Source organism: Enterobacter cloacae complex sp. ECC445 (genome assembly GCF_021892025.1).
In the GTDB taxonomy this organism is placed as follows: domain Bacteria; phylum Pseudomonadota; class Gammaproteobacteria; order Enterobacterales; family Enterobacteriaceae; genus Enterobacter; species Enterobacter chengduensis.
This window is the reverse complement of record NZ_JAKLRZ010000037.1, coordinates 1-48,922: the sequence shown is the minus strand read 5'-3', so window position 1 is coordinate 48,922 and position 48,922 is coordinate 1. Positions and strand designations below refer to the sequence as shown.

At 54.9% G+C, this 48,922-nt stretch carries 50 protein-coding genes and 1 pseudogene; 37 read left to right on the top strand and 14 right to left on the bottom strand.

The genetic code is table 11. The annotated features are described in order from the left end of the window. Positions 1-325, top strand: a pseudogene (locus L6R44_RS22305) (IS481 family transposase); the annotation flags it as partial. 87 nt (positions 326-412) lie between these two features. On the opposite strand, the gene ubiF reads toward L6R44_RS22305, so the two are convergent. Continuing rightward, positions 413-1,588, bottom strand: a complete 1,176-nt coding sequence (gene ubiF / locus L6R44_RS22300) for a 3-demethoxyubiquinol 3-hydroxylase (protein WP_237425445.1) — start codon at positions 1,586-1,588, stop codon at positions 413-415. A gap of 135 nt (positions 1,589-1,723) precedes the next feature. Between ubiF and miaB the strand changes: the two genes are divergently transcribed. The 10 genes from miaB (at position 1,724) to rihA (ending at position 11,997) form a co-directional block, all read left to right on the top strand. Next, complete coding sequence (gene miaB, locus L6R44_RS22295) at positions 1,724-3,148, top strand: tRNA (N6-isopentenyl adenosine(37)-C2)-methylthiotransferase MiaB (RefSeq protein ID WP_028012350.1); 1,425 nt, start codon at positions 1,724-1,726, stop codon at positions 3,146-3,148. Positions 3,149-3,311: 163 nt separating this feature from the next. Continuing rightward, a complete protein-coding gene (locus L6R44_RS22290; RefSeq protein ID WP_014883007.1) occupies positions 3,312-4,358 on the top strand; it encodes a PhoH family protein in 1,047 nt (348 codons plus the stop codon). Beyond that, positions 4,355-4,822, top strand: coding sequence for an rRNA maturation RNase YbeY (ybeY, locus tag L6R44_RS22285; RefSeq protein WP_008501052.1), 468 nt, complete (start codon positions 4,355-4,357; stop codon positions 4,820-4,822). The genes L6R44_RS22290 and ybeY overlap by 4 nt, the downstream gene beginning before the upstream one ends. A gap of 89 nt (positions 4,823-4,911) precedes the next feature. After that, complete coding sequence (gene corC / locus L6R44_RS22280) at positions 4,912-5,790, top strand: CNNM family magnesium/cobalt transport protein CorC (RefSeq protein WP_237425448.1); 879 nt, start codon at positions 4,912-4,914, stop codon at positions 5,788-5,790. Between the two features lie 5 nt (positions 5,791-5,795). Next, complete coding sequence (lnt, locus tag L6R44_RS22275) at positions 5,796-7,334, top strand: apolipoprotein N-acyltransferase (protein WP_237425444.1); 1,539 nt, start codon at positions 5,796-5,798, stop codon at positions 7,332-7,334. 402 nt (positions 7,335-7,736) lie between these two features. After that, positions 7,737-8,642 carry an amino acid ABC transporter substrate-binding protein gene (locus L6R44_RS22270; protein ID WP_008501049.1) on the top strand — a complete coding sequence of 302 codons (906 nt, stop codon included), beginning with the start codon at positions 7,737-7,739 and terminating at the stop codon, positions 8,640-8,642. 154 nt (positions 8,643-8,796) lie between these two features. Beyond that, positions 8,797-9,537, top strand: coding sequence for a glutamate/aspartate ABC transporter permease GltJ (gene gltJ / locus L6R44_RS22265; RefSeq protein WP_032638861.1), 741 nt, complete (start codon positions 8,797-8,799; stop codon positions 9,535-9,537). Then, on the top strand, positions 9,537-10,211 hold the full coding sequence (gene gltK / locus L6R44_RS22260) for a glutamate/aspartate ABC transporter permease GltK (protein WP_032649550.1): 675 nt from the start codon (positions 9,537-9,539) through the stop codon (positions 10,209-10,211). The genes gltJ and gltK overlap by 1 nt, the downstream gene beginning before the upstream one ends. Further along, entirely contained in the window at positions 10,211-10,936 is a 726-nt protein-coding gene (locus tag L6R44_RS22255) for an amino acid ABC transporter ATP-binding protein (protein WP_010428605.1), read from the top strand. The genes gltK and L6R44_RS22255 overlap by 1 nt, the downstream gene beginning before the upstream one ends. Before the next feature lie 119 nt (positions 10,937-11,055). Further along, on the top strand, positions 11,056-11,997 hold the full coding sequence (gene rihA, locus L6R44_RS22250) for a pyrimidine-specific ribonucleoside hydrolase RihA (RefSeq protein ID WP_237425443.1): 942 nt from the start codon (positions 11,056-11,058) through the stop codon (positions 11,995-11,997). A gap of 77 nt (positions 11,998-12,074) precedes the next feature. Here the strand turns inward: rihA and L6R44_RS22245 are convergent, their stop codons facing one another. Beyond that, positions 12,075-12,557, bottom strand: a complete 483-nt coding sequence (locus tag L6R44_RS22245; RefSeq protein WP_237425447.1) for a zinc ribbon-containing protein — start codon at positions 12,555-12,557, stop codon at positions 12,075-12,077. A gap of 214 nt (positions 12,558-12,771) precedes the next feature. Between L6R44_RS22245 and leuS the strand changes: the two genes are divergently transcribed. The 14 genes from leuS (at position 12,772) to lipA (ending at position 27,737) form a co-directional block, all read left to right on the top strand. Next, a complete protein-coding gene (gene leuS / locus L6R44_RS22240; protein WP_237425442.1) occupies positions 12,772-15,354 on the top strand; it encodes a leucine--tRNA ligase in 2,583 nt (860 codons plus the stop codon). A 14-nt stretch (positions 15,355-15,368) separates the two neighbouring features. Further along, a complete protein-coding gene (lptE, locus tag L6R44_RS22235) occupies positions 15,369-15,938 on the top strand; it encodes an LPS assembly lipoprotein LptE (RefSeq protein ID WP_237425441.1) in 570 nt (189 codons plus the stop codon). Continuing rightward, positions 15,938-16,969, top strand: coding sequence for a DNA polymerase III subunit delta (gene holA, locus L6R44_RS22230; RefSeq protein ID WP_237425446.1), 1,032 nt, complete (start codon positions 15,938-15,940; stop codon positions 16,967-16,969). The genes lptE and holA overlap by 1 nt, the downstream gene beginning before the upstream one ends. Next, complete coding sequence (nadD, locus tag L6R44_RS22225; protein ID WP_237425440.1) at positions 16,962-17,627, top strand: nicotinate-nucleotide adenylyltransferase; 666 nt, start codon at positions 16,962-16,964, stop codon at positions 17,625-17,627. The genes holA and nadD overlap by 8 nt, the downstream gene beginning before the upstream one ends. Positions 17,628-17,896: 269 nt before the next feature. Then, positions 17,897-18,214 (top strand): ribosome silencing factor, encoded by a 318-nt coding sequence (rsfS, locus tag L6R44_RS22220; RefSeq protein WP_023334893.1) that lies wholly within the window; start codon positions 17,897-17,899, stop codon positions 18,212-18,214. A 3-nt stretch (positions 18,215-18,217) separates the two neighbouring features. Then, the gene (gene rlmH, locus L6R44_RS22215) at positions 18,218-18,685 is read left to right on the top strand and encodes a 23S rRNA (pseudouridine(1915)-N(3))-methyltransferase RlmH (protein ID WP_003858701.1); all 468 of its coding nucleotides are present in this window, start codon (positions 18,218-18,220) and stop codon (positions 18,683-18,685) included. 28 nt (positions 18,686-18,713) lie between these two features. Next, on the top strand, positions 18,714-20,615 hold the full coding sequence (gene mrdA, locus L6R44_RS22210) for a peptidoglycan DD-transpeptidase MrdA (protein WP_032638848.1): 1,902 nt from the start codon (positions 18,714-18,716) through the stop codon (positions 20,613-20,615). Between the two features lie 2 nt (positions 20,616-20,617). Beyond that, the gene (gene mrdB, locus L6R44_RS22205; RefSeq protein WP_008501037.1) at positions 20,618-21,730 is read left to right on the top strand and encodes a peptidoglycan glycosyltransferase MrdB; all 1,113 of its coding nucleotides are present in this window, start codon (positions 20,618-20,620) and stop codon (positions 21,728-21,730) included. Positions 21,731-21,746: 16 nt separating this feature from the next. After that, positions 21,747-22,859, top strand: a complete 1,113-nt coding sequence (gene rlpA / locus L6R44_RS22200) for an endolytic peptidoglycan transglycosylase RlpA (RefSeq protein WP_237425439.1) — start codon at positions 21,747-21,749, stop codon at positions 22,857-22,859. A 139-nt stretch (positions 22,860-22,998) separates the two neighbouring features. Continuing rightward, a complete protein-coding gene (dacA, locus tag L6R44_RS22195) occupies positions 22,999-24,210 on the top strand; it encodes a D-alanyl-D-alanine carboxypeptidase DacA (RefSeq protein ID WP_032638844.1) in 1,212 nt (403 codons plus the stop codon). A gap of 106 nt (positions 24,211-24,316) precedes the next feature. Continuing rightward, positions 24,317-24,580: a DUF493 family protein YbeD gene (gene ybeD, locus L6R44_RS22190; protein ID WP_003858718.1), complete on the top strand. Its 264-nt coding sequence runs from the start codon at positions 24,317-24,319 to the stop codon at positions 24,578-24,580. 97 nt (positions 24,581-24,677) lie between these two features. Further along, a complete protein-coding gene (gene lipB, locus L6R44_RS22185; protein WP_032638842.1) occupies positions 24,678-25,319 on the top strand; it encodes a lipoyl(octanoyl) transferase LipB in 642 nt (213 codons plus the stop codon). Positions 25,320-25,610: 291 nt separating this feature from the next. After that, the gene (locus tag L6R44_RS22180) at positions 25,611-26,564 is read left to right on the top strand and encodes a YbeF family transcriptional regulator (protein ID WP_032638841.1); all 954 of its coding nucleotides are present in this window, start codon (positions 25,611-25,613) and stop codon (positions 26,562-26,564) included. 207 nt (positions 26,565-26,771) lie between these two features. Beyond that, entirely contained in the window at positions 26,772-27,737 is a 966-nt protein-coding gene (lipA, locus tag L6R44_RS22175; RefSeq protein WP_237425438.1) for a lipoyl synthase, read from the top strand. A gap of 80 nt (positions 27,738-27,817) precedes the next feature. Here the strand turns inward: lipA and tatE are convergent, their stop codons facing one another. Continuing rightward, positions 27,818-28,021 carry a twin-arginine translocase subunit TatE gene (gene tatE, locus L6R44_RS22170; protein ID WP_023310742.1) on the bottom strand — a complete coding sequence of 68 codons (204 nt, stop codon included), beginning with the start codon at positions 28,019-28,021 and terminating at the stop codon, positions 27,818-27,820. A 125-nt stretch (positions 28,022-28,146) separates the two neighbouring features. After that, positions 28,147-28,935, bottom strand: coding sequence for a deaminated glutathione amidase (locus tag L6R44_RS22165; RefSeq protein ID WP_237425437.1), 789 nt, complete (start codon positions 28,933-28,935; stop codon positions 28,147-28,149). A gap of 67 nt (positions 28,936-29,002) precedes the next feature. Between L6R44_RS22165 and crcB the strand changes: the two genes are divergently transcribed. Beyond that, positions 29,003-29,386, top strand: coding sequence for a fluoride efflux transporter CrcB (gene crcB / locus L6R44_RS22160; RefSeq protein WP_237425436.1), 384 nt, complete (start codon positions 29,003-29,005; stop codon positions 29,384-29,386). Between the two features lie 219 nt (positions 29,387-29,605). Here the strand turns inward: crcB and cspE are convergent, their stop codons facing one another. After that, a complete protein-coding gene (cspE, locus tag L6R44_RS22155; RefSeq protein ID WP_002439184.1) occupies positions 29,606-29,815 on the bottom strand; it encodes a transcription antiterminator/RNA stability regulator CspE in 210 nt (69 codons plus the stop codon). Positions 29,816-30,005: 190 nt separating this feature from the next. Beyond that, positions 30,006-30,623 carry a lipid IV(A) palmitoyltransferase PagP gene (gene pagP / locus L6R44_RS22150; RefSeq protein WP_237425435.1) on the bottom strand — a complete coding sequence of 206 codons (618 nt, stop codon included), beginning with the start codon at positions 30,621-30,623 and terminating at the stop codon, positions 30,006-30,008. 392 nt (positions 30,624-31,015) lie between these two features. Between pagP and dcuC the strand changes: the two genes are divergently transcribed. Both dcuC and rna read left to right on the top strand, forming a co-directional pair. Further along, complete coding sequence (gene dcuC / locus L6R44_RS22145) at positions 31,016-32,383, top strand: anaerobic C4-dicarboxylate transporter DcuC (RefSeq protein WP_032638832.1); 1,368 nt, start codon at positions 31,016-31,018, stop codon at positions 32,381-32,383. Between the two features lie 130 nt (positions 32,384-32,513). Further along, a complete protein-coding gene (gene rna / locus L6R44_RS22140; RefSeq protein ID WP_442876517.1) occupies positions 32,514-33,287 on the top strand; it encodes a ribonuclease I in 774 nt (257 codons plus the stop codon). Here rna and L6R44_RS22135 read toward each other — a convergent pair. After that, positions 33,281-33,898 (bottom strand): flavin reductase family protein, encoded by a 618-nt coding sequence (locus L6R44_RS22135; protein WP_237425433.1) that lies wholly within the window; start codon positions 33,896-33,898, stop codon positions 33,281-33,283. The genes rna and L6R44_RS22135 overlap by 7 nt on opposite strands. 245 nt (positions 33,899-34,143) lie before the next feature. Between L6R44_RS22135 and rnk the strand changes: the two genes are divergently transcribed. The 3 genes from rnk (at position 34,144) to uspG (ending at position 35,301) form a co-directional block, all read left to right on the top strand. After that, positions 34,144-34,554, top strand: coding sequence for a nucleoside diphosphate kinase regulator (gene rnk / locus L6R44_RS22130; protein ID WP_237425432.1), 411 nt, complete (start codon positions 34,144-34,146; stop codon positions 34,552-34,554). A 137-nt stretch (positions 34,555-34,691) separates the two neighbouring features. Further along, on the top strand, positions 34,692-34,781 hold the full coding sequence (gene yldA, locus L6R44_RS24900) for a small membrane protein YldA (protein WP_272930168.1): 90 nt from the start codon (positions 34,692-34,694) through the stop codon (positions 34,779-34,781). 91 nt (positions 34,782-34,872) lie between these two features. Then, positions 34,873-35,301 (top strand): universal stress protein UspG, encoded by a 429-nt coding sequence (gene uspG / locus L6R44_RS22125; protein WP_032638826.1) that lies wholly within the window; start codon positions 34,873-34,875, stop codon positions 35,299-35,301. A 39-nt stretch (positions 35,302-35,340) separates the two neighbouring features. Here the strand turns inward: uspG and L6R44_RS22120 are convergent, their stop codons facing one another. The 6 genes from L6R44_RS22120 to ahpC form a co-directional block, all read right to left on the bottom strand. Continuing rightward, a complete protein-coding gene (locus L6R44_RS22120; RefSeq protein WP_237425431.1) occupies positions 35,341-36,108 on the bottom strand; it encodes a dimethyl sulfoxide reductase anchor subunit family protein in 768 nt (255 codons plus the stop codon). Further along, positions 36,108-36,665 carry a 4Fe-4S dicluster domain-containing protein gene (locus L6R44_RS22115; RefSeq protein WP_032638822.1) on the bottom strand — a complete coding sequence of 186 codons (558 nt, stop codon included), beginning with the start codon at positions 36,663-36,665 and terminating at the stop codon, positions 36,108-36,110. The genes L6R44_RS22120 and L6R44_RS22115 overlap by 1 nt, the downstream gene beginning before the upstream one ends. Further along, on the bottom strand, positions 36,662-38,938 hold the full coding sequence (locus L6R44_RS22110) for a molybdopterin-dependent oxidoreductase (RefSeq protein WP_032638820.1): 2,277 nt from the start codon (positions 38,936-38,938) through the stop codon (positions 36,662-36,664). Before L6R44_RS22110 ends, L6R44_RS22115 begins: the two co-directional genes overlap by 4 nt. Beyond that, complete coding sequence (locus tag L6R44_RS22105) at positions 38,935-39,510, bottom strand: TorD/DmsD family molecular chaperone (protein WP_237425430.1); 576 nt, start codon at positions 39,508-39,510, stop codon at positions 38,935-38,937. The genes L6R44_RS22110 and L6R44_RS22105 overlap by 4 nt, the downstream gene beginning before the upstream one ends. A 188-nt stretch (positions 39,511-39,698) precedes the next feature. After that, positions 39,699-41,264, bottom strand: a complete 1,566-nt coding sequence (gene ahpF, locus L6R44_RS22100) for an alkyl hydroperoxide reductase subunit F (protein WP_237425429.1) — start codon at positions 41,262-41,264, stop codon at positions 39,699-39,701. A gap of 189 nt (positions 41,265-41,453) precedes the next feature. Further along, positions 41,454-42,017, bottom strand: coding sequence for an alkyl hydroperoxide reductase subunit C (gene ahpC / locus L6R44_RS22095; protein WP_032638815.1), 564 nt, complete (start codon positions 42,015-42,017; stop codon positions 41,454-41,456). A gap of 640 nt (positions 42,018-42,657) precedes the next feature. Between ahpC and citR the strand changes: the two genes are divergently transcribed. The 3 genes from citR (at position 42,658) to L6R44_RS22080 (ending at position 45,566) form a co-directional block, all read left to right on the top strand. Further along, on the top strand, positions 42,658-43,557 hold the full coding sequence (gene citR / locus L6R44_RS22090; RefSeq protein WP_237425428.1) for a DNA-binding transcriptional repressor CitR: 900 nt from the start codon (positions 42,658-42,660) through the stop codon (positions 43,555-43,557). 174 nt (positions 43,558-43,731) lie between these two features. Beyond that, positions 43,732-44,955 carry a phosphoadenosine phosphosulfate reductase gene (locus L6R44_RS22085; protein ID WP_237425427.1) on the top strand — a complete coding sequence of 408 codons (1,224 nt, stop codon included), beginning with the start codon at positions 43,732-43,734 and terminating at the stop codon, positions 44,953-44,955. Beyond that, positions 44,940-45,566: an IbrB-like domain-containing protein gene (locus L6R44_RS22080; protein ID WP_237425426.1), complete on the top strand. Its 627-nt coding sequence runs from the start codon at positions 44,940-44,942 to the stop codon at positions 45,564-45,566. The genes L6R44_RS22085 and L6R44_RS22080 overlap by 16 nt, the downstream gene beginning before the upstream one ends. Here the strand turns inward: L6R44_RS22080 and L6R44_RS22075 are convergent, their stop codons facing one another. Continuing rightward, on the bottom strand, positions 45,567-46,727 hold the full coding sequence (locus L6R44_RS22075; RefSeq protein WP_237425425.1) for a pyridoxal phosphate-dependent aminotransferase: 1,161 nt from the start codon (positions 46,725-46,727) through the stop codon (positions 45,567-45,569). A 248-nt stretch (positions 46,728-46,975) separates the two neighbouring features. On the opposite strand from L6R44_RS22075, the gene L6R44_RS22070 reads away from it, so the two are divergent. From L6R44_RS22070 to L6R44_RS22060, 3 genes are read left to right on the top strand one after another with little or no spacing between them, the layout of a single operon-like run. Continuing rightward, on the top strand, positions 46,976-47,590 hold the full coding sequence (locus tag L6R44_RS22070) for a methylthioribulose 1-phosphate dehydratase (RefSeq protein ID WP_032638805.1): 615 nt from the start codon (positions 46,976-46,978) through the stop codon (positions 47,588-47,590). Further along, complete coding sequence (gene mtnC, locus L6R44_RS22065) at positions 47,587-48,276, top strand: acireductone synthase (protein ID WP_045325713.1); 690 nt, start codon at positions 47,587-47,589, stop codon at positions 48,274-48,276. The genes L6R44_RS22070 and mtnC overlap by 4 nt, the downstream gene beginning before the upstream one ends. Then, positions 48,273-48,815 carry a 1,2-dihydroxy-3-keto-5-methylthiopentene dioxygenase gene (locus tag L6R44_RS22060; protein ID WP_032638802.1) on the top strand — a complete coding sequence of 181 codons (543 nt, stop codon included), beginning with the start codon at positions 48,273-48,275 and terminating at the stop codon, positions 48,813-48,815. Before mtnC ends, L6R44_RS22060 begins: the two co-directional genes overlap by 4 nt. Positions 48,816-48,922 lie beyond the last annotated feature (107 nt).

Here is a 48,922-nt window from a genome sequence, read left to right as displayed (position 1 = left end):
GCGGACGGTCTATAACCTTGAACGCCCGCACGAGGCGCTGGATATGGCGGTCCCGGCCTCACGCTATCAGCCGTCTGCGCGGCAGTACGGCGGCAGCGTGACGCCGCCGGAATACGATGAAGGTGTGCTGGTCAGGAAAGTGGATATCAGCGGGAAGCTGAGCTTACAGGGAGCCAGTCTGAATGCAGGAAAGGCGTTCAGGGGAGAACGGGTGGGGCTGAAGGAGACGCAGGAGGATGGCTGCTATGAAGTGTGGTGGTACAGCACGAAAGTAGGGGTGATCGACCTGAAGAAAAAGTCGATCACCATGGGTAAAGGATGTTAAAAAGTGTTCACCATGTCCCCGAACACCTGTCTACCATGTCCCCGGACCGTACACCCCAAAGGGGCGAGGGAATGGTCGAAGCAGCGATTAAAGTCCGAGAGCGTATTTCAGGGCCTGGCGTTTCAACCCACCGGCACGCTCCGCTGCCAATAATCCAATATTACGCAGAATACGAACTGGCGCCAGGTCATTGCTGAACCCGGCATAGAACAGATCCATCCCCGACTGCATGATGAAATTATCCGCCATACGCCGCGTCTGGTAGCGCTTCAGGACCTGATGGCTGGCCCAGTTTTCCGCATGTCCGCGGGCGCTGCCCAGCACATCCAGTAACGCATCAACATCACGGTACCCCAGGTTCACGCCCTGCCCGGCCAGCGGATGAATGGTATGTGCAGCATCCCCCACCAGCGCCAGCCCTTCGCGGGCATACTGCAACGCATGACGGCGCGTAAGCGGGAACGCCCCGGCGGCGACCGGCGTAACATGGCCCAGACGGCTCGGGAAGTGCAGCAGAATTTCGCGCTGCAGTTGTTCCATGTTCATTCCCTGCAGCTGGCGAATGCGCGCCGGTTTGTCGTACCACACCAGCGACGCCCAGTTTTCAAACAGCGGTAAAAAGGCGTGCGGGCCATTCGGGGTAAAGTGCTGCCAGGTGCTCTCGCCCGGCGCATTCTCGCACTCGACGGTAATCAGCATGCAGGACTGTTCATACTGCCAGGCATGAACGCCAATGCCCGCCTTTTGTCTGACCTGTGAGTTAGCGCCGTCCGCACCGACGACCAGCTTCACGGCCAGCTCATCGCCGCTGTCGAGCGTCAGCAGATAGCCACGATCGTGAGGATGAAGTGACTTAAGCGACGCAGGCACGCGCAGCGTCACCTTCGGATGCGCCTCCAGCGCCTGCCAGAGCGCACGCTGGAGCACGTTGTTTTCCACCATATAACCGAGGCGCGGAAGCTTCAGCTCAGCGGCATCAAACGCGACGTGGGCATTTTCCCACTCCCAGGTTTCGAGACGGCTGTAGGGGTGGGCGCGCATCGCCAGCACCGTCTCCCAGACGCCCAGCCCGCGCAGCAGATCGACGGACGCCGCGCTGATAGCCGAAATGCGCACATCCGGCTTGCTGGCGGGATCGAAAGTCGGCGGTGCAGCCTGTTCAATTACCGTTACCTCAAATCCCTGCTGCGCCAGCCCCAGCGCCAGCGCGCCGCCGACCATACCGCCGCCGACAACGGCAACTTCGGTGTGTAGGAGTGTCATGGTCAATTTTCCTTATTGGAGAATCCCTTAAGTTTACCGGATTTTTGCGGTCCTGAGGCACACAACCTTCATACTGGTCACAACCCCACCAAAGCATTACAATACGCGGCTTGCAATCCTGAGCTGAGCAAGTCGATGACTAAAAAACTCCATATAAAAACCTGGGGCTGTCAGATGAACGAATACGATTCATCCAAGATGGCCGATCTGCTGGATACCACCCACGGATACCAGCTGACTGAAAATGCGAAAGAAGCGGACGTGCTGCTGCTGAACACCTGTTCGATTCGTGAAAAAGCACAGGAAAAAGTCTTCCACGTGTTAGGCCGCTGGAAGCTTCTCAAACGAAAAAACCCAGACCTGATCATCGGGGTGGGTGGCTGCGTGGCGTCGCAGGAAGGCAAGCTGATCCGCCAGCGAGCCCCGTATGTGGATATTGTCTTTGGCCCGCAGACCCTGCACCGCCTGCCGGAAATGATTAATCAGGTTCGCGGCAACCGTAGCCCGGTCGTTGACGTCAGCTTCCCGGAAATCGAAAAGTTTGACCGCCTGCCGGAGCCGCGCGCCGATGGCCCGACCGCCTTCGTCTCCATCATGGAAGGCTGCAACAAATACTGTACTTACTGCGTGGTGCCGTACACCCGCGGTGAAGAGGTCAGCCGCCCGGCAGACGATATCCTGTTTGAAATCGCGCAGCTTGCCGCGCAGGGCGTGCGCGAAGTGAACCTGCTGGGCCAAAACGTTAACGCCTGGCGCGGGGAAAACTACGACGGCACCACCGGCAGCTTTGCCGAACTGCTGCGTCTGGTGGCCGCGATTGACGGCATCGACCGCATTCGCTTTACCACCAGCCATCCGATGGAATTTACCGACGACATCATTGACGTGTATCGCGATACGCCAGAGCTGGTGAGCTTCCTGCATCTGCCAATTCAGTGCGGCTCTGACCGCGTGCTTAACCTGATGGGTCGTCCGCATACGGTGCTGGAGTATAAATCCACCATCCGCAAGCTGCGCGAAGCGCGTCCGGATATCCAGATCAGCTCCGACTTTATCGTCGGCTTCCCGGGTGAAACCGCTGATGACTTCGAGCGCACCATGAAGCTCATCGGCGAAGTGAATTTTGACGTCAGCTACAGCTTCATCTTCTCCGCGCGTCCTGGCACCCCTGCGGCCGATATGGTTGACGATGTGCCGGAAGAGGAGAAAAAGCAGCGTCTGTATATTCTGCAGGAGCGTATCAACCAGCAGGCCAACGCGTGGAGCCGCCGTATGCTCGGTACCGTCCAGCGCATTCTGGTGGAAGGCACGTCGCGCAAGAGCATTATGGAACTCTCCGGCCGTACCGAAAATAACCGCGTGGTCAACTTTGAAGGCACCCCGGACATGATCGGTAAGTTTGTGGACGTCGAAATTGTTGAAGTGCTGACCAACTCGCTGCGCGCGAAGGTGGTCCGCACCGAAGACGAAATGGGCCTGCGTATCGCAGAGTCACCGGAATCCGTGATTTCGCGTACCCGCAAAGAGAACGATTCTGGCGTGGGGATTTACCAGCCTTAATCCTGATGGCCTGCCCTTCCGGCAGGCCTTGTATTTCCTCTCATCATCCCCAATATCTTCCGCAACGCTTGCGCCTTTATTCTGTGGCGTGAATAATTTCGGTAATGACCGTTTTATTACGCCGTGTGGCAGCGGGTCAGTTAACCAATCAAAGAGGAACAGTTTGAACATAGATACGCGTGAAATCAGCCTAACGCCCGCAGACAACGCTCGCCTGCTGAGCCTGTGCGGACCGTTTGATGACAACATCAAACAACTGGAGCGACGTCTGGGTATCGAAATTAACCGTCGCGATAATCACTTCAAACTTACCGGACGCCCTATCTGCGTCAATGCGGCAGCAGATATCCTGCGCAGCCTGTATGTCGATACCGCCCCGATGCGCGGCGAAATTCAGGATATCGAGCCGGAACAAATTCACCTCGCCATTAAAGAGGCGCGCGTGCTTGAGCAGAGCGCGGAAAGCGTGCCGGACTACGGCAAGGCAATCAATATCAAGACCAAGCGTGGCGTCATCAAGCCGCGTACGCCAAACCAGGCGCAGTACATCGCCAATATCCTCGACCACGACATCACCTTCGGGGTGGGTCCAGCGGGGACGGGGAAAACCTATCTGGCGGTTGCCGCTGCGGTAGATGCGCTGGAGCGTCAGGAGATCCGTCGAATTCTGCTGACCCGTCCTGCCGTTGAAGCCGGTGAAAAGCTGGGCTTCCTGCCGGGCGATCTGAGCCAGAAGGTCGACCCGTATCTGCGCCCTTTATACGATGCGCTGTTCGAGATGCTCGGCTTTGAGAAGGTCGAGAAGCTCATTGAGCGTAACGTGATCGAGGTGGCTCCGCTCGCCTACATGCGCGGTCGCACGTTAAACGACGCGTTCATCATTCTCGATGAGAGCCAGAACACCACCATCGAACAGATGAAGATGTTCCTGACGCGTATCGGCTTTAACTCGAAAGCGGTCATCACCGGTGACGTAACCCAGATCGACCTGCCGCGCAGCACCAAATCCGGCCTGCGTCACGCCATCGAGGTGCTGGCCGAGGTCGACGAAATCAGCTTTAACTTCTTCCACAGTGAAGACGTGGTACGCCACCCGGTGGTCGCGCGTATCGTTAACGCCTATGAGGCCTGGGAAGAGGCGGATCAGAAGCGTAGGGCCGAACTGGCCGCAGAACGTAAGCGCGACGCGCAGGAGCAAGAACAGAAATGAGTCAGGTGATCCTCGATTTACAGCTGGCCTGTGAAGACAATTCCGGCATGCCGGATGAGGCACAGTTCCAGAAATGGCTGGATGCGGTTATCCCGCAGTTTCAGGAAGAATCAGAAGTGACGATTCGCCTGGTGGATGAAGCCGAAAGCCACGAGCTTAACCTGACCTATCGCGGGAAAGATAAGCCGACCAACGTGCTCTCTTTCCCGTTCGAAGCGCCGCCGGGCATTGAGATGCCGCTGCTGGGCGATCTGATCATCTGCCGTCAGGTGGTTGAACAGGAAGCCAAAGAGCAGCAAAAGCCGCTTGAGGCCCACTGGGCGCACATGGTGGTACACGGGAGCCTGCACCTGTTGGGCTACGATCACATCGAAGATGACGAAGCGGAAGAGATGGAGTCCCTCGAGACAGAGATAATGCTTGCTCTGGGCTATGAGGATCCGTACATTGCCGAGAAAGAATAGTCCGTCACCTGACTGACTCACCTGCCGCCACGAAAGGATAACGCGTGGCGGTAAACGTTGAACTAACAAGAGAACCCTTAACAAACGCCATGAGCGACGACAATTCACACAGTAGCGACACGACAACCAGTAAAAAGGGATTTTTCTCCCTCATTCTGAACCAGCTTTTTCACGGCGAACCCAAAAACCGTGATGAACTGCTGGAGCTGATTCGTGATTCCGGGCAGAACGACCTTATCGACGAAGATACGCGCGAAATGCTCGAAGGGGTGATGGACATCGCCGACCAGCGCGTTCGCGATATCATGATCCCCCGCTCGCAGATGATCACCCTGAAACGTAACCAGACGCTGGACGAGTGCCTCGATGTCATCATCGAATCCGCCCACTCGCGTTTCCCGGTCATTAGCGAAGATAAAGATCACATCGAAGGGATTTTGATGGCGAAAGATCTGCTGCCGTTTATGCGCAGCGATGCCGAAGCCTTCAGCATGGAAAAAGTGTTACGCCAGGCCGTGGTCGTGCCGGAGAGTAAACGTGTGGATCGGATGCTGAAAGAGTTCCGCTCCCAGCGTTACCACATGGCGATTGTTATTGATGAATTTGGCGGCGTTTCAGGACTGGTCACGATCGAGGATATTCTTGAGCTGATCGTGGGCGAAATCGAGGACGAGTACGACGAAGAAGAGGATATCGACTTCCGTCAGCTTAGCCGCCACACCTGGACCGTGCGTGCGCTGGCCTCCATCGAGGACTTCAACGACGCCTTCGGAACCCACTTCAGCGATGAAGAGGTCGATACCATCGGCGGGCTGGTGATGCAGGCCTTTGGCCACCTCCCGGCGCGCGGAGAGACCGTTGACATCGACGGTTACCAGTTCAAAGTAGCCATGGCCGACAGCCGACGTATTATACAGGTTCACGTCAGAGCGCCGGACGACTCACCGGTGCCAAAACTGGAAGATTAATGTAAATGGCATTTGCCCCATTGCTTGAACGCCAGCGCGTCCGTTTGCTGCTGGCGCTGTTACTCGGAGCCAGCGGTACGCTGGCTTTCTCACCTTACGATATCTGGCCTGCGGCCATTCTCTCCCTGATGGGGCTTCAGGGTCTGACCCTGAATCGTCGTCCGGTGCAGGCTGCCGCTATCGGCTACTTCTGGGGGCTGGGGCTGTTTGGCTCAGGCATCAACTGGGTCTACGTCAGCATCGCCCAGTTTGGCGGTATGCCTGGCCCGGTTAACGTCTTCCTGGTGGTACTGCTCGCCGCGTATCTCTCGCTCTATACCGGCCTGTTCGCAGGCATCCTTTCTCGCCTGTGGCCTAAAACCTCCTGGCTGCGCGTCGCCGTTGCCGCGCCGGTGGTCTGGCAGGTAACCGAGTTCCTGCGCGGCTGGGTGCTGACCGGCTTCCCGTGGCTGCAGTTCGGCTACAGCCAGATTGACGGCCCGCTGAAGGGCCTGGCGCCGGTCATGGGCGTTGAGGCCATCAACTTCCTGCTGTTGGCAGTGAGCGGCCTGCTGGTATTAGCGCTGGTCACGCGCGGCTGGAAACCGCTGGCCGTGGCGCTGGTGCTGTTTGCCCTGCCCTTCCCGCTGCGCTATATCCAGTGGTTCACCCTTGAGCCCGCGCGCGCCATGCAGGTTTCCATGGTGCAGGGGAATATCCCGCAGTCCATGAAGTGGGACGAAAAAGAGCTGCTGAATACGCTGAAGATCTACGCCAATGCCACCGAAGAGGTGATGGGGAAATCGCAGCTGATTATCTGGCCGGAATCCGCCATTCCCGATCTGGAAATTAACCAGCAGCCGTTCCTCAACATGATGAACGACCTGCTGGTGGCGCGCGGCAGCACGCTGATCACCGGGATTGTCGATGCACGTCTGAATCAGCAGAACCGCTACGACACCTACAACACCATCATTACGCTCGGCAAAGACAGCGAGTACAGCTACCGCTCCACTGACCGGTACAACAAGAACCACCTGGTGCCGTTTGGCGAGTTTGTCCCGCTGGAGTCGATTCTGCGCCCGCTGGCCCCGTTCTTTGACCTGCCGATGTCCTCCTTCAGCCGCGGGCCGTACGTTCAGCCCCAGCTGCACGCGCACGGCGCGGCCCTGACGGCGGCCATCTGCTACGAAATCATTCTCGGCGAGCAGGTACGCGATAACTTCCGCCCGGATACGGACTATCTGCTGACCATCTCTAACGACGCCTGGTTTGGTAAGTCAATCGGCCCGTGGCAGCACTTCCAGATGGCACGCATGCGCGCCCTGGAGCTGGCGCGTCCGCTGCTGCGCAGCACCAACAACGGCATCACCGCCGTGATTGGTCCTCAGGGTGAAATTCAGGCGATGATCCCGCAGTTTACCCGAGAGGTGCTGACCGCTAACGTCACACCAACCACCGGCCTGACGCCGTATGCCCGCACCGGCAACTGGCCGCTGTGGATCCTGACCGCGCTGTTCGGCTTTGGCGCGCTGCTGATGAGCCTGCGCCAGCGTCGTCGGTAACCCTTCCAGCCGGGTGGCGGCTACGCCTTACCCGGCCTACATTCAGCTTTTCCGTTCCCGTAGGTCGGGTAAGCGTCAGCGCCACCCGACAATCACTTCCCAATCTTAAATCTGGCACGCCTATTGCTTTGTTTATTCAGGTAAACGCAGTTTGGCTTAACGTGCAACCTTGTCGCACCAGCGTAGATCGTCGGTAGCACCGAAACGGTGCAACGGGAGATTATTGCCTCTGAATGGTGCGGCGCGCTTCGCAAAAATAAACAATAACGCAGCAAAATCTTTACATTAAGCCAGACTAAATGTTAACAAGCTTGCATAACACTGCACTCGCATTGCGCGAGATATAACAACATCACAATGGGTATCAATGCGTCGCTGGCGCTGATAAGAAAGGAGTTGGGTATGCAATTACGTAAACTGGCCACAGCAATGCTGGTTATGGGAATGTCTGCCGGCGTGGTTCACGCTGAAGATGCACCGGCAGCAGGAAGCACTCTCGACAAGATTGCCAAAAACGGCGTCATCGTGGTCGGCCACCGTGAATCCTCTGTTCCGTTCTCTTACTACGACAACACGCAAAAGGTCGTGGGCTATTCACAGGATTACTCCAACGCCATCGTTGAAGCCGTGAAGAAAAAGCTGAACAAACCTGACCTGCAGGTGAAGCTGATCCCAATCACTTCACAGAACCGTATTCCGCTGCTGCAAAACGGCACCTTTGACTTCGAGTGTGGCTCCACCACCAACAACCTCGAGCGTCAGAAACAGGCGGCCTTCTCTGACACCATCTTTGTCGTGGGCACCCGCCTGCTGACGAAGAAAGGTGGTGAGATCAAAGACTTCGCTGACCTGAAAGGCAAAGCGGTCGTGGTGACATCCGGTACCACTTCAGAAGTGCTGCTGCACAAGCTGAACGACGAGAAGAAAATGGATATGCGCATCATCAGCGCGAAAGACCATGGCGACTCCTTCCGTACCCTGGAAAGCGGTCGTGCCGTCGCGTTTATGATGGATGACGCCCTGCTGGCGGGCGAGCGTGCGAAAGCGAAGAAACCAGACAACTGGGATATCGTCGGCACCGCGCAGTCAAAAGAAGCTTACGGCTGCATGCTGCGCAAAGACGATCCGCAGTTCAAAAAGCTGATCGATGACACCATCGCCCAGGTGCAGACCTCCGGCGAAGCGGAAAAATGGTTCGACAAGTGGTTCAAGAACCCGATTCCACCAAAAAACCTGAACATGAACTTTGAACTGTCTGACGACATGAAGGCGCTGTTCAAATCTCCAAATGACAAAGCTCTTAACTAATTAGAACAACAGGGGCGGGATCTCCTGCCCTCTCGATTGTCGGGAAGCATGGACAGACTATACGCTGAGTGGTCGTTCCCCACTCAGCACGAAAATGAGCTTCTCACCAATCTTCGAGGGTAGCGCTGCTACCCTTTTTTTTCTGGAGTTTATTATGTCAATAGACTGGAACTGGGGCATATTCCTGCAACAAGCCCCGTTCGGCAACACCACCTATCTTGGCTGGCTGTGGAGCGGCTTTCAGGTCACCGTGGCATTATCGATAACGGCGTGGATTATCGCGTTTCTTGTCGGTTCTTTGTTCGGTATTCTGCGCACCGTCCCTAACCGTTTTCTTTCAACACTGGGCACCCTGTATGTGGAACTGTTCCGTAACGTTCCGCTGATCGTGCAATTCTTTACCTGGTATCTGGTTATCCCGGAACTGCTGCCGGAAAATATTGGCATGTGGTTCAAGTCGGAACTGGATCCGAACGTACAGTTCTTTGTCTCCTCCATGCTGTGTCTGGGGCTGTTTACCGCTGCGCGCGTTTGCGAGCAGGTGCGTGCCGCCATTCAGTCACTGCCGCGCGGACAAAAAAATGCGGGCCTGGCGATGGGCCTGACGCTGCCACAAACCTACCGCTACGTGCTGCTGCCTAACGCCTACCGCGTTATCGTTCCGCCGATGACCTCTGAGATGATGAACCTGGTAAAAAACTCGGCCATCGCCTCCACGATCGGCCTGGTCGACATGGCCGCGCAGGCGGGCAAGCTGCTAGACTATTCCGCTCACGCGTGGGAATCCTTCACCGCGATCACGCTCGCGTATGTTCTGATTAACGCTTTCATCATGCTGGTGATGAACCTGGTTGAACGCAAAATTCGCCTGCCGGGCAACATGGGGGGCAAATAATGTACGAATTTGACTGGAGTTCTATCGTTCCCTCCATGCCTTACCTGCTGGATGGACTGATGATTACCTTAAAGATCACCGTCATTGCCATCATCGTCGGTATCGTCTGGGGCACCCTGCTGGCCGTCATGCGCCTGTCGAGCTTTAAGCCGCTTGCCTGGTTTGCCACCGCCTACGTTAACGTGTTCCGTTCGATCCCACTGGTGATGGTGCTGCTGTGGTTTTACCTGATTGTGCCCGGCTTCCTGCAGAACGTGCTGGGGCTGTCGCCGAAAACCGATATCCGTCTGATCTCCGCCATGGTGGCGTTCTCAATGTTTGAGGCCGCTTATTACTCGGAGATTATCCGCGCGGGCATTCAGAGCATCTCCCGCGGGCAGTCCAGCGCCGCGCTGGCGCTGGGGATGACGCACTGGCAGTCCATGCAGCTCATTATTCTGCCGCAGGCATTTCGCGCCATGGTTCCGCTCCTGCTGACCCAGGGTATCGTACTGTTCCAGGATACCTCGCTGGTCTACGTGCTGAGCCTGGCAGACTTCTTCCGTACCGCGTCGACCATCGGCGAGCGTGACGGTACGCAGGTCGAGATGGTGCTCTTTGCGGGTGCGGTCTACTTTGTGATTAGTTTAAGCGCGTCGCTGTTGGTCAGCTGGCTGAAGAAAAGGACGGTATAATGATTTCCCTGAAAAATGTTTCTAAATGGTATGGGCACTTTCAGGTGCTGACCGACTGCTCTACCGAAGTGAAGAAAGGCGACGTGGTGGTGGTGTGCGGGCCGTCCGGCTCCGGTAAATCGACGCTGATCAAAACCGTTAACGGGCTGGAGCCAGTGCAGCAGGGTGAGATCGTCGTCAACGGCACCAAGGTTAACGACAAGAAAACTAACCTCGCCCAGCTTCGCTCTCACGTGGGGATGGTGTTCCAGCATTTTGAGCTGTTCCCTCACCTCTCCATTATTGAGAACCTCACGCTGGCGCAGGTAAAAGTGCTTAAGCGCGATAAAAAAGCGTCGCGCGAGAAAGGCCTGAAGCTCCTGGAACGCGTTGGGCTTTCGGCGCATGCCGATAAGTTCCCGGCACAGCTTTCCGGCGGCCAGCAGCAGCGCGTGGCGATCGCCCGCGCGCTGTGCATGGATCCGGTGGCAATGCTGTTCGATGAGCCCACGTCGGCGCTCGATCCGGAGATGATCAACGAAGTGCTGGACGTGATGGTCGAGCTGGCGCACGAAGGGATGACGATGATGGTAGTGACCCACGAAATGGGCTTTGCCCGTAAAGTGGCCAATCGCGTAATCTTTATGGACGAAGGGAAAATTGTTGAAGACTCACCGAAAGAAGAGTTCTTCGCTAACCCGAAATCCGATCGTGCGAAAGATTTCCTCGCCAAAATCCTGCATTAATCTTCCCGGTGCGCAATCTGCGGATTGCGCACTGCTTCACGCTTTTGTTCAGTTCCTCTCGTCGGCGTCACATTGCAGCGTTAACCTTGTCACAAATTACGCTATGAATGGAGAACGCTATGGCACAGCCTATTATTCTCGATTGCGATCCGGGTCATGATGACGCGATCGCGCTCGTTCTTGCACTTGCCTCCCCTGAACTCAACGTCAAAGCCGTCACCTCATCCGCCGGAAACCAGACGCCGGATAAAACCCTGCGCAACGTTTTGCGCATGCTGACGCTGCTCGGGCGCACCGATATTCCCGTCGCCGGCGGGGCCGTGAAGCCGCTGATGCGCGAGCTGATTATTGCCGACAACGTTCATGGTGAAAGCGGGCTGGACGGTCCGGCGCTGCCTGAGCCAGGATTTGCACCGCAAAACTGCACCGCCGTGGAGCTGATGGCGAAGGTGCTGCGCGAAAGCGCGGAGCCCGTGACGCTGGTGGCGACCGGGCCACAAACTAACGTTGCGCTCCTGCTGAACAGCCATCCTGAGCTGCACCGCAAAATTGCCCGCATCGTGATTATGGGTGGTGCAATGGGGCTGGGTAACTGGACGCCAGCGGCCGAGTTCAACATTTTTGTCGACCCGGAAGCCGCTGAGACTGTCTTCCAGTCCGGCTTACCGATTGTCATGGCGGGACTGGACGTGACCCACCGCGCGCAGATTATGGCGGGCGATATTGAGCGTTTCCGCGCCGTGGGCAATCCGGTGGCGACAACCGTGGCTGAACTGCTCGACTTTTTTATGGAGTACCATAAGGTTGAGAAATGGGGCTTCCACGGCGCGCCGCTGCACGATCCGTGCACCATCGCCTGGCTGTTAAAACCGGAGATGTTTACCACGGTAGACCGCTGGGTTGGGGTTGAGACGCAGGGGAAATACACCCAGGGCATGACGGTGGTGGACTACTATTCGCTGACGGGGAATAAGCCGAATACGACGGTGATGGTGGATATCGACCGGGAGGCGTTTGTGGATTTGCTGGCGGAGAGGCTTGGTTACTATAGTGCGGCCTGATGCCCACCCAAACCCTCTCCCACGGGGAGAGGGCGCAGACACTAAAAACGGCAACGTGGTTGCCGTTTTGCTTTTATTTAGGGCTCAAACGGCCGTCTCTGGAACTGATCGTGCCCGCATTTCGGACACAGCGGCAGGACATCCGGTGTGTACACCGCAATATGGTGGTGACATTTCTCACACACCAGATTTCCTAGCCCGACCACCTCGCCGCTGTGGTACACGCCGTGATGGTTCAAATCCTGAAAGACCTCGCGCCACTCCAGCTGCGTTTTATCCGTGATATCGGCGAGTTCCTGCCACAGGCTCTCTTTAATCACCCGCATGAAAACGCTGTCCGAAACCTCCTCCTGACTCTCCTGGTAACTGCGCGCGAACTCTTCCAGATCGCGACGCACGGCGCGCGTCACCTCTTCCACTTCGGTTCGCGTTAACTCACCCGTTTGCGTCACGCGGGCCCGCGCCTGCTCCACCAGCGCATCAATATCACGCTCGCCGTTACGCAGCCGCTCCGTCAGTGTCGCCACCAGTTCACGGTAAAATTGAGCAACCTTGTTCATCATTTTGCCTCCCGGGTCAGTAACTATTTCTAATAATAGACCTTATTTCATCGCCGCTTTGTCAGGTGAAGCACAGACCCGGTAAATTCCTGCAAAGCGCATTTGTGCGAAAGGCTGTTTTGACGCGGGCGTTTGGGCTATGCTATGCGGATCTGAATTACCACATCCATTGGCTACATTTGTAGCTGTATTGAAAACAGGACCACTGGCTGCCATGCAAGAGCAATACCGCCCGGAAGAGATAGAATCAAAAGTCCAGCAACACTGGGACGAGAAGCGCACCTTTGAAGTAACCGAAGACGAGAGCAAAGAGAAGTATTACTGCCTGTCGATGCTTCCCTATCCTTCTGGTCGACTACACATGGGCCACGTGCGCAACTACACCATCGGTGATGTGATTGCGCGCTACCAGCGCATGCTGGGCAAAAACGTGCTGCAGCCTATCGGCTGGGACGCGTTTGGTCTGCCCGCGGAAGGCGCGGCGGTCAAAAACAATACGGCTCCGGCGCCGTGGACGTACGACAACATTGCGTACATGAAAAACCAGCTCAAAATGCTGGGCTTTGGCTATGACTGGAGCCGCGAGCTGGCAACCTGTACCCCGGAATACTACCGCTGGGAACAGAAATTCTTCACCGAGCTGTACAAAAAAGGCCTGGTGTACAAGAAGACCTCTGCCGTGAACTGGTGTCCGAATGACCAGACCGTTCTCGCGAACGAACAGGTTATCGATGGCTGCTGCTGGCGCTGCGACACCAAAGTTGAGCGTAAAGAGATCCCACAGTGGTTTATCAAAATCACCGCTTACGCGGACGAGCTGCTGAACGATCTGGATAAGCTGGACCACTGGCCAGATACCGTTAAGACCATGCAGCGCAACTGGATCGGCCGTTCTGAAGGCGTGGAAATTACCTTCAACGTTGAGAACCACGACCAGACCCTGACCGTCTATACCACCCGTCCGGACACCTTCATGGGCGCGACCTACCTGGCGGTGGCCGCAGGTCACCCGCTGGCGCAGAAAGCGGCGGAGAACAATCCGGAACTGGCTTCCTTCATCGACGAGTGCCGCAACACCAAAGTGGCCGAAGCCGATATGGCGACGATGGAGAAAAAAGGGGTTGATACCGGCTTTAAAGCCATTCACCCGCTGACGGGCGAAGCAATCCCCGTCTGGGCCGCCAACTTCGTACTGATGGAGTACGGCACAGGCGCCGTGATGGCCGTTCCGGGTCACGACCAGCGCGACTACGAATTTGCCACCAAATATGGCCTGACCATTAAGCCGGTTATCCTGGCGGCTGACGGTTCTGAACCAGACCTGTCTGAGCAGGCGCTGACTGAAAAAGGCACCCTGTTCAACTCCGGTGAATTCAGCGGCCTGAGCTTCGAAGAGGGCTTCAACGCCATCGCCGATAAGCTGGCGTCTCTGGGCGTGGGCGAGCGTAAAGTTAACTTCCGTCTGCGCGACTGGGGCGTTTCCCGTCAGCGTTACTGGGGTGCGCCAATTCCAATGGTGACGCTGGAAGATGGCACCGTGATGCCAACGCCGGAAGATCAGCTGCCGGTGATCCTGCCGGAAGACGTGGTCATGGACGGTATCACCAGCCCGATCAAAGCCGATCCTGAGTGGGCAAAAACCACCGTTAACGGTCAGCCTGCGCTGCGTGAAACCGACACCTTTGACACCTTTATGGAATCATCCTGGTACTATGCGCGCTACACCTGCCCGCAGTATCAGGACGGTATGCTGGATTCTGATGCGGCAAACTACTGGCTGCCGGTAGACATCTACATCGGCGGCATCGAACACGCCATCATGCACCTGCTCTACTTCCGCTTCTTCCACAAGCTGATGCGCGATGCGGGCATGGTGAATTCTGACGAACCAGCCAGACAGCTGCTGTGTCAGGGCATGGTCCTGGCAGATGCCTTCTACTACGTTGGCGCGAACGGCGAACGTAACTGGGTTTCTCCGGTTGATGCGATCGTTGAGCGCGACGAGAAGGGCCGTATTGTTAAGGCGACAGACGCCGAAGGTCATGAACTGGTCTACACCGGCATGAGCAAGATGTCCAAGTCGAAAAACAACGGTATCGACCCGCAGGTGATGGTTGAGCGCTACGGTGCTGATACCGTGCGTCTGTTCATGATGTTTGCCTCTCCGGCGGATATGACCCTTGAGTGGCAGGAATCCGGTGTTGAAGGCGCGAACCGCTTCCTGAAACGCGTCTGGAAACTGGTTTACGAACATACCGCCCAGGGCGATGCTCCGGCGCTGAACGCCGCTGCGCTGACGGAAGATCAGCAGGCGCTGCGTCGCGATGTTCATAAAACGATCGCGAAAGTGACCGATGATATTGGTCGTCGTCAGACCTTCAATACCGCAATTGCGGCTATTATGGAACTGATGAACAAGCTGGCGAAAGCCCCGCAGGACGGCGAGCAGGATCGTGCCTTAATGCGTGAAGCTCTGCTGGCCGTTGTTCGCATGCTGAACCCGTTCACGCCGCACGTGAGCTTTACCCTGTGGCAGGAGCTGAAAGGCGAAGGCGATATTGACAACGCGCCGTGGCCGCAGGCTGACGAAGCCGCGATGGTGGAAAACACCACGCTGGTTGTGGTGCAGGTAAACGGCAAAGTTCGCGGTAAAATTACCGTGGCGGTCGATGCAACCGAAGAACAGGTTCGCGAGCGCGCAGGCCAGGAGCCTCTGGTCGCAAAATATCTTGAGGGCGTTACCGTACGTAAAGCAATCTACGTACCGGGCAAACTGCTCAATCTGGTCGTTGGCTAAGCGCGGGAGGAAACGTGCGACAACTGGCAACAATACTCTTATCTCTGGCGGTGCTTGTCACCGCTGGCTGTGGCTGGCACCTGCGCAATACCACGGCGGTACCTGCTGAGATGAAAACGATGATTTTCGACTCATCCGATCCGAATGGTCCACTCAGCCGTGCAGTTCGCAATCAGCTGCGTCTTAACGGCGTTGAGTTGATTGAAAAAGATACGCTGCGCCAGGATGTACCGTCTCTGCGTCTCCTGGGGATGTCTCTCGGCAAAGATACAGCATCTATCTTCCAGGACGGTCGTACCGCAGAATACCAGATGGTAATGACGGTCAACGCAGCCGTTCTGATCCCGGGTAAAGACATCTATCCGATCAGCACGAAAGTGTACCGTTCGTTCTTCGATAACCCGCAGACGGCGCTGGCGAAAGATGCCGAACAGCAGATTATCATCAACGAAATGTACGACAAGGCAGCGGAACAGCTGATCCGCAAGCTACCAAGTATTGCAGCATCAACCAAACAAGGATCTGACATTGTTGAAAAACCGGCTGCTGGCACGCTTCCTGCAGCTACCTCTTTGGGTAAATGATGATCAGGCTGTATCCTGAACAACTCCGCGCGCAGCTCAATGAAGGGCTGCGCGCGGCGTATCTGCTTCTTGGAAACGATCCGCTATTGCTTCAGGAAAGCCTTGATGCCGTGCGGCACGCCGCCGCCGCGCAGGGCTTCGATGAACACCACACCGTCCAGCTGGACAACAACACCGACTGGAACGCCCTCTTCTCGCTTTGTCAGGCGATGAGCCTGTTCGCATCGCGCCAGACGATTCAGATCCTGCTGCCGGACAACGGTCCTAACGCGGCGATGAATGAGCAGCTCGCCACGCTGGTCAGCCTGCTGCACAGCGATCTGCTGTTAATCGTGCGTGGCAACAAGCTCACCAAAGCACAGGAAAACGCGGCGTGGTTTACCCAGCTCGCGACGCACGCGGTGCTGGTCACCTGTCAGACGCCCGAGCAGGCGCATCTGCCTAAATGGGTAGCCGCGAGAGCGAAGCAGCACAACCTTCAGCTGGATGACGCGGCGAATCAGCTGCTCTGCTACTGCTATGAAGGTAACCTGTTGGCCCTGGCGCAGGCGCTGGACAGACTCTCACTGCTCTGGCCGGACGGCAAGCTGACCTTGCCGCGCGTCGAGCAGGCCGTTTACGACGCGGCGCACTTCACGCCGTTCCACTGGGTGGACGCGCTGCTGTCGGCAAAAAGCAAACGCGCCCTGCATATTCTGCAGCAGCTGCGTCTTGAAGGCAGCGAACCCGTTATTCTGCTGCGCACGCTGCAGCGCGAATTACTGCTGCTGATTACGCTCAAGCGTCAGTCTGCCCATACGCCGCTGCGTTCGCTGTTTGATAAATACCGCGTGTGGCAAAACCGCCGCGCAATGACCACCGAGGCCGTCAACCGCCTGAGTCATGAACAGCTTCGTCAGGCGGTACAGCTTCTGATGCGCGCTGAGCTCACGCTAAAGCAAGATTACGGCCAGTCGGTCTGGGCGGAACTGGAAAGCCTTTCACTGCTGCTCTGCCACAAGGCGCTGGCAGACGTTTTTATTGATGGATAGTATGCACTCTTTACAGGCCCTGTATGGCGGCACCTTCGACCCGGTACACTACGGGCATCTGAAGCCGGTTGAAATTCTGGCAAATCTGATTGGCCTTCAGCGCGTCACCATCATGCCCAATAATGTCCCGCCCCACCGCCCGCAGCCCGAGGCGACCAGCGAGCAGCGAAAAGAGATGCTCGCCCTGGCCATCGCCGATAAGCCGCTTTTCCGGCTGGACGAGCGCGAGCTGCGTCGCGACACGCCCTCATGGACCTCGCAGACGCTTCAGGAGTGGCGAGCCGAACAGGGACCAGACCAGCCGCTGGCTTTTATCATCGGTCAGGATTCCCTGCTGAACTTCCCCACGTGGCATAAATATGAAACCATTCTGGAGAACAGCCATCTGCTCGTCTGCCGCCGTCCCGGCTATCCGCTGACCATGCGCGAAGTGCAGTATCAGCAGTGGCTGGAAGACCATCTCACCGATAACGTTGAAGATCTTCACAGTCAGCCTGCCGGGAAGATCTATCTGGCGGAAACGCCGTGGTTTGATATCTCTGCGACCCTCATTCGCGAGCGTTTACAGCAGGGTCTGGAATGTGACGATCTGCTGCCGGCCGCCGTGCTGGCCTATATCCACAGTCACGGTTTGTATCAGAAAAGCGCAGATGAATAGCCGGAGGGCATAAAAAGCGGCTTATTGTTTATCCTGCCTTGACAGGGTAAGCCATACTGTTATTCTCCGCTGCCAGACTTTCCCGCCGATCATTGCTTTACAGAAATTGTTTTACAAAAATGGCGATGCAATCTCAGGCGGAGGGTGGGATGATACCCGCCTTCAAAAGCCCGGCCGGAGACATTTGTCCCGACAGAGGCATGAGTTCAGGTATACTGTCTGGCTACGAATTCAACGTTTTACAATCTCATTCACCCCAGGGGGAAAACTTGCAGGGTAAAGCACTCCAGGATTTTGTTATTGACAAAATTGATGACCTGAAAGGTCAGGACATCATCGCTATCGACGTTAAGGGTAAATCCAGTATTACCGACTGCATGATCATCTGCACCGGTACTTCGACGCGTCATGTTGTTTCAATTGCCGATCACGTGGTTCAGGAATCCCGTGCAGCGGGGCTGTTGCCGCTGGGTGTTGAAGGTGAAGCGACGGCTGACTGGGTGGTTGTCGACCTCGGCGATGTGATCGTCCACGTTATGCAGGACGAGAGCCGTCGCCTGTATGAGCTGGAAAAACTCTGGGGTTAATGCGTGAAGTTGCAGCTGGTCGCCGTCGGCACCAAAATGCCGGACTGGGTACAAACCGGTTTTACTGAATATCTGCGTCGTTTTCCAAAAGACATGCCGTTCGAGCTGGTGGAAATTCCCGCCGGAAAGCGCGGCAAGAACGCGGATATCAAACGTATTCTCGATAAAGAGGGCGAGCTGATGCTGGCTGCCGCAGGCAAAAACCGCATCGTCACCCTCGATATTCCAGGAAAACCCTGGGATACGCCGCAGCTGGCGCACGAACTGGAGCGCTGGAAGCAGGATGGCCGTGACGTCAGTCTGTTGATTGGCGGACCAGAAGGGTTATCCCCCGCCTGCAAAGCGGCGGCTGAACAAAGTTGGTCCCTCTCCGCGCTGACGCTTCCCCACCCGCTCGTTCGGGTACTGGTGGCAGAAAGCCTGTATCGCGCGTGGAGCATTACTACCAACCACCCCTATCACCGCGAGTAATGACTGACCAGGGTAGATTAAGCAGCGGATGAAACTACAGAATTCTTTTCGCGACTATACGGCTGAGTCCGCGCTGTTTGTGCGCCGGGCGCTGGTCGCCTTTACCGGGATTTTGCTGCTTACCGGCGTGCTGATCGCCAACCTTTATAATCTGCAAATTGTCCGCTTCACCGACTACCAGACGCGCTCAAACGAAAACCGGATTAAGCTGGTGCCTATCGCACCCAGCCGCGGCATTATCTACGATCGTAACGGCACCCCGCTGGCGTTAAACCGCACCATCTATCAAATCGAGATGATGCCGGAAAAGGTCGATAACGTTCAGGATACGCTGGAAGCGCTGAAAAGCGTTGTCGACCTTAACGATGACGACATCGCCGCCTTCAAAAAAGAGCGCGCCCGCTCTCACCGCTTTACCTCCATTCCGGTTAAAACCAATCTGACGGAAGTTCAGGTGGCCCGCTTTGCGGTGAACCAGTACCGCTTCCCGGGCGTGGAAGTAAAAGGATATAAGCGTCGCTACTACCCCTACGGCTCCGCGCTGACGCATGTCATTGGCTACGTCTCCAAGATTAACGACAAAGACGTCGATCGCCTTGATAAAGACGGCAAGCTGGCCAACTACGCGGCAACGCACGATATCGGTAAGCTGGGGATCGAACGTTACTACGAAGACGTTCTGCACGGGCAAACGGGCTATGAAGAGGTTGAGGTTAACAACCGGGGCCGCGTGATCCGCCAGCTGAAAGAAGTGCCGCCTCAGGCAGGGCATGACGTCTATCTGACGCTCGACCTTAAGCTGCAGCAGTATATTGAAACCCTGCTGGCGGGCAGCCGTGCAGCGGTGGTGGTCACCGATCCTCGAACCGGCGGCATCCTGGCCATGGTGTCTATGCCAAGCTATGACCCGAACCTCTTCGTTGACGGCATTTCCAGTAAAGACTACTCCGGCCTGCTGAATGACCCGAACACGCCGCTGGTGAACCGCGCGACGCAAGGGGTTTACCCGCCGGCATCAACGGTTAAGCCGTACGTGGCGGTCTCTGCGCTGAGTGCCGGCGTCATCAACCGTAATACCAGCCTGTTTGACCCGGGATGGTGGCAGCTGCCGGGCTCCGATAAGCGCTACCGCGACTGGAAAAAATGGGGTCACGGTCATCTGAACGTCACCAAATCGCTGGAGGAGTCTGCGGATACCTTCTTCTATCAGGTGGCATATGATATGGGTATCGACCGCCTGTCAGAGTGGATGAGTAAATTCGGCTACGGGCATTACACCGGCGTCGATCTTTCAGAAGAACGCTCTGGCAACATGCCAACGCGCGAATGGAAGCTGAAGCGCTTTAAGAAACCGTGGTACCAGGGTGACACCATTCCGGTGGGTATCGGTCAGGGCTACTGGACGGCAACGCCGCTGCAGATGAACAAGGCCATGATGATCCTCATCAATGACGGCGTGGTGAAAGTGCCCCATCTGCTGCAAAGCACGGTTGAAGACGGCAAAAAAGTGCCGTGGAACCAGCCGCACGAGGCGCCCGTGGGTGATATTCATTCCGGCTTCTGGGAAATTGCGAAAGACGGTATGTACGGCGTGGCAAACCGTCCGAACGGTACCGCGCATAAGTACTTCGCCGGTACGCCGTACAAGGTGGCCGCGAAATCCGGTACTGCGCAGGTATTTGGTCTGAAAGCCAACGAAACCTATAACGCGCACCGCATTGCCGAACGTCTGCGTGACCATAAGCTGATGACGGCGTTTGCCCCTTATGATAACCCGCAGGTCGCGGTGGCGATGATTCTGGAGAACGGCGGTGCCGGGCCTGCGGTCGGGACCATCATGCGCCAGATCCTTGACCACATTATGCTGGGTGATAACAACACCGAACTGCCGGCTGAAAACCCGGCCGCCGCCGCGGCGGAGGACCAATAATCATGACGGATAATCCAAATAAAAAATCGCTGTGGGACAAAATCCACATCGACCCAGCCATGCTGCTGATCCTGCTGGCGCTGCTGGTTTACAGCGCCTTGGTTATCTGGAGCGCCAGCGGCCAGGACATCGGCATGATGGAGCGTAAGATCGGCCAGATCGCGATGGGCCTGATCATTATGGTGGTGATGGCGCAAATCCCGCCGCGCGTCTACGAAGGCTGGGCGCCCTACCTCTACATCTTCTGTATTATCTTGCTGGTTGCGGTAGATGCGTTTGGCGCTATTTCAAAAGGGGCGCAGCGCTGGCTGGATCTGGGTATTGTCCGCTTCCAGCCCTCGGAGATTGCCAAAATCGCCGTTCCACTGATGGTGGCGCGCTTTATCAACCGCGACGTCTGTCCGCCGTCGCTAAAAAATACCGCCATCGCGCTGGTGCTCATTTTCCTGCCGACCCTGCTGGTTGCGGCGCAGCCGGACCTTGGCACCTCAATCCTTATCGCCCTCTCCGGCCTGTTTGTCCTCTTCCTGTCGGGCCTGAGCTGGCGCCTGATTGGCATCGCGGTGGTGCTGATAGCGGCGTTCATCCCTATTCTCTGGTTCTTCCTGATGCATGATTACCAGCGCCAGCGCGTCATGATGCTGCTCGATCCGGAAACCGATCCGCTAGGCGCGGGCTATCATATTATTCAGTCCAAGATTGCGATTGGCTCCGGCGGCCTGCGCGGGAAAGGCTGGCTGCACGGTACGCAGTCGCAGCTGGAATTTTTACCGGAACGCCACACCGACTTTATTTTTGCGGTACTCGCGGAAGAGCTGGGGCTAGTGGGCATCTTAATACTCCTGGCGCTATACGTTCTGCTGATCATGCGGGGATTGTGGATTGCAGCACGCGCGCAAACGACCTTTGGTCGCGTCATGGCTGGCGGGTTGATGCTGATTTTATTCGTTTATGTCTTCGTAAATATTGGTATGGTGAGTGGTATTCTGCCGGTGGTAGGCGTACCGCTGCCGCTGGTGAGTTACGGGGGCTCGGCACTGATCGTGTTGATGGCCGGGTTTGGTATCGTGATGTCGATCCATACCCACAGAAAAATGTTGTCAAAAAGCGTATAAAAATAAGGGGATCGGAATGCGTAAGCAGTGGCTGGGGATCTGCATTGCGGCAAGTTTACTTGCGGCCTGCACAAGTGATGATGGTCAGCAACAGGCAACCGTCGCGCCGCCGCAGCCTGCGGTGTGTAATGGCCCAATCGTTGAAATCAGCGGTGCCGATCCCGTTTATGAACCGCTGAATGCCAGTGCCAATCAGGATTACGAGCGCGACGGCAAAAGCTATAAAATTGTTCAGGACCCTTCCCGTTTCAGTCAGGCAGGCTTTGCCGCCATTTATGACGCCGAGCCAGGCAGTAACCTGACGGCCTCCGGGGAGGCGTTCGATCCCATGCAGCTGACGGCGGCACACCCGACGCTGCCGATCCCGAGCTACGCCCGCATCACCAACCTGGCAAATGGCCGCATGATCGTCGTGCGTATCAACGACCGCGGCCCTTACGGGAATGACCGGGTGATCTCCCTGTCGCGCGCGTCCGCCGATCGCCTGAACACCTCGAACAACACCAAAGTCCGCATTGACCCGATTATCGTGGCGCAGGACGGTTCGCTCTCCGGGCCGGGTACCGCGTGTACGACGGTAGCGAAGCAGACCTATGCCCTTCCCGATCGCCCAAATCTGGATGGCGGAATGGGCAGCGTTTCATCTCCAGCCGAGCCTGCTCAGCCTGGGGGAGAAATACGCCCAATCAGCAACGACACGCTGCAAAGCGACGATTCAACGGGCGCACCGGTAAAGAGCAGCGGCTTTCTGGGCGCACCGACGACCTTAGCCTCGGGCGTGTTGGAAGGCAGTGAGCCTGCGCCAGCCCCTGCGCCCGTTGCTGCGCCAGCGACCCAGTCGGCTCCCGTAACGGCGCCAGCGGCAACGCCAAGTGCGGCGGTGGCGGCACCCGCAGCGGCCAGCGGCAGCTATGTGGTCCAGGTAGGCGCAGTGAGCGATCAGGCCCGGGCCAAACAGTATCAGCAGCGTCTGAGCCAGCAGTTTGGCGTACCCGGACGCGTTGAGCAGAACGGCGCGGTCTGGCGCATTCAGATGGGGCCGTTTGCCAGCAAACCGCAGGCTGCGTCCCTGCAGCAGCGGCTGCAGAATGAAGCTCAGCTTCAGTCATTTATCGCTGTTGCGAAATAATTAACCGGCGGTATCCGAATTGTCAGTTTGTGTAAAATACATTCACAAACTCATGCTTAAAGTCGGATGCCTGCCTGAATAGCATTTGCTATAGTAAGACACTTTTTTTAATTCCATCACGGATGTCGTAGTTCTGACCATGAAGACCACTTTTTCTGCTCGTTTTGTGCAGCGCATGGCGCTGACCACGGCCCTTTGCGCGGCTGCGCTCTCTGCAGCTCACGCCGATGACCTGAATATCAAGACCATGATCCCTGGCGTTCCGCAAATCGATGCGGAATCCTACATCCTGATCGATTACAACTCTGGCAAAGTGCTGGCAGAACAGAATGCCGATGCCCGCCGCGATCCGGCCAGCCTGACCAAAATGATGACCAGCTACGTTATCGGCCAGGCGATGAAGGCAGGTAAATTTAAAGAATCGGATCTGGTCACCATCGGTAACGATGCGTGGGCAACCGGGAACCCGGTCTTCAAAGGCTCCTCGCTGATGTTCCTGAAGCCGGGTATGCAGGTTCCTGTTTCCCAGCTGATTCGCGGGATCAACCTGCAGTCAGGTAACGATGCCTGCGTGGCGATGGCCGATTTTGCCGCCGGTAGCCAGGATGCCTTCGTGGGTCTGATGAACAGCTACGTGAACGCGCTGGGTCTGAAAAACAGCCATTTCCAGACCGTACACGGCCTGGACGCAGACGGACAGTACAGCTCCGCGCGTGACATGGCGCTGATTGGTCAGGCGCTGATCCGCGATGTCCCTAATGAATACTCCATCTATAAAGAGAAAGAGTTCACCTTTAACGGTATTCGTCAGACCAACCGTAACGGCCTGCTGTGGGATAACAGCCTGAACGTTGACGGTATCAAAACAGGTCATACCGATAAAGCCGGTTACAACCTGGTAGCCTCTGCCACTGAAGGCCAGATGCGTCTGATCTCTGCCGTGATGGGCGGTCGTACCTTTAAAGGCCGTGAAACCGAAAGCAAGAAGCTGCTGACCTGGGGCTTCCGCTTCTTCGAAACCGTGAATCCGCTGAAAGCAGGCAAAGAGTTTGCGTCTGAACCCGTCTGGTTCGGCGACAACGACCGCGCTTCTCTCGGCGTTGATAAAGACCTTTACCTGACCATTCCGCGCGGCCGTATGAAGGATCTGAAAGCCAGCTACGTGCTGAACAGCACCGAGCTGCACGCCCCGCTGCAGAAAAACCAGGTTGTCGGCACTATCAACTTCCAGCTCGATGGAAAAACAATCGATCAGCGTCCGCTGGTGGTTCTGCAGGAAATTCCTGAAGGCAATTTCTTCGGCAAAATCATTGATTACATTAAATTGATGTTCCACCACTGGTTTGGTTAAAAATCGAACACTTGAAAGTGTGATTTTGATCCCCATATACTAAGTATCCTGATAACTCCCACCTGACGTGGGAGTTATTATTTTTTGACGTTACGCCGGAGCTGACATGAAAACCAAACTTAACGAACTGCTTGAATTCCCTACCCCATTTACCTACAAAGTAATGGGTCTGGCGAAACCTGAGCTGGTTGATCAGGTGGTTGAAGTGGTACAGCGCCATGCGCCGGGTGACTACTCTCCGTCAGTAAAACCAAGCAGCAAGGGCAACTACCACTCGGTTTCTATTACCATCACTGCGACACACATTGAGCAGGTTGAGACGCTGTACGAAGAGCTCGGCAATATCGAAATTGTTCGTATGGTGCTGTAATCCCTTTGCGGTTACCCGGTTTGCCGGGTAACCCCTCTCCCCCGCTGTGATATACTCCCCCCCACACCTTTTGTCCCTCGTCTTCGGAGACGCAGTTTTGTATCAGGATAAAATTCTGGTCCGTCACCTCGGGCTGCAACCTTATGAGCCTGTCTCCCAGGCCATGCATGACTTCACCGATTCACGCGATGACAGCACCCCAGATGAGATCTGGCTGGTCGAGCACCTGCCGGTATTTACGCAGGGTCAGGCCGGTAAAGCGGAACATCTGCTGATGACGGGAGATATCCCGGTGATCCAGAGCGATCGCGGCGGTCAGGTTACTTATCATGGGCCCGGGCAGCAGGTAATGTACGTCCTGCTCAATCTGAAACGCAGAAAGCTGGGCGTGCGTGAACTGGTCACCCTGCTGGAACAAACGGTTGTTAACACGCTGGCGGAATATGGTATTGACGCCCACCCGCGCGCCGATGCGCCGGGCGTCTACGTTGGGGAAATGAAGATCTGCTCTTTGGGGCTACGTATTCGTAAGGGCTGCTCATTCCATGGCCTGGCATTGAATATTAATATGGATCTCGCCCCTTTCCAGCGCATAAACCCCTGCGGCTACGCCGGCATGGAAATGACGCAAATGTGCCAGTGGGTCAAAACCGCTACGCCAGATACTATTCGTCCCGTGCTGTTGAAGAACGTGTTAGCACTACTTAACAATCCCCCGCACGAATATATCCCTGCTTAATATATCGTACAACAGGGCTCGATAATTTGACGGGCCACTGTTTATTTACCGCTTTTGCACTTTACAATAATCCACAGATTCTATATTTTCGAAGCGCTCGAATATTATCGCTACATATTATTTAGCCTCCAGCAAGCACAGCAAACACGGCATAAGTAACGTGAGCAATTATCACTCAACTGTTTGTTTTTGATATACAAGTGAAACAAAACCAACACTTTACGAATCTCTACAAGCATAATAAATAAATTCAACTATCATTCATATTGTGAATGTATACGGAGTGAAAGCGTGGAGTATAATAATTTACCAGCCAAACGACTGAATGAACCTGGTGGCGAAGACAAGCCGCAAATTTTTCGGACTTTACGTAATATTGATCTCAATTTATTGACTATTTTTGAGGCAGTATATGTCCATAAAGGTATCGTTAACGCTGCGAAAATTCTTAATCTCACGCCTTCTGCAATAAGCCAGTCAATTCAGAAGCTACGCGCTATATTTCCTGACCCATTATTTATCCGTAAGGGCCAGGGGGTCACGCCGACGGCTTACGCCACGCATCTCCATGAGTACATCAGCCAGGGGCTGGAGTCGATTCTGGGCGCACTGGATCTTACCGGCAGCTATGATAAGCAGAGAACCATCACCATCGGCTGCTCCCCGTCGGTGGGTGTGCTGGTGATGCCTGCGATCTTCAAGGCCGTGAAAGAGCATGCTCCGCAGCTCCTGCTTCGCAATGTGCCTCTCAATGAACCAGACATTCAGCTTGCCCAGTTCCAGACGGACCTGATCATAGAAAGCGGCAGCTTCAGTGCCAGAGCGCTGGGGCAAAATGTGCTCTATGCAGATAACCTGGTGCTGGTTTGCCGCCAGCAGCATCCGGCTCTTAGCGAACCGCTAAACATCGAGAACCTGCGCAACTACGATCACTCGTCCTTCATGACCGACGGGCAGTCTAATCATGCCCTGCGTCAGCGCATTGATGAAATTTTCCCCGAACGTCAGATAAGCTTCAGCAGTTACAATATGTTTACCACCGCATCCCTGATCGGCAGCAGCGACATGCTGTGCGTCATGCCATCACGGCTCTTCAGCCTGCTACGCAAATGCTGGCCGCTGGAAAGCATTCCGCTCGGTCAGCTTAATGCGGAATCTGTTGAGATTTCACTGCATTATAACAAGCTGAGCTTGCGCGATCCGGTCCTGGAAAACGTCATCCGCATTATCCGTCAGGCCTTCTGACAGGTTCAGCCAGCACGAGTCCCTGCAGCAGGCAGGGCAAAAGGCACAAAACAACAACTATTTTACAAATTGGCGATCTGGCAGGCTGCTTTAACGACCGTTTCAATGATATACTGCCTGTCGTTCGTTCAAAAATAGTTGATAAATACAACATTCCCTTGAATTGAAACGCTTTCCTTCGATATTCGCAACTGGAACACGCACGCTATGAGTAAACCCATTGTGATGGAACGCGGTGTTAAATACCGCGATGCCGATAAAATGGCCCTTATCCCGGTTAAAAACGTGGCTACAGAGCGCGAGGCGCTGTTAAGAAAACCGGAATGGATGAAAATCAAACTTCCGGCCGACTCTTCGCGTATCCAGGGGATCAAAGCGGCGATGCGCAAGAATGGCCTTCACTCCGTCTGTGAAGAAGCTTCTTGTCCGAACCTTGCTGAATGTTTCAATCACGGTACCGCGACGTTTATGATTCTGGGTGCGATCTGTACCCGCCGCTGCCCGTTCTGCGACGTTGCTCATGGCCGTCCGGTCGCACCTGATGCTAACGAACCCCAGAAGCTGGCGCAGACCATCGCCGACATGGCGCTGCGCTATGTGGTCATCACCTCCGTTGACCGTGACGATCTGCGTGACGGTGGTGCTCAGCACTTCGCTGACTGTATTACGGCCATCCGCGAGAAAAGCCCTAACATCAAAATTGAGACGCTGGTGCCTGACTTCCGCGGCCGTATGGACCGCGCGCTGGATATCCTGACCGCGACGCCACCGGATGTGTTTAACCACAACCTGGAGAACGTGCCGCGTCTCTACCGCCAGGTCCGCCCGGGCGCTGACTATAACTGGTCGCTGAAACTGCTGGAGCGCTTTAAAGAAGTGCATCCGCATATTCCAACCAAGTCAGGTCTGATGGTTGGTCTGGGTGAAACCAATGATGAAATCATTGAGGTAATGCGCGATCTCCGCCGCCACGGTGTGACCATGCTGACGCTGGGACAGTATCTGCAGCCAAGCCGTCACCACCTGCCGGTACAGCGCTACGTGAGCCCTGACGAGTTCGATGAAATGAAAGCCGAAGCGTTGGCGATGGGCTTCACCCACGCAGCCTGCGGCCCATTCGTTCGCTCCTCTTACCATGCCGATATGCAGGCAAAAGGCGAAGAAGTTAAATGATGCTGTAATATTCATTTACAGTAATACAAAAAAACCGGCCTCATGTGCCGGTTTTTTTCGCAAGCCCACAGGCGTTGCTGTCACTCTTTGTGAGAAAGCTTGTCAGCCGGGACGTCGTCCTCGGCGCTTTTCTTCGCCGCAGCATCATCGTCGTTCATCGCTTTCTTGAAGCCTTTGATGGCAGCCCCCAGGTCACCACCCAGCGTGCGTAACTTCTTGGTACCAAACAGCAGGACAACCAGTGCGGCAACCACCAGCAGTTTGGTAATACTAATCTCACCCATAGATACCTTCTTTACTTAAAACAGGCTGCATTCAGCGCCAAAACCTGACTGTATTAACGGTCATTTAGCGCGTGCACACAATAGCAATCTGTAACAAGGTGAATCAAGCATTGTTGAAAAAAACATCACAATAATTGCGGTGGCGCAAACCGTCGGTTACGAAGAACAGGTAATTGCTGGCGCGCAAGCGCAATTCTTTCTAAAAATATCTCAGCCATCAGCAAAACCGGCCCTTCCGCGGCGGCGGCAATCGTCACGCCCAGCGGATCAACCACCCTGCTCTGCCCAATATTTTTATTTCCACACTCGCCGGACGCAACGATATAGCAGGTCGTATCCAGCGCGCGTGCCGCAAGCAGCGTTGTCCAGTGGTGCTCTTTTAACGGCCCTCTGACCCACGCGGCTGGCAGTACCAGTACGTCCGCCCCCTGCAGCGCATGATGGAGCGCCAGTTCGGGAAAACGCAGGTCATAGCAGGTCATAAGCCCAACCTTAAATCCGTCAATATCAATTAACGGCGGAACGCCGTCTCCAGGATCAACGCGCCGCGACTCCTGCATGCTGAACGCATCATAGAGATGAAGCTTGGCATAGCGCGCGACAATGGCGCCATCGCGGATGGCCACCAGCGTATTCACCGCGCGTCCCGGCGCTGAGGGGACATGGATCGTTAAGATCGTCGTCATCGTATTGCCCACGCTCTGGGCGAGAAGTTGCTGTAAAAATTCCCCCTCCAGCGGCTGGGCGGACTTCACGGACAAATCCGGGTCATTATCATCCCTGGCCAGCAGCGCTTCCGGGAGAACTAACAGCGACGCGCCTTTCTGCCGCGCCTGCACCATCAGGTTCACACATTGCATTGCGTTAACCTGCCAGTCTGGCCCGACTGCAAACTGCCCTACCGCCACATACATATTTGTCCCCTCGTCCTAAACGGCGTTAAACTCGCTTCTCTTACACATCAAATAGCAGGTATTTAGCGTGTTACAACTCCTTTTGGCAGTTTTTATTGGTGGAGGCACAGGAAGCGTTGCGAGATGGTTCCTGAGCATGCGGTTTAACCCTCTGCACCAGGCAATCCCCATGGGAACGCTGGTCGCTAACCTGATTGGTGCCTTTATCATCGGCATGGGGCTGGCCTGGTTTAACCGAATGACGCACATCGACCCCATGTGGAAGGTATTAATTACCACCGGATTCTGCGGCGGGTTAACCACCTTTTCCACCTTTTCCGCGGAAACCGTTTTTCTCTTTCAGGAAGGCCGGATCGGTTGGGCGCTGATGAATATGGCGATCAATATGCTCGGCTCTTTTGTGATGACGGGGATCGCATTTTGGCTATTTTCCTCCGCAACCGCGCATTAACAGCCGAACCGTTAATGTTGGCTTAATTTTTCTCTGTCACTCTGAAGGCAATACTGAACGAGGGTGACAGAATGAAACAGAGTCTGATGAGCGCAGGAATGGTGTTGTTGAGCGTGCTGATCGTTGCCAGCTTCCTGAAAATGTATCTGCTTGGCTGATTCAAAACGAAAAAAACCCGCTCGATGAGCGGGTTTTGAAATTCTTGCTGACGCGTCTGAATTACAGAGCGATTACGTTAGCAGCAGAAGGGCCTTTGGCACCGTTAGTGATTTCGAACTCTACGCGCTGACCTTCAGCCAGAGTTTTGAAACCATTAGACTGGATTGCAGAGAAGTGTACGAACACGTCTTTGCTGCCATCTTCAGGAGTAATGAAACCGAATCCTTTGGACTCATTAAACCACTTAACGTTACCTTTAATCTTAGACATCAAAATTACCTTTACATTAAAAAACGACACAAATGCTGTGTCGGTTACCAGTACATCAATTGTGGGACCTTTTGTCCAGCGGATCTTTGAGAAAAAGTGACTAAAGTCGCGTTAATTTTCGCTGACAGATTTTTATCGTTTATGAATCAACACCTGCGCGTTTTTTCACCAGAACGCGACGTTTTGTCAGTTAAAACTGAAAACGCATCCAGGCGAAGTAAACGTTTCCGTTATTGTATGTCCCCGGGATATAGGTCATCTGGAACGTTGCGGGGCCATAGCCAATAGAGGCCAAAGGCAGCAGCACCGGGATCGGAATGTAGTTCCAGTTGTCACGCGCGGTGACCCCGGCGGTATAGCCCAAACCGACGTGGAAATTCTCGTCCGCAAGCGGGCGCCAGGTCTTCTCCCAACCATAACCCCCAATCGGCTCCCATTTATTAAACGAATCTTTGAAGGCCATCAGATAGATGCCATGCCAGTTGCCTTTCTCATCCCAGCGCGACTGACCAAAACCCGCGCCCCACGGCCGCTCGTTGTATTTATCGGTTTTCTCTTTGTCATAAGCAAAACGCGCATGCCACGTTATTGCCGGAACATAGAGATCGTAATGTTCAGGCGCCGTCCAGGTCTGGGAAACATTATCCGTAAAGGTTGAGAACCAGCCTTTGTCCGTCGCGTTGCCTTCTGCCTGTGCAACAGAAGAAAACGTTAACTGCCCAAAAATACACAACAAAATAGAGAAAAATGTATTACGTACGATCACAATGCAATTACCATTCTTAGTATTCGAGGCAAAGTTTATCATAAAATAGTTGAATGAAGGCTTAACGGCATGGGCGTTATTCCTAATTATTCAGCCTCTTTCCGGGAATATTCTTAAATAAAGCGGGCGATACGGCCAAATAATCTCACATTTAATGTGGTCTTTTGCTTTTAACTCATTTAATCAATAAAATACAAAACAACACGGAAACTTAACAATTTGTTATCATTATTGAGGCATGTTGCACCGTGTCTGTCGGTCAAGGGCCGTATGACATAAATGTCTGGGTCATGGCAAAACGCGGTTGCTCTGTTCGCTAGTCGTCTGTTTATTGATTTTAATCAGCAAGAGCAGACCAATTATTCGGCACATTTTCATCCTTCTTTTTTTATTGATTTTTTGTGCTCCATTACAGCAGAGATACAGGGGAAATCATGCTTACGTTATTCGAGCTCCTTATTGGCGTCGTCGTCATAGTTGGCGTCGCACGCTACATCATTAAAGGCTACTCGGCCACGGGCGTATTATTTGTAGGCGGTTTAACGCTGCTGATTATCAGCGCAATAATGGGGCACCAGGTGTTACCTGCCAGCGCGGCCAGTACCGGTTATACCGCGACCGATATTGTTGAATATATTAAGATACTGCTCATGAGCCGCGGCGGCGACCTGGGCATGATGATCATGATGCTGTGTGGTTTTGCGGCCTACATGACCCACATCGGTGCCAACGACATGGTCGTTAAGCTGGCCTCCAAACCCCTGCAATACATCAACTCGCCGTATCTGCTGATGGTCGCCGCCTATTTCCTCGCCTGCCTGATGTCACTGGCCGTTTCGTCGGCTACCGGGCTTGGCGTGCTGCTCATGGCGACGCTGTTCCCGGTCATGGTAAACGTCGGTATCAGCCGCGGCGCGGCAGCGGCCATTTGCGCGTCTCCGGCAGCGATTATTCTCTCCCCCACCTCCGGTGACGTTGTGCTCGCAGCAAAGGCGGCAGAGATGTCGCTCATCGACTTCGCCTTTAAAACCACGCTACCGATCTCCATTGTTGCCATCGTCGGCATGGGTGTCGCGCATTTCTTCTGGCAGCGCTATCTCGATAAGAAAGAAAACATCAGCCATGAAATGATGGACGTGAGTGAAATCACCACCACCGCTCCCGCGTTTTATGCCATCCTGCCCTTTACGCCAATTATTGGCGTGCTGATTTTTGACGGCAAATGGGGCCCGCAGCTGCACATCATTACCATTCTGGTCATCTGTATGCTGCTGGCCGCCGTGCTGGAGTTTGTGCGCGGTTTTAACACGCAAAAAGTCTTCTCGGGTCTGGAAGTGGCCTATCGCGGTATGGCGGATGCCTTCGCTGGCGTGGTAATGCTGCTGGTTGCCGCCGGCGTTTTTGCCCAGGGTCTGAGCACGATCGGCTTTATCCAGAGCCTGATCTCTATCGCCACCTCGTTCGGTTCGGCCAGTATCATCCTGATGCTGGTTCTGGTGGTGCTCACCATGCTGGCGGCCATGACCACCGGTTCCGGTAATGCGCCTTTCTACGCTTTCGTTGAGATGATCCCGAAACTGGCCCACTCCTCCGGTATTAATCCTGCCTATCTCTCCATTCCCATGCTGCAGGCGTCAAACCTGGGCCGTACCATTTCGCCGGTGTCGGGCGTGGTCGTCGCCGTTGCGGGGATGGCGAAAATCTCACCGTTCGAGGTTGTCAAACGCACCTCAGTACCTGTTATGGTCGGGCTGATTATCGTGATTATCGCCACGGAAGTGCTGGTCCCCGGCGCAGCCTAAGCGAAATTCTGGATATCCAAAAAGCGCCTGCGGGCGCTTTTTGTGCTTTAATAACTCCCAGAAATTAATCACGTTCATTCGATCAGGAAATCATATGTTCAGGAAGGATATCGTCATCCCGTCTGGCGCAATGGCGCTTGCACTCTGTATCTTCTCCGCGCAGTCGGAACCGCTCAAGGCAACGCAGTATGGCGATTTCGATCGCTATGTGCTGGCGCTGTCCTGGCAAACCGGTTTTTGCCAGAGCATGGTTGAGCGCAACCGTAATGAACCTGATGAATGTCGCCTGCAAAAAGAGCGCGAGAATAAAGCCGATTTTCTCACCGTTCACGGACTCTGGCCCGGTCTGCCAAAATCGATTGCCGCACGCGGCGTGGATGAACGCCGATGGATGCGTTTCGGCTGTGCCACGCGGCCCATCCCGAACATGCCGGAAGTGAAGGCCAGCCGCAAATGCGAAGCCGCCGAAACCGGGCTGTCGCTTTCCGCTGCCGCGAAGCTTAACGACGTGATGCCGGGCGCGGGCGGGAACTCCTGCCTGGAACGTTACGAATATGCCAAACATGGCGTCTGCTTTGGTTTCGACCCCGATGCCTATTTCGGCACGATGGTGCGGATGAACCAGGAGGTTAAAAACAGCGCGGTCGGTAAATTCCTCGCCCAAAACTACGGTAAACCCGTCAGCCGCAGCGACTTTGACGGTGCCGTTGCCAAAAGCTGGGGCAAGGAGAACGTTAAGGCGATCAAGCTGACCTGCAACGGCAACCCGGCCTATCTGACCGAGATGCAGATTTCGCTGAAGGCTGATACCGTCAACAACCCGCTTACTGCGGCGTCATTTGCTCCGCAGCCACATCCTGGTAACTGCGGAAAACAGTTCGTGATTGATAAAGCCGGCTACTGATCCGCGCCCGGGCGCACCATATCAAACCGGTCATTATCACTGATGCCATAGTACGCCGTCGGCCCACCCGCACGCAGGATGGGCTGCGCTTTCGCCGTCTGATAGATCCCCTCTTCCAGCAGCGCTTCATCGATGTGGATACCGACCACCTCCCCCAACACCAGCCAGGTATCGATCGGCGTGCCGTCGGCACCGGTAAGCTGAATGCACTGCGACAGGCGGCACTCAAAATTCACCGGGCTTTCCGCGACGCGGGGCGCGTTAACCAACAGGCTGGCCGTGGGCGTCAGCCCGGCAAAGCTAAATTCATCCCGATCGTGCGGCAGCATTGCCGAGGTTTGGTTCATCGCTTGTGCCAGATCGCGCGTGGCCAGGTTCCAGACAAATTCCCCGGTTTCGGTAATATTACGCACGCTGTCCTTCCAGCCGTTGCTGGAAAAGCCGATGATCGGCGGGCGATAGTTAAAGCAGTTAAAGAAGCTATACGGCGCGAGGTTCAGCTGACCGGCCTTATCGCATGAGGCGATCCAGCCGATCGGACGTGGACCAATAATGGCGTTCAGCGGATCGTGCGGCAGGCCGTGCCCCTGAGACGGTTGGTAGAAGTACATAGCTCTCTCTCGTTGATGGGCAACGCCCGGGTTCAGGACGCTCAGCGTAACGTATTCCGCCCGGAATGAAGACTGAATAAATTTCAGCGAATATTCATATGGGCTATGAATGTGACCTTCATCACTTCAAACTTGTGCCCTCAGCCAGTATCATCGGGAAAGTTAAACCCTCGCTGCCAGACGGCGAGGGTTTTCTTTTGGAACCGTTTCTGCGTTAGACGCAGCATTAACGACATGGAGTAAAAATGTCCAGACCTACCATTATCATCAACGAGCTTGACGCAGAACGTATCGACAGGCTGCTGGAAAAAGCAGAATTTGCCTCACTTCCCGTGGCCGATGCCCTGAATGAGGAGCTCGACCGGGCGCAGATGTGCACGCCTGAAACGATGCCGCATGACGTGGTCACCATGAACAGCCAGGTGAAATTCCGCAACCTGACGACCAGTGAAGAGCTGACCCGCACGCTGGTTTACCCGGCTCAGATGACCGACAGCAGCGCACAGCTTTCCGTACTTGCGCCTGTGGGTGCCGCGCTGCTGGGCCTCCGCACGGGCGATACCATCCACTGGGAATTGCCCGGCGGCGCCTCTGCTCATCTGGAAGTGCTGGCGTTGCTCTACCAGCCGGAAGCCGCGGGCGATTACCTGCGTTAACCTCTTCTGAACAAGCGCCTCCGCGTTGCACAGAGGATGCAGCTGCATCCTCTTTCCGCAAATTCACCCAAATTTCCTATACCGCGCAAAATGGCCTTAATCCACGCTTAATCTGTTTTGGTGCCGCGGGGACGGTCATGAGTGAGATACTGGCTATCACACTTATTTTTATGATTTTTGTGGCGATTATCGTCACGGCCGTGCTCTATCTTGAGCGCCACCGGTAAGCAATATAAGAAAACTGACGAAACGCTTACAGAAACCATTACTATTTTGTGGTTGAATGATTTCTGTGTTTATAAACAAGGAGAAACGGGTATGTATCAGAGAATCATTATGCCGGTTGATGTTTTTGAGATGGAGCTGAGCGACAAGGCCGTTCGCCATGCGGAGTTCCTGGCGCAGCAGGACGGCGTTATCCATCTGCTGCACGTTCTGCCGGGCTCCGCCAGCCTGAGCCTTCACCGCTTTGCCGCCGACGTGCGTCGCTTCGAGGAGCATTTGCAGCATGAAGCGGAAACGCGCCTGCAAACCATGGTCAGCCACTTCAGCATCGACCCTTCACGGATCAAAACGCACGTCAGATTCGGCAGCGTACGCGATGCGGTAAATGAACTGGCGAACGAACTGAACGCCGACGTGGTGGTCATCGGTTCGCGCAACCCTTCCATTACCACCCATCTGCTGGGCTCTAACGCCTCCAGCGTGATCCGCCATACCCACATTCCGGTGATGGTGGTCCGCTAACCGCCCACAAAAAACCCCGCTTTCGCGGGGTTTTGTTTATCAGTACAGGTGACCAATATTGACGATGGTACTGACGGTATCGCCGAAGAAGGTCAGACGACTCAACACCACGCCCGCCAGCAGAATAACAAACACCGCTTTTTGCATCGGCTGACGCATTAACGACAATGCCATTCCCACGACGCAGCACAGCAGGCTGCCCAGATAGAGCGGCGAGCTTAGCCAGGCATGAGCGGTCATTTTCATGATGGTACCGCCACTGAGCCAGAGTACCGGTGCAGCAATCAGCAGCGCCATCAGGGCGATAATCCCCTGACGCAGTGCAGCGGTTGACGCCTTCACCCCGAGCAGCGGCGTCGCTGCACAGCCCAGCACCCAAACGGTCGCAAAGAACAGCATCATGGTGATGCCGTTGGCAATGGCCTGCATTGCCGGCGCGGCGTAGGTCATCCCCTGCACCACCACCAGCAGTATTCCGAACAGGGATGCCAGCAGCGCTGCGCCTTTGTTGCCTTTGGTGAGAAAAGCCAGGCCAATTGTGCCGCCATACAGCGTCGCGCCGAGAATTTCACGGCTCAGCCAGGCGTGTTTCAGGTTGATTAACGCATTATATGCGTGTTCCGGATGCGCCAAATGCAGTACAGCGGCGACGGAAGCGGCACCGAGAATCAGCCCAGCGATCAGCCAGTGAAGACGGTTGCCCTGCACTTCGCCACGCAGCGTGCGCCAGGTCAGCATCAGCGTCATCCCGACGGACATCTGGCTCAGCACGGTAAAAATAACCAACGGCAGTTCGTACTTTTCCATTATTTATCCCCCGGCTGTTTCGGCTGACGGGCCAAAATGAAGCGCGTCCCAGGATTAAGCTGCGGCATTTTGGGGAAGCCCGGCGGATACTGCACAGCATTGTTCGGCAGCGGATCGGCATCCAGGTCGATCAGCGTCAGCGCCCCCACCGGACAGGCGTTCACGCAAGCGGGATTCATGCCGATATCCAGACGCTCGTAGCACATGCTGCATTTTTCGGCTTTTTTAGTCTCTTCGTTAAAACGCGGCGCGCCATACGGACAGTTACGAATGCAGTTTTTACAGCCGATGCAGCGTTCAGGGTTATGCACCACCACGCCATCATCACGTTTGGTGTAGGCCTCCACCGGGCACGCGGCCAGACAGGCAGGATTTTCACAGTGGTTACAGGCCAGCGAAAAGAATGCACGCTCCTCATGCGGATAAATTTCTTTATCCAGCGGATAGACATAGCGCCAGAAACGCTCGGGCTCGAGCTGGTTGAAGCTCTTACAGGCCATAGCGCATCCGCGGCAGCCAATACATTTATCACTGTTCACTAAAAATGCGCGTCTCATGCGTCCGCTCCTTCATTGGCAATGAGGACAATATCGACAAACTGATCGTGAATGGCCGCGCCCGGTGCACCGGTGGCCATTTTGCCCATATCGGCCGGGGTATCTTTCACCACGTTCTGCACGTTATAGCTGAGCTTGTTGAACCAGGACTCGTACATCACCAGGAAATCTTCCGGTACGTTGGTGGTCACTTTGGCACGCAGCTGGACCTCGCCAATCTCGTTGAATACCCGCACTGTCGCCAGGTCACGAATCCCCTTTTTCTTAGCGGCTACAGGGTGGATATACACAAAGGGCTCCGGCCAGAAGACCTGCATCCAGTCAAGGTTAACGAACTGCGAATGCAGGCCGTACTGCAGGTGCGGCGTAAAGAGCTGGAACGGCAGCTTACCTTCGGCGGCTGGCAGATATTCCGGCAGCGCCTTATGGCCGTTTTGCTCACAGCGCTCGGATAAAAACTCATACTTGCCTGACGGCGTTTTGAATTTGCGATCGTGCCAGGCTGCGCTGCTCGGCATTTTGGCCTTCACCGGCCCCTTCAGCAGATCGTCCCAGGAGCTGATGCCAAACTGCTTCGCCAGCCCGTCGTTGAATTCAAGATCCAGCCATTTTTTCTGGTCAACATCCTGCGGGAAGGTGCATGAGCCCGGCTCCATTTTGTTAAGGGTACGGGAAAGCAGGACGGCAATATCCAGGTCGCTCTTGCACTCGTACATCGGCTTGATGGCAGGTTCATTCACCGTCAGCCAGTAGTGCCAGTAAGACGAAGAGGCGCTCCAGTGCTCAAAGGTCGTGGTGACAGGCAGAACGATGTCCGCATGCTGGACCGTCTCGTTAAAGAACTGATCCACGCACACCACCATTTCCAGCTTGTCGAACGCTTTTTTCATCTTGTTGCGGTCGAAGTCCTGGGCAAACGGGTTTTTACAGGCCACCCACAGCATGCGGATAGGCGGATCGTTAGCGTCCAGAATGCTCTGCGCGGTCTGGTTGAGGTTGAGCGCGCGGTCAGAGTACTTGCTCTTTTCGCCGCTATCGCTGACGAACTCGCCCACCGGGCCTGATGCCCCTTCCATCCCTACAGAACCCACCGGTGGTGTCTGCGTCATTGCATGGTAGTTATAGCCCCAGGTCTGCAGATGGCCGTAGCGAGCGCCGCCGCCTTCTACGCCGATATTGCCGGTCATGGCGACAAAGGCATCAATCGCACGCACGTTCGCGCCGCCGTTCACGTGGCGCTGCATACCGTAGCCAATCCAGACGGTGGCAGGCTTAACCGCCGTGAACTCCTCGGCAAGCTGGCGGATCACGTCCGGTGCCAGACCACAAATTTCCGATGCCCACTCTACCGTGATGCTGTTGAGCAGGTACTGCTCAAACTCCGGATATCCGTGCGCGAAATTATTGACGAACTCCTGGTCCACGCGGCCGATATCCACCAGATGGCGCGCCATACCCAGTGCGAGCGCGCCGTCAGAGCCTGAACGCACGCGCAGATAGAGGTCGGCTTTCGCGGCGGTTTGCGAGAACAGCGGATCGATAACCACCACTTTCGCGCCTTTCTCGCGCGCCTGATAGATGTACTTCATCGTGTGCATGGAGCACCATGCCGGGTTCGCGCCCCAGAGGATGATGTATTTGGCCTTCACCAAATCTTCCGGGTCGTTACACCACATGTCGCCCATGTCGTAATGCTGCGCGTCGATGCCCGCAGGCCAGCACGGCGTACCGGCAAAACGCGTGGTGTAGCCGAGCGAGGACATCATCCCCTCCACGGCATAGCTCATTACGCCCAGGTTGCCGGAATATTTGGTCAGCGCCAGGCCGAGCAGGGAGCCATCTTTCTTTTTGATCTCCAGCATCTTGCTGGCGATCCGCTGCATGGCCTCATCCCAGGAGATGCGGCGCCATTTACCGCTGCCGCGCCCGTCCTGAATCATCGGGTATTTGATCCGGTCGGGTGAGTAGACGCGACGCGGGTAGGTCAGCCCTTTCACGCACGGCGCGCCGTGGGTAAAGGTGGATTCGCTTGCCCCCTCGACGAAGGTAATCACGTCATCTTTGACCCACGTTTTTAGGCTGCAGGTGTCATAGCAGTTACGCGGACAGGCATTCCGGAAAATTTTGTAGGTTTTTGGGTTAAACGGAATGGGCGGCTGTGCCATGGCACATCGGGAGGATAATAACCCGCCGGGTAATGCGGCGACGGTACCCAGCGCAATCAGTCCTTTTAAAAAGGAGCGCCGGTTAAGCTGCCCTTTATCAATACTCATAATATTATTCTCGCTTTTAATTCATCAAACCAATTATTAAGCTGCACGGCGAGGCATTTAATTGCGGATGTTTTCGCACAATCCGTTATTTTCGCGATAAATGCGGGAAGCCATAATTCGAGATGCGCGCGTACAAAACGGGCAAGTGCATCATGATATTGCGGTGAATATCTGGCATGCACTAATAGCATCACCACCAACTCCATTTCATAGCTGATATGGTCGTCGGGAACGCTATTTTCCGCGGTGACGGACAGCCCAATGCTCTGCAGGAATTCGCGCACGCTCAGCGTCGTGGCCCCCATCAGCAGAGGCTCTTCGTCCAGATAAACCGAGGCGTAAGGTGGCGCCAGCAGCGTCGCCGGGCCGACAAACAGCGCATTAAAGTCATACTCGACGTCTAACGCCTCATCCTGCGGCCAGGCCTCACTCTCAGGAAAAAAATAGCGTAACGAGGCGCACCGCGATGTCATATCCGCCGCGTTAAAGAAATCACGAAACATTAATCCCTTTATTTCAAAGGGCGTTAATGCCTCATATATTGAAGGGGTGAATATATCTTTATCATTCATGTTAAATATAAATGTTTATCAACAGAAAACGACGGGATATTATCAGCAGCCTTATTAATTTCTTTGATCTAAGCAGGGAGTTAACGCATGAAGCGTTCGATCGCGATGATAATTGAGAATAAAAAAAACCAATAAAAAAGCCACCTCATGATGAGGTGGCTACTGCAGGTCATGTCTTCTTTCTTTTATTATGCGGTTTTGGTGCGAATCAGGTAGTCAAACGAACTCAGCGACGCCTTCGCCCCTTCGCCCGTGGCGATGATGATCTGTTTGTACGGCACGGTGGTGCAGTCGCCTGCCGCAAACACGCCCTTCACGCTGGTTTCGCATTTTGCGTCGATGATGATTTCGCCCATGCGGTTGCGCTCAATCGCGCCTTCCAGCCAAGTGGTGTTCGGCAGCAGACCAATCTGGACGAAAATCCCCGAAAGCTGAACGCTGTGCACGTCGCCGCTCACGCGGTCGCGATATTCCAGGCCGGTCACCTTGCTGCCGTCGCCCTTCACTTCCGTGGTCTGCGCGTTCAGGATGATGTCGACGTTTTTCAGGCTGCGAACCTTATCCTGCAGAACCTGGTCGGCCTTCATCTCTGGCGCGAACTCCAGAAGGGTAACGTGTTCAACGATCCCCGCCAGGTCGATAGCCGCTTCCACGCCGGAGTTACCGCCGCCGATCACCGCCACGCGTTTCCCTTTGAACAGTGGGCCGTCGCAGTGCGGGCAGTAGGTTACGCCTTTGGTACGGTATTGATCTTCACCCGGGACGTTCATGTTGCGCCATTTCGCGCCGGTGGCAATGATAATGCTGCGCGCTTTCAGCACCGCGCCGGACGCGGTTTCAATCTGGTGTAAACCGCCTTCGACGGCTGCCGGCACCAGCCTGCTGGCGCTCTGGCTGTCGATCACGTCCACGTCATACTCGCTGACGTGCGCCTTCAGCGCCCCCGCCAGCTTCTGGCCTTCGGTCTTCGGCACGGAGATGTAGTTCTCAATGTCCACGGTATCGAGCACCTGGCCACCGAAGCGTTCGCCCATCAGGCCGGTACGAATGCCTTTACGCGCGGAGTACACCGCTGCCGCCGCGCCCGCAGGGCCGGAACCGACGATCAGCACGTCGTAGGCATCGCGTTTGTTCAGCGCTTCCGCGGCACGTTTTTCGGCACCGGTATCCACTTTGCCTACAATTTCGGTCAGCGTCATGCGGCCCTGGCCAAACTCCTGCCCGTTCAGATAGACCGCCGGAACGCCCATCACGTTACGATCGGTGATCTCATTCTGGAAGGTACCGCCGTCAATCGCCGTGTGCTTGATGCGCGGGTTGAGTACCGACATCAGGTTCAGCGCCTGCACCACGTCCGGGCAGTTGTGGCAGGAGAGCGAGTAATAGGTTTCAAACTCGAAATCACCGTCGATATCGCGGATCTGCTCCAGCAGCGCCTGCGCTTCTTTTGACGGATGACCACCGGTCCACAGCAGCGCCAGCACCAGCGAGGTAAATTCATGCCCCAGCGGAGAGCCGGCAAAGCGCGGTCCCTTGTCGGAGCCTGGGTTGGTAATCAGGAAAGAGGGCTTACGAACCGGCAGCGCGTTATCTTCTTTGAAGGTCACTTTCGGCGACAGTTCGGCGATCTCCGCCAGCAGTTCCTTGATCTCTGCCGATTTGGCGCTGTCGTCCAGCGTGGCAATCAGCTCAACGGGTTTGGTCAGTTTCTCAAGGTAGGCCTTGAGCTGGGTTTTCATGTTTGTGTCGAGCATTGTTCTTCCCTCTCTTAAGACGTCATCATGCAAGCTGCCTTGTGCGGGCGGCCTGAATGCAACTTGCATCATGGTGCTGGAATGAAATGGGCGCGGGGGGCGCCCATGAATTGCCGGGTGGCACGTCGTTTACCCGGCCTACGGTTTTTGCAGGCCTGCGCAAGCGCCGCGCCGCCAGGCTATACAGGCTTAGATCTTGCCGACCAGGTCCAGAGATGGAGCCAGCGTTGCTTCGCCTTCTTTCCATTTCGCCGGGCACACTTCGCCTGGGTGAGAAGCCACGTACTGAGCGGCCTTCACTTTACGCAGCAGGTCAGACGCATCACGGCCGATACCTTCAGCGGTAACTTCGATAGCCTGGATAATGCCCTGCGGGTCAACAACGAAGGTCGCACGGTCAGCCAGGCCTTCATCTTCACGCATGTTGTCGAAGTTACGGGTCAGGGCGCCAGTCGGGTCACCGATCATCGCGTATTTGATTTTTGCGATGGTTTCAGAGCTGCCGTGCCATGCTTTGTGGGTGAAGTGGGTATCGGTAGACACAGAGTAAACGTCCACGCCCAGCTTCTGCAGTTCGTCGTAATGGTCCGCCACGTCGCCCAGTTCAGTCGGGCAAACGAAGGTGAAGTCAGCCGGGTAGAAGAAGAAGACGCTCCAGCGACCTTCGGTATCTTTCTCGGTAACTTCGATGAACTCACCGTTTTTGAATGCCTGGTTTTTGAAAGGTTTAATTTTGGTGTTAATCAAAGACATCTGTACTTCCTCCGTGTTTTCGTTGAGGTGTAAGGTAACCAACTTTATCCATCGGGGCTAATGCGTATGCTTTATCAAATCAATCAGCCAAACCTTACAACGCCAACAAGACAACGTGGTGAACTGAATTAATGGAAGGCCCAAACGTAAAAAGGCCGCCCTGGTGGGCGGCCCTGATACCTGAACTTTCCACAGGAACTTTCAGTGCCAGCCTGGGCTGGCGTTGCGTTGCGCTCTACTTACCTTTATATCAAGGCGGTAACAGCCCCCTGATTACAGCACCCGGAATGACACAGGGCAATGGACGTAAGGGGTAATCTTATCTATGATTGCGATAGGTTTTACCAAACGGTGCAGGTCGCGTGGTCGCCATCGAGATCGGTGTGAAAAATAAAAAATTGTGATAATTCCCTGTCGATATATAAATCAGAACATTTATATTCAATTTTATTTTCTTTTTCCAAGATAAAAATATCTTAACTACTCTTTAAGTTCTATTTCATTAATCTATTTTCATGATATATTAAGTCGGTTTTCAATAAAAATTAAGTTAGTTAACTATCATGGATGGTAAATGGTTAACTTAGTTCTATAGTTATCAGTGATGTGATAACGAACCGCAGCACACTCAGGATGAAACATGGCAAACCTCTACGACCTCAAAAAATTCGATCTCAACCTGCTGGTCATTTTCGAATGTATCTACCAGCATCTGAGCATCAGCAAGGCAGCAGAAACGCTCTATATTACCCCGTCGGCGGTGAGTCAATCGCTGCAGCGGCTGCGCAACCAGCTCAGCGATCCTCTCTTTATCCGTTCGGGAAAAGGCATTACCCCCACGACGGTGGGTGTCAATCTTCACCATCATCTTGAGCAAAACCTCAATCAGCTTGAGCAGACCATTAACATCATGAATGCGTCTACGCTTAAGAAGAATTTTGTGATTTACAGCCCGCAGATCCTGACGACGCAAAACCTGCTTTCTCCGCTCACGCTATTAATGAGCAATCATAATTATGAAATAGAGCTTCATAATATGCTGCTGAGCGCGGATTCTGCAGAAGATCTGCTGGCGTACCGCAAAGCGGATCTTATCTTCTCAATGGCGCCAATTAACAACCGTTCAATGATTTGTGTTCCTTATGCATCCTTTAAGGTCATTTTAATATGCAGCGAGGATCATCCGCGTATCAAAGACGTTGTTACAATGGAGGATCTCCAGGAAGAGAAATTTACGTTATTCATGAGTGATGAACCCGGCATCAAGAACTACCACGCCCAGTCTGCGGAAGTGCATGCCGAAAAAAATGTTATTTTCCGTTGTGATTCAGCGTCTACCATTCTGGCCATGATTAGCGCCTCCGATTTAATCGGATACGTGCCAGAAGTATTATATGAAAAATACAAAGACGTACTGCGGTTCAAGAAAGTAAATGTCACGTTCACGCCTCCTCCGCTGGATGTATTTATGATTTATAACCGTTCAGCGCTCAACAATACGATTTTCTCAACGTTTATTGAACAAATCACTCAAAAATAACCTTCAGGGTTGTGATTATCACAACCCTTTACTTTTCGTTAAAACATAAGCCGTATTTATAGATAACAAAATCATTTCTCTTTTTCATTTACCTGCGTTTTTTTTCCACTACTATTATTCTCTCTCCATTATTGACACCCCAAAAGGTATTTATATCCAGGGAGGCGTTTGGCTATGTCAATGTATAAGTATCCGCTTAATCAAAATGTCCTTGAGGCCGCGATAGAGCGCATTACATGGACGCTTGAGAATCTACCCAGAGTTTGTGTTTCATTTTCAGGCGGGAAGGATTCAACCGTTATGCTGCATTTGACGGCCCAACAGGCCCGAAAAATGGGAAAGAAAATCTCTCTGCTCTTTATCGACTGGGAAGTACAGTTCACTTATACCATTCAGCATATAAATAACATGGTGGCGGAATACGCCGATGTGATTGAGCAATGCTGGTGGGTTGCGCTACCGCTCACCACGCAAAATGGCCTTACGCAATTTAACCCCGAATGGCAGTGCTGGGAGCCAGGTAAACAATGGGTGCGCCAGCCGCCCGCAGGGGCCATTACCGATCCTGATGACTTCGATTTCTACCAGCATGGCATGACGTTTGAAGCCTTTGTCCGCGCGTTTTCAGACTGGTTTGCCGCAAACCGCCCGGCGGCAATGATGGTCGGCATTCGCGCCGATGAATCCTACAATCGTTTTTTGTCTATCGCTAACGCGCGTAAGCGGCGCTTTGCCGATGACAAACCCTGGACCAGCGCCTCCCCGGGCGGCCACGCCTGGTATATCTATCCCCTTTACGACTGGAAGACCGCCGACATCTGGACATGGTTCGCTAAAACGGGCGGATGCTACAACCCTCTTTACGATCTGATGTTCCAGGCAGGCGTTCCACCACGCTACATGCGCATTTGTGAGCCGTTTGGCCCGGAACAGCGCCAGGGACTGTGGCTTTATCATATTGTTGAGCCCGAACGCTGGGCGGCGATGTGCGAGCGGGTAAGCGGCGTGCACAGCGGAGGGATCTATGCAGGTCAGGACAATCACTTTTATGGCCACCGTAAAATCCTTAAACCCGACGCGCTCAGCTGGCGCGAATACGCCATGCTGCTGCTCGACAGCATGCCGCAAACGACGGCAGAGCATTACCGCAATAAAATTGCAGTGTACCTGCACTGGTATCAAAAGAGAGGCATGGATGATATCCCCGACGCCCAGGAGGCCGATATCGGGACAAAAGATATTCCGTCCTGGCGACGGGTGTGCAAGGTATTACTCAACAATGACTACTGGTGTCGTGCCCTTTCATTCAGTCCTAACAAACCAAAGCACTATCAACGTTACAGCGAACGGATAAAGTCAAAACGTAAGGAATGGGGGATCTTATGCAACAACGATTGATTAGAGAAATGGAGCGCTATCTTCAGTCTCTTCCCGAAGAAAATCGCATTGAAGCCATCAATGCCTTTCGCCAGGCCATCCATGAAAACAGCCCTTTTCGCGAGCAGCCCGTCGACTGCGTGCTGTGGATAAAGCAGGATGAGATTACCGCTAATGATTATAACCCCAATAACGTCGCGCCGCCGGAAAAGCGGCTGCTCTGTAAATCACTTGAGATAGATGGCTTCACGCAGCCCATCGTGGTGACGGAGAACGATGCGCGGCATTATGAAATCGTCGACGGCTTTCATCGTCACGAGATTGGTTCACACCGGGCGGTACTAAAGCGCCAGCTGAAAGGTTACCTGCCGGTGACCTGCCTGCGCAAAGCGCGGCAGAAAAAGCTCGACCGCATGGCGGCAACCATCCGCCATAACCGGGCGAGAGGCCGACACCAGATTAACGCGATGTCCGATATCGTCCGCGAACTGGCTCAGCTTGGCTGGAATGACGAGAAAATCGGCAAAGAACTGGGTATGGACCGCGACGAGGTCCTTCGACTCAAGCAGATCAGCGGTCTGCTGGAACTCTTTGCAGACCGTCGTTACTCCGAAGCCTGGACGGTAAAATAATCAGAGCGCGCTAAGGCGCTCTGCCGCCGCCAGCAGCGTCGATTCCTGTTTCGCAAAGCAGAGACGAATCAGCTTATGCGGGAAGGGATCGGCGCAAAAAACAGAGAGCGGAATTGCCGCAACGCCCACCTCTTTGGTTAGCCACTGGCAGAAGCTGACGTCATCCAGATCGGAAATGGCGCTGTAGTCCGCCAGCAGAAAGTAGGTCCCTTCCGAAGGCAAAATCTCCAGACGGCTTTGGCTCAGCGCGGACACAAACAGATCCCGGCGATGGCGATAGAAATGCGGCAGCTCGCGGTAATGCTGAGGTTCTGCACGCAGCATATCCGCCAGCGCCAGCTGAGCCGGTGTGTTCACGGCAAAGGTCAGGTACTGATGCACCTTGCGCAGCTCAGCGCTAATGGCCGCCGGAGCCACGCAGTACCCTACCTTCCAGCCGGTCATATGGTAGGTCTTACCAAACGAAGAGACGGCGATAGCGCGCTCGCGAAGCTGGGGATGGGCCAGCACGCTGGCGTGTCCTTCCTCAGCAAAGCAAATGTGCTCGTAGACTTCATCGCTCAGGACATAAATTTCCCGTTCGGCAATCGCCTGCCACAGCGCGGCAAAATCGGCTTTTTGCCACACCGTCGCGGACGGGTTATGCGGCGTATTCAGAATCACCAGGCGGGTTTTATCACTCAGCAGCGCGGCAAACGCCTGCCAGTCCGGGCGGAAATGCGGCGGCCGTAACGCCACGCGCTTCACCACGCCGCCGGAGAGTTCAACCGCAGGCGCATAGCTGTCGTAGCTCGGGTCAAAGCAGATGACTTCATCACCCGCACGCACCAGCGCGGTGATGGCCGCATACAGCGCTTCGGTCGCCCCTGCCGTCACCGTGATGTCGCTGTTCGCATCGGGCTTATGGCCATACAGCTCCGCCGTTTTGTCCGCAATGGCTTCCCGCAGCGCCTGCACGCCCGTCATCGGCGCATACTGATTCGCTCCCTGCGCCACGTGGTAAGCCAGACGCGCCTGCAGATACGCCGGGCCGTCGAAATCCGGGAACCCCTGAGACAGGTTAATGGCGTTGTGCTGCTGCGCCAGGGCGCTCATCTGCGTAAAGATGGTGGTCCCGAGATTGGGAAGTTTACTCTGCGGAATCAAAGCGTTATTGCTCATTATGTCGTGCCTGCTTGTAATACTTATGTTGCTGCCACTATAACACGATGTTAGTCTTTAGCAATCAAGACGCTTAGACGTCTATGCCCTAAATAATTCGAGTTGCAGGAAGGCGGCAAGGGGAACGAATCCCCGGGAGCGTACATAAGTACGTGACTGGGGTGAGTGAATGCAGCCAACGCACCTGCAACTTGAAGTATGACGGGTATAAACAATATGAATATTCCTGGCCGCGAGGGTAAAAGGAAATGACAGACAACCTGCAACTCACACAACTTGTTGACGCCTGCCGCTGGATTGGCGCCAAAGGCTGGGCGCCCGCCACCGGCGGCAACATGTCGCTACGTCAGGACGAACATCTGTGCTGGCTCAGCGAATCGGGTAAAGACAAAGGTCGCCTCACGACCGATGACTTTCTGCAGGTGGAAATCGCCACCAACCGCGCGCCGTCCGGTCGTAAACCGTCGGCGGAAACCGGCCTGCACACGCTGATTTATCGCCTGTTCCCGGAAGCCAACGCCGTCCTGCACGTTCACACGGTTAACGCCACGGTGCTGTCCCGCCTGGTCAAAGAAGCCGAGCTCAACATCAGCGGCTTTGAGATGCAAAAATCGCTTACCGGACAGACCACGCATCGGGATACCGTATCCATCCCGGTGTTTGATAACGACCAGGATATCGACGCCCTCGCCTCGCGAATCGCCCATTACGCGCAGGAACGCCCGCTTAATTATGGTTTTCTTCTGCGCGGTCATGGCTTAACCTGCTGGGGACGCGACGTGGCCGAAGCGCGCCGTCATCTGGAAGGACTGGAATTCCTGTTTGAATGTGAAATGCGTTTACGCCAACTGGAGAGAGTATGATTCGCGCGATTGTGACGGATATTGAAGGGACCACCAGCGATATTCGTTTTGTCCATGATGTTTTGTTCCCCTACGCGCGTGAGCGGCTGGCGGCCTTCGTGACCGCGCAGCAGTACGCCGAGCCGGTGAAATCCATTCTGGACAACCTGCGTGATGAAATCGGCAACCCGCACGCCAGCGTCAGCGAGCTAATCGACGCCCTGTTTGCCTTTATGGATGAAGACCGCAAGTCCACGGCGCTCAAAGCGCTGCAGGGGATCATCTGGCACGACGGCTACGTCAACGGCGACTTTACCGGCCACCTCTACCCGGACGTGCTGCCCGCGCTGGAAAAATGGAAAGCGCAAGGGATTGATCTCTATGTTTATTCCTCTGGCTCCGTCGCCGCGCAGAAACTGTTATTTGGCTACAGCGACGAAGGTGATATTACTCATCTGTTCAGCGGCTATTTTGATACCCACATCGGCGCCAAGCGCGAGGTGCAGTCTTATCAAAACATTGCGGCACAAACGGGCATCGCCCCGTCGCAGATCCTGTTCCTGTCCGATATTCATCAGGAGCTGGACGCGGCTGAACGGGCAGGTTTTCGTACCCTGCAGCTGATTCGCGGTGATGATGACGGCGCAAGCCACCACCATCAGGTCCACCAGTTTGACGAGATTAATCCGGAGCAGATCCCTTCATGAGCGCATTGACCGTTTATTCCGACAAAGACGCCAGCCAGCCGCTGTGGCACAGCACCGACGCCGCCGAGATTGCCCAACGGCTCAACGCTAAGGGCGTGCGCTTCGAACGCTGGGCGGCTGACCGTGATTTAGGACACGATCCAGCTCCCGACGCGGTGATCGACGCCTATCAGCACGCGATCGACAGGCTGGTGGCAGAGAAAGGTTATCAGAGCTGGGATGTGATCAGCCTGCGCGCCGACAACCCGCAGAAAGAGGCGCTGCGCGCGAAGTTCCTGAACGAACACACCCACGGCGAAGACGAAGTGCGCTTTTTCGTCGAAGGCGCGGGCTTGTTCTGCCTGCACATTGGCGATGAGGTATATCAGGTCTTGTGCGAGAAAAACGACCTGATCTCCGTGCCCGCGGGTACGCCGCACTGGTTTGATATGGGCTCAGAGCCGAACTTTACCGCCATTCGTATTTTCGATAACCCGGAAGGCTGGGTGGCGCAATTTACCGGTGACGCCATTGCGGATGCGTATCCGCGACTGGCCTGATCTTTTCTCCCTCTCCCTGTGGGAGAGGGTCGGGGTGAGCAGCTGTGTTTAAAGTCAACAGCTGACGACTAATCTGCCGCCCATTTTTTATTGTCCCGCACCATCGC

What these genes read in the sequence shown, in the direction of transcription:
- rnk (WP_237425432.1), top strand. Translation starts at nt 34,144, where the DNA reads ATGTCCAGACCTACCATTATCATCAACGAGCTTGACGCAGAACGTATC.
- yldA (WP_272930168.1), top strand. Translation starts at nt 34,692, where the DNA reads ATGAGTGAGATACTGGCTATCACACTTATTTTTATGATTTTTGTGGCG.
- L6R44_RS22060 (WP_032638802.1), top strand. Translation starts at nt 48,273, where the DNA reads ATGAGCGCATTGACCGTTTATTCCGACAAAGACGCCAGCCAGCCGCTG.
- gltJ (WP_032638861.1), top strand. Translation starts at nt 8,797, where the DNA reads ATGTCAATAGACTGGAACTGGGGCATATTCCTGCAACAAGCCCCGTTC.
- lnt (WP_237425444.1), top strand. Translation starts at nt 5,796, where the DNA reads ATGGCATTTGCCCCATTGCTTGAACGCCAGCGCGTCCGTTTGCTGCTG.
- L6R44_RS22105 (WP_237425430.1), bottom strand. Translation starts at nt 39,510, where the DNA reads ATGAATGATAAAGATATATTCACCCCTTCAATATATGAGGCATTAACG.
- uspG (WP_032638826.1), top strand. Translation starts at nt 34,873, where the DNA reads ATGTATCAGAGAATCATTATGCCGGTTGATGTTTTTGAGATGGAGCTG.
- L6R44_RS22255 (WP_010428605.1), top strand. Translation starts at nt 10,211, where the DNA reads ATGATTTCCCTGAAAAATGTTTCTAAATGGTATGGGCACTTTCAGGTG.
- L6R44_RS22270 (WP_008501049.1), top strand. Translation starts at nt 7,737, where the DNA reads ATGCAATTACGTAAACTGGCCACAGCAATGCTGGTTATGGGAATGTCT.
- L6R44_RS22135 (WP_237425433.1), bottom strand. Translation starts at nt 33,898, where the DNA reads ATGTACTTCTACCAACCGTCTCAGGGGCACGGCCTGCCGCACGATCCG.
- L6R44_RS22070 (WP_032638805.1), top strand. Translation starts at nt 46,976, where the DNA reads ATGACAGACAACCTGCAACTCACACAACTTGTTGACGCCTGCCGCTGG.
- ubiF (WP_237425445.1), bottom strand. Translation starts at nt 1,588, where the DNA reads ATGACACTCCTACACACCGAAGTTGCCGTTGTCGGCGGCGGTATGGTC.
- dcuC (WP_032638832.1), top strand. Translation starts at nt 31,016, where the DNA reads ATGCTTACGTTATTCGAGCTCCTTATTGGCGTCGTCGTCATAGTTGGC.
- pagP (WP_237425435.1), bottom strand. Translation starts at nt 30,623, where the DNA reads ATGATAAACTTTGCCTCGAATACTAAGAATGGTAATTGCATTGTGATC.
- rna (WP_442876517.1), top strand. Translation starts at nt 32,514, where the DNA reads ATGGCGCTTGCACTCTGTATCTTCTCCGCGCAGTCGGAACCGCTCAAG.
- L6R44_RS22245 (WP_237425447.1), bottom strand. Translation starts at nt 12,557, where the DNA reads ATGAACAAGGTTGCTCAATTTTACCGTGAACTGGTGGCGACACTGACG.
- holA (WP_237425446.1), top strand. Translation starts at nt 15,938, where the DNA reads ATGATCAGGCTGTATCCTGAACAACTCCGCGCGCAGCTCAATGAAGGG.
- rihA (WP_237425443.1), top strand. Translation starts at nt 11,056, where the DNA reads ATGGCACAGCCTATTATTCTCGATTGCGATCCGGGTCATGATGACGCG.
- L6R44_RS22110 (WP_032638820.1), bottom strand. Translation starts at nt 38,938, where the DNA reads ATGAGTATTGATAAAGGGCAGCTTAACCGGCGCTCCTTTTTAAAAGGA.
- L6R44_RS22120 (WP_237425431.1), bottom strand. Translation starts at nt 36,108, where the DNA reads ATGGAAAAGTACGAACTGCCGTTGGTTATTTTTACCGTGCTGAGCCAG.
- L6R44_RS22080 (WP_237425426.1), top strand. Translation starts at nt 44,940, where the DNA reads ATGCAACAACGATTGATTAGAGAAATGGAGCGCTATCTTCAGTCTCTT.
- ahpF (WP_237425429.1), bottom strand. Translation starts at nt 41,264, where the DNA reads ATGCTCGACACAAACATGAAAACCCAGCTCAAGGCCTACCTTGAGAAA.
- ybeY (WP_008501052.1), top strand. Translation starts at nt 4,355, where the DNA reads ATGAGTCAGGTGATCCTCGATTTACAGCTGGCCTGTGAAGACAATTCC.
- tatE (WP_023310742.1), bottom strand. Translation starts at nt 28,021, where the DNA reads ATGGGTGAGATTAGTATTACCAAACTGCTGGTGGTTGCCGCACTGGTT.
- corC (WP_237425448.1), top strand. Translation starts at nt 4,912, where the DNA reads ATGAGCGACGACAATTCACACAGTAGCGACACGACAACCAGTAAAAAG.
- leuS (WP_237425442.1), top strand. Translation starts at nt 12,772, where the DNA reads ATGCAAGAGCAATACCGCCCGGAAGAGATAGAATCAAAAGTCCAGCAA.
- nadD (WP_237425440.1), top strand. Translation starts at nt 16,962, where the DNA reads ATGGATAGTATGCACTCTTTACAGGCCCTGTATGGCGGCACCTTCGAC.
- rlpA (WP_237425439.1), top strand. Translation starts at nt 21,747, where the DNA reads ATGCGTAAGCAGTGGCTGGGGATCTGCATTGCGGCAAGTTTACTTGCG.
- cspE (WP_002439184.1), bottom strand. Translation starts at nt 29,815, where the DNA reads ATGTCTAAGATTAAAGGTAACGTTAAGTGGTTTAATGAGTCCAAAGGA.
- L6R44_RS22115 (WP_032638822.1), bottom strand. Translation starts at nt 36,665, where the DNA reads ATGAGACGCGCATTTTTAGTGAACAGTGATAAATGTATTGGCTGCCGC.
- ahpC (WP_032638815.1), bottom strand. Translation starts at nt 42,017, where the DNA reads ATGTCTTTGATTAACACCAAAATTAAACCTTTCAAAAACCAGGCATTC.
- gltK (WP_032649550.1), top strand. Translation starts at nt 9,537, where the DNA reads ATGTACGAATTTGACTGGAGTTCTATCGTTCCCTCCATGCCTTACCTG.
- miaB (WP_028012350.1), top strand. Translation starts at nt 1,724, where the DNA reads ATGACTAAAAAACTCCATATAAAAACCTGGGGCTGTCAGATGAACGAA.
- citR (WP_237425428.1), top strand. Translation starts at nt 42,658, where the DNA reads ATGGCAAACCTCTACGACCTCAAAAAATTCGATCTCAACCTGCTGGTC.
- lipA (WP_237425438.1), top strand. Translation starts at nt 26,772, where the DNA reads ATGAGTAAACCCATTGTGATGGAACGCGGTGTTAAATACCGCGATGCC.
- L6R44_RS22165 (WP_237425437.1), bottom strand. Translation starts at nt 28,935, where the DNA reads ATGTATGTGGCGGTAGGGCAGTTTGCAGTCGGGCCAGACTGGCAGGTT.
- L6R44_RS22085 (WP_237425427.1), top strand. Translation starts at nt 43,732, where the DNA reads ATGTCAATGTATAAGTATCCGCTTAATCAAAATGTCCTTGAGGCCGCG.
- mtnC (WP_045325713.1), top strand. Translation starts at nt 47,587, where the DNA reads ATGATTCGCGCGATTGTGACGGATATTGAAGGGACCACCAGCGATATT.
- mrdB (WP_008501037.1), top strand. Translation starts at nt 20,618, where the DNA reads ATGACGGATAATCCAAATAAAAAATCGCTGTGGGACAAAATCCACATC.
- dacA (WP_032638844.1), top strand. Translation starts at nt 22,999, where the DNA reads ATGAAGACCACTTTTTCTGCTCGTTTTGTGCAGCGCATGGCGCTGACC.
- ybeD (WP_003858718.1), top strand. Translation starts at nt 24,317, where the DNA reads ATGAAAACCAAACTTAACGAACTGCTTGAATTCCCTACCCCATTTACC.
- L6R44_RS22075 (WP_237425425.1), bottom strand. Translation starts at nt 46,727, where the DNA reads ATGAGCAATAACGCTTTGATTCCGCAGAGTAAACTTCCCAATCTCGGG.
- mrdA (WP_032638848.1), top strand. Translation starts at nt 18,714, where the DNA reads ATGAAACTACAGAATTCTTTTCGCGACTATACGGCTGAGTCCGCGCTG.